We start from the raw sequence: 55,310 nt of genomic DNA on the forward strand, positions 1-55,310 counted from the left end.
TGTGCGCGCTGTGGCGGGTGGCCTCGCTCGACGCGTTCGGGGCGTTTTCGCGGGTGGAGATCGCGGCGCTGGGGGCGCTCGTCGATTACCTCGACCTGACGCAGAAGGGGCGGATGCCGCTTCTCCGCCCGCCGGTGCGGGAGGAAGCGCGCCGCGCCATGCAGATCGACGCGGCGACGCGGCGGAACCTCGAACTGACGGAGGCGCTGTCCGGCGGGCGGGAGGGCTCCCTGCTCGCCGCCATCGACCGCACCATCACGGCGGGCGGCGCGCGGCTGCTGGAGCGGCGGCTTTCCAGCCCCTCCTGCGATCTGGGGGAAATCGCCTCCCGGCAGGAAGCGGTGCGGCTGCTGGTGGAGGATCGCGCGCTGGCGGACAGGCTGGCCGACAGGCTCCGCAAGGTGCCCGACATGGACCGCGCTCTGTCGCGGCTGGCGCTCGACCGGGGCGGGCCGCGGGATCTGGCGGCGATCCGCAACGGTCTCGCGGAAGCGGAGGCTCTGGCTGCGCTGCTCGCCGACAGCACGTCCAGCCGGCTCGCACGGGCGGCCGGGGCGCTCCGCGGGCATGGGGCGCTGATCGGGCTGCTGGAGGCGGCGCTGATCGCCGAGCCGCCGCTTCTTGCCCGCGACGGCGGTTTCGTGGCGGCCGGGCAGGACGCGGAACTCGACGAGGCGCGCAAGCTCCGGGACGAAGGGCGGAGCGTCATCGCCGGGATGCAGGCCGATTACGCCGCGGAAACCGGCATCGCCTCGCTGAAGATCAAGCACAACAACGTGCTGGGCTATTTCATCGAGACGACCGCCACCCATGCGGAAAGGATGCTGGCCCCGCCGCTGAACGCCCGCTTCATCCATCGCCAGACGACGGCCAGTCAGGTGCGGTTCACCACGGTGGAGCTCGGCGGGCTGGAGACGAAAATCCTCAATGCCGGAAACCGGGCGCTGGAGATCGAGAAGCGGATCTTCGAGAGGCTGCGTCAGGCGGTCCTCGCCGCTGCGGGACCGATCGGGGAGGCGGCACGGGCGCTGGCGGAGATCGACCTCTCCGGGGCGCTCGCCCTTCTGGCGATCGAGGCGGACTGGGCCTTGCCGGTGGTGGACGCCTCGCGTGCCTTCCGGGTGGAGGGCGGGCGGCATCCGGTGGTGGAGCGGGCGCTCCGCAGGCAGGGCACGCCCTTCATCGCCAATGACTGCGCCCTCTCCGACGGGGCGGAGGGGGCGGCGATCTGGCTTGTCACCGGGCCGAACATGGCCGGGAAATCCACCTTCCTCCGGCAGAACGCGCTGATCGCCATTCTGGCTCAGGCGGGCGGTTATGTCCCGGCCCGCGCGGCGCATGTCGGGCTGGTCAGCCAGGTCTTCTCCCGCGTGGGCGCGGCGGATGATCTGGCGCGCGGGCGCTCCACCTTCATGGTGGAGATGGTGGAGACGGCGGCAATTCTCAATCAGGCGGATGACCGCGCCCTGGTCATCTTGGACGAGATCGGCCGCGGCACCGCGACATGGGATGGCCTCTCCATCGCCTGGGCAACCCTCGAGCATCTGCACGGGGTGAACCGCTGCCGCGCGCTTTTCGCCACGCATTACCACGAGATGACAGGACTTGCCGCGAAGCTGCCCGGGCTCAGAAACGCCACCGTCGCCGTGCGGGAGTGGCAGGGGGAGGTGATCTTCCTGCACGAGGTGCGGGAGGGCGCGGCGGACCGGTCCTATGGCGTGCAGGTCGCGCGCCTCGCGGGGTTGCCGCCTGTCGTGGTGGACCGTGCGCGGGTGCTGCTCGAGGCGCTGGAGAAGGGGGACCGCGAGGGCGGCGGCCATCGGCGCGCCATGGTGGAGGACCTGCCGCTCTTTGCCGCGCGGCCCGCACCGCCGGTCGCGGTCGAGACGCCCGACGGGGTGAGGCGCGCGCTTGAGGAGATCGAGCCCGACGCCCTCACCCCGCGCGAGGCGTTGGAGGCCCTCTATCGGTTGAAGGCATTGCTGACCGCCGGCTGACGCCACCCTTCCCCGGGGCTTTGATAAAAGGTTGCCGCCGGGTCCGGCCTGTTCAGGGGAGGCTCCGTCCGGCAATCCCGTAGGCTGACCCGCAGCGTTCCGACCGGTGGCAGGGTGGGAGGCAGCGCTTCACCGGCAAGACCTGCGCTCCGGCAACGCCGCGGGCAGGACAGTCCGGCATCGCTTGGCAACAGGGCGGACCGGACACCCGTTCTCCCGGTCCCTCTCCGCCCGACGCCGCAGGCGAAGGGCAGGCGGGTTCACGACAGGAAAGAGGCGGTATGCCCCGCCGCTACCCCGTCCGTCCGGCAAGCAGGCGGCAAGGCGCGGGGGACGCCCCCCGCGACCCCCGGCGGAACGGGTGCGCTAGCAGGCTGCTGAAAAAATCCTGAAACGTGATGCTTACGCCCCAGGAATCGGAAAATCGGCCCGGAAACGCCCGGACGTATATCCATTTCCGGCGGTATTTCGTCGGATGAAGAAGGATTTCCGCTCCAACACAGGCCAAAAAGCCTTTTTCAGCCGCCTGCTAGGTCTTGTCCGTCTCGCGGCGGTGAACGCGCAGCGGCGCCCAGGACTGGCTGACAGGCATCATCTCGATGCTGTTGAAGTTCAGATGCGGCGGTTGGGTGGCGAGCCAGTGGATCGTTTCGGCGATATCCTCCGGCTGGATCGGATCGGCCCCTTCATAAAGCGCGTCGTAGGCCGCCTGATTGCCGCGGGTGCGGATCATCGTGAACTCGCTCTCGCACAGCCCCGGCTCCAGCGAGGTGACCCGGACCCCGGTGCCGTGCAGATCGGCCCGCAGACCCAGCGAGAACTGCCGCACGAAAGCCTTGGTGGCGGCATAGACATTCCCCCCCGGATAGGGCCAGTGCGCGGCGATGGAGGAGAGGTTCACGATCATGCCCTTCCGCGCGATCAGCCCCGGCAGCAGCCTGTGCGTGACGGCGAGGAGGCCCGACACGTTCGTCTCCACCATCGCCTGCCAGTCCGCGAGCGGCGGTTCCGGCGCAGGCGCGGTGCCGAGCGCCATGCCCGCATTGTTCACCAGCAGGTCGATGGCGGCAAACGCGTCGGGCAGGCTGTCCAGCGCCGCAGCGACGGCGGCAGGATCGGTGATGTCGAAGGCGAGGCCGTGGAAAGCCGGGCCGATCTCCTCGGCCAGCGTGCAGAGGCGCTCCTCCCTCCGGCCGGTGCCCACGACGGACCACCCGGCACGCGCAAAGCGGCGGGCGGTGGCCTGACCGAAACCGGCGGTCGCCCCGGTGATGAGGATGGTGGGCATGGCTGTCTCCTTGCACGGATTGCGACCCGAGCTATTCCGCGAGACGGCGGGCAACACAAGCAAAAGCGGCCCCCCCCCGACTGGTCCCCGCGGATGGTCTCCCCGAATGGTCCCGGCGGATAGCCCCGTGGCTCAGGCCAGAATCGCTGCGAGGCGGGCAAAGCTTGCCGCCGTTCCATCCTCCGCCCGCTCCGCCAGAAAGGCATCGAGCGCGGGCCAGACGGCGATGGCGCGATCGACCAGCGGATCGGAGCCGGGCACATACAGCCCCGCCTGGATCATCATCTCCGCCCGGTCATAGGCGCCAAGGAGCCGCCGCGCCTCCCCGATCAGCAGGTTCTCCTCAGCGCTCGCGGCGGCGGGCAGGCTGCGGGAGACGGAGCGGAGCAGGTCGATGGCCGGGAAGCGTCCGCGCTCGGCGATGCTGCGGTCCATCACCACATGGCCGTCCAGCACGCCCCGCAGGATATCGGCCACCGGCTCCTCCATGTCGGACCCGGCAACGAGCACGCTGAAGATCGCGGTGATGTCGCCCGCGCCTTTCGGCCCCGGCCCCGCCCGCTCGGCCAATGCCGTGATCATCTGGCTGGTGGAGGGCGGGAAGCCCCGCAGGCTCGGCGGTTCGCCGGAGGCAAGCGCGATCTCCCGGTGCGCCTCGGCATAGCGGGTGACCGAATCCATCAGGAGGAGCACCTGTTTGCCCGCGTCGCGGAAATGCTCCGCCACGGCCATCGCGGTCCAGGCCGCGCGGCGCCGGAGGAGGGGCGACTGATCGGATGTCGCAGCGACGACCACCGCCCGCGCCATCCCGTCAGGCCCCAATACGTGATCGACGAATTCGCGGACCTCGCGCCCCCGCTCACCCACCAGCCCGACCACCACCACATCGGCGGCAACATGGCGTGCCAGCGCCGCCAGCAGCGTGGACTTGCCCACGCCCGACCCCGCAAAGAGCCCGATCCGCTGCCCGCGCACGAGGGGCAGCAGCGTGTTGAATACGGACAGACCCGTCTCCATGCGGGTGCCCAGCGGCCGGCGCAGGGCCGCATCGGGCGGCGCGGCGGCATAGTCCCGCGCCCGCACCCCCGATCCCAGAGGCCGCCCGTCCAAGGGCTTGCCGGAGGCATCGACCAGCCTGCCGATCCAGCTTTCATCCGGGGCGATGCCGCTCCCCTGCTCCCAGAGCGCGAGATCGCCGACGGCCAACCCCTCCGGCCGTTTCTCCGGCAGCACGCCCGCGCCCTCCTGCGTGAGCGAGACGATCTCACCCGCCAGCCCCGCGCGCGGAAATTCCACCCGGTCGCCGAGCGCGGCCCTTCGCGGCAGCCCGCCCACACCGATCAGCGCGCCGCTGACGGAAACGACCCTCCCCACGGGACGGGTGACGGGAATGGCTGCGATCTTGGAAAGAAGGATTTCGGGGGGCGACATCGGATTCTCCTGCGGCTCTTACCATTCTTAAAGGAATCACTCTTAAAGCTTGGTTTCGCCGAGAGAGGGAGAAACGCCGATGTTCGAAAGACTTGCACTGTCGCGACTCGCTGGCGCGCTCGCCAATCACGCCGCCGCCCGGCAGGCCATGGTGGCGGAGAACGTCGCCAATGCCGATACGCCGGGATACCGCGCCCGCGACCTGCGCCCCTTCGCCGAACTGGTCGAGCGGGGCGACATGCCGATGGCCGTCACACGGGCGGGCCATCAGCCGGAGGGGCTCTCCAGCCTCCGCGGCCCCGTGGACAAGGGAGGGGAGCCTGCGCCCAATGGCAATACCGTCTCGCTGGAGGGTGAGATGGTGACGGCGGCGGAGATCCGTCACAGCCATGACCTCGCGCTCGCCGTCTATCGCAGCGCGGGTGGCATCATCCGCGCCAGCCTCGGGAAGGCGGGCTGATGGCGGACCTGAAGCAGATCCTCGCCGTATCCTCCTCCGGGATGGAGGCGCAGGCCGGCAGGTTGCGCAACATCTCCCAGAACATCGCCAATGCCGATACACCCGGCTACCGCCGCAAGACCGCCGCGTTCGAAGCGGAAATGCGCGGCGCGGAGGCCGGGCAGGTGCATCTCTCCCGCACGCGGCTTGATCGCTCGGAGCTTCAGCGCATCCATGACCCCGCGCATCCGATGGCCGATGGCTCGGGCTACTACGATGGCTCCAACGTCGATCTGATGGTGGAGATCGCCGACGCACGTGAGGCCCAGCGCAGCTACGAGGCCAACCTGCGCATGTTCGATCAGGCCCGGCAGATGGCCTCCGCAGCACTCGACCTTCTCCGCCGATAGGATACCAGATGGATCTGACCCCCTCCCTCGCCATCCGTGGCTATGACACCGCCCGCCCCGCGACCCGCCCCGAACCGGGCGGCGCGGGCGGCCTGCTCGGCGCCGCGCAGGACTTTGCTCGCGTGCTTTCCGAAGGCGAGCAGACGGCCACCGCCGCCCTGAGCGGCAAGGCGGACGCCCACGCCCTGGTGCAGGCGCTCTCCGCCTCGCAGACGGCGGTGGAGACAGTCGTGGCCGTGCGCGACAAGGTGGTGGAGGCGTATCAGGAAATCCTCAGGATGCCGGTCTGATGGCGGATACCGTCCTTTACGACACGCTCCGGCAGGCGCTCTGGATCGCGGCGCTGACAGCCGCGCCGCTTCTGGGCGTGGCGCTGGTCACCGGCGTGGTGATCGGGCTCTTTCAGGCCCTCACCTCCGTGCAGGAGGCAACGCTGACCTTCGTGCCGAAGCTGGCGGCGATGCTCGTCGTCTTCTGGGTGTCGATGAGCTTCATGACCGAAACGCTGGTGAGCTTTTTCACCGACCGCATCGTGCCCCTGATCGCAGGAGGATAGGATGGACACCCCCGTTTATGTCGCCCTCACCCGCCAGCGCGGATTGACGCGCGAAATGGATGTGATCGCCAACAATATCGCCAATGCCTCCACCACCGGGTTCCGGCGCGAAGGGCTGGTGTTCTCCGAACACGTGAAGCGCTCGGGTCAGCCCGGAGAGGTCCTGTCCATGGCGACGGCCCATGGCCGCACCATCGACCCGCGCGCAGGCGCGATCACGGCGACAGGGGGCACCTACGACTTCGCCATCGAGGGGGAGGGATATTTCCTCGTGGAAACGCCGGACGGTCAGGCGCTCACCCGCGCGGGTCACTTCACACCGAATGCCGAGGGGGAGCTTGTGACGCCGGAGGGGGACCGGTTGCTCGACGAAGGCGGCGGCCCGGTCTTTGTCCCGGCGGAAGCCCGTGCCGTGACGCTCTCGCCGGATGGCACGCTCGCCGCGGATGGCACGCCGCTCACCCGCATCGGCCTGTGGCAGCCCGTCGATCCCGGCCGGAGCCAGCTGGCGGGTGCAAGGCTCCAGTTCCCAGAAGGCGGCGCAGAACCCGTCGCGGAAGACGGAGCGCGGCTTCTGCAGGGCCATCTGGAAGGCTCCAACGTCAACCCGATCTCGGAGATCGCGCGGATGATCGCCGTCCAGCGCGCCTACGAGATGGGACAAAGCTTCCTCGAGATGGAGGACGGGCGCATCCGCGTCGTCGTCCAGACGCTCGGCCGATAGGAGAGAGAGATGCGTGCACTTCAGATCGCCGCGACCGGCATGGCCGCCCAGCAGATGCGGGTGGAGGTCACGTCGAACAACCTCGCCAACATGAACACGACCGGCTACGCCGCCCGGCGGGCAGAATTCGCCGACCTCCACTATCAGCAGATGACGCGACCCGGAACGATCACCGCCGCCGACGGAACAATCGTGCCCGCGGGTGTGCAGCTCGGCCTCGGGGTTCGTCCTGCCGCCGTATCGGTGCAGATCGCCCAGGGCACCCTCTCGCAGACGGGGGGGGATCTCGACATTGCCATCGAGGGGCGCGGCTACATCGAAGTCACACTGCCCTCCGGGCTGGCGGCCTACACGCGCGACGGGGGGCTCAAGCGCTCCGCCGAAGGGTTGATCGTCACGGCGGAGGGGCATGAAGTTGCCCCGGGCATCACCATTCCCACCGATGCGCGGACGATCTCCATCAATGCGGCGGGAGAGGTCTATGCCTATTTCAGCGACCGGGTGGAGCCCGAGATGCTGGGCCAGATCACGCTTGCAGGGTTTTCCAACGAAAAGGGGCTGGAGGCGATGGGCTCCAACCTGTTCACGGAAACGGAAGCCTCCGGCCCCGCGCTTCCCGGCAATCCCGGCGAGGATGGGCTGGGCACATTGCGGCAAGGATATCTGGAAAGCTCCACCGTCGATGCCGTGCGCGAAGTGACCCAGCTGATCGAGGCACAGCGCGGCTATGAACTGAACGCCAAGGTGATGACAGCGGCGGATCAGATGATGGCAGCGACGGCTCAGGTGCGCTGATGCGGCTGGCGGTGTTCCTTCTTCTGGCAGCTTCCCCCGCGGGAGCGGAGGCGCTGGTCGCGGCACATACGATCCGCGCGACAAGCGTCATCGCGCCGACCGATCTCGCGCTTTCGGCAGAGGTCGTGCCCGGCGCGCTTACCGACCCGGGCGATGCCATCGGTTTCGAGGCCCGTGTGGCGATCTATGCAGGACGCCCGATTCGTCCCGGCGACATCGCACCGGCCGCCGTGGTGGAGCGCAATCAGATCGTGCCCCTTGCCTGGCGGAAAGGCGGGCTGCTCATTCGCGCCGAAGGCCGCGCGCTCGGCCGTGCCGCCCCGGGCGAGGATGTCCGCGTTCTCAATCTCGCCTCGCGCACCACGGTGACCGGCATCGCCGGCCCGGACGGGACTGTGCATGTCGGCGGTACTCCCAAGGATTACACGCAATGAAAAACCGAGTTCTCGCCACCCTGGTTTTGCTTCCGCTGACCGCCGCCTGCGGGCGCATGGCGGAGGTCGGGCGCGCACCCGCTTTCAAGCCGGTGGAGGACACCTACCAGATGCAGGCGATGTATGCGCTCCCCTCCCATACCGACGCGCGGGAGGGACAGGCCCCCGCCGCCTCGCTCTGGAACGGGGGGCGCGAGTCGCTGCTGGGCGGCAGGCGCGCGGGCATGCGGGGGGATATCCTGACGGTGGTGATCGAAATCGATGACCGGGCGGAGATCTCCAACACCACGGGGCGCTCCCGGCAGGGGTCCGACACGATGGGGATACCGCAGCTGTTCGGCCTTCCCCAGCGTCTGAACGAAAAACTTCCCGAAGGCGCGGGCATGGCGGAGGCGATCTCCACCGGCTCGGCCAGCAACTACAAGGGCAACGGCTCCGTCAAACGGCAGGAGAAACTCACGCTCCGCGTGGCGGCCACGGTGGTCGAGCGCCTGCCCAACGGTGTGCTGCGGATCGAGGGCAGTCAAGAGGTTCGGGTAAACTTCGAGCTGCGGGAGCTTCTGGTGACCGGCTATGTCCGCCCCAATGACATCACCCGCCAGAACGAGATCGCCTATGACAAGATCGCAGGCGCCCGGATCGCCTATGGCGGGCGCGGTCAGATCACCGACGTTCAGCAGCCGCGCTACGGCCAGCAGATCAGCGACATTGTCCTGCCGTTCTGAGGAGAAACCATGAAGCGCCTTCTTCTCCCGATCCTGCTTTGCGTCACCGGTCTTGCCGGAGGGGTCGCTGCCGGCATCGCGCTCCGGCCGGCACCGACGGAGGAGGAACCGACCCCGCCTCCCCCGCCAGCGCTGCGTGACTATGCCCGGCTCAACAACCAGTTCGTGGTCCCGGTGATCCGGCAAGGTGAAACGCGGGCGCTCATCGTGCTCTCCCTCAGCGTGGAAGTGCCGCAGGGGCGGAGCGATGTCGTGCACCGGTATGAGCCGAAGCTTCGCGATGCGCTTTTGCAGGTTCTGTTCGATCACGCGAATACCGGCGGTTTCGATGGGGCGTTTACCGAAGGCGGCCCGATGATCGCGCTTCGCGCGGCATTGGGCGAGGCGGCCAGGGGCGTCGTGGGGCCGGATGCTCTGGACGTGCTCGTCACCGACATCGTCCGGCAGGACAGCAGATAGCCGCAGCCCTGCCCGGGGGCTCCCGCCCTGCTGCCCGGCAGTTCCCTGGTTACAAGATGCCCCGCCCCCCGATCTCGCGGCGATCACTTGTCCTTCGCCGCGAGAAGGCAAAGCGCATCCTTCTGACCAAAGGCCCGCGTCGCGCTCTCCCGGGCCTCCTCGATGCGCACGAGCCGGTTTGCCAGGTCCATATTCAGCGTCTCCATCCGTTGTCTGATCCATAAAGCGTGACGTTCGCCCAGCCGCTGATCATCCCGACGCGCCAGCAGCGCGCTATCGGCCAGATGCCGCATCTCGGATCGAAGCGTCTCCGCAGCCTCCGTCTCCCGACGGAGCGCGTTCAGTTTCAGATCGAGCCGGAGGCCCGCAAGATGCTCCAGTCGAAGCACGTCCCTTTTCATGCGCCCGTCCTCCGTGCGGCCCGCACGCGTTCGGCAAACCGGATCGCGATGGCAACCGCCCGGTAATGCTCCGGCCGGATACGCGTACCGACCTCCACCGTTGCATGAAGGGCCCGGGCCGTGGGCGGATCGCTATGGATCGGGACACCATGCTCCGCCGCCATGGCGCGGATACGGGCAGCCACCTCATCGACACCCTTGGCAAGACAGAGCGGCGGTCCAGGTTCGCTCCGCGACCATTTCAGCGCCACGGCATAATGCGTGGGATTGACGATCACCACATCGGCCTTCGGCATATCGGCCATCATGCGGTTCGTGGCGATCGCCTCCGCCTTGGCGCGACGCTGCTGCCGGATATGAGGGTCGCCCTCCTGCTCCTTCATCTCGTCCGTTACTTCCTTCCGCGTCATGCGATTGCGGCGAAGGAAATCGAAACGCTGCCACAGATAGTCCAGCACCGCGAAAACCACCGCGATCGTGAGGATCGGGACAAGAAACGCCAGAAGAAGCTCCCCCAGCAGGCCGGCTCCTTGAGCGGGCGCCAGATGGGGCGCGGTCAGGAGCAACGACATGCGGTTGGAGAGAAATACGCCGAGCAGTCCCGCGATGAGAAGGAGCTTGATGAAGCTTTTCAGGAATTCGACCAGCCCGGTGGGGCCAAATTTCTGCTTCGCATTGGCAAGGGGCGAGATGCGTGAAAGTTTTGGCTCGATCTTGGATGGTGCAAAGATCATTGCCCGTTGTGCAAGGGTTGCGAGCAGCACCAGCGCCGCCGGGAGAAGAAAAAAGGGGGCGACCGATCGGACGGCGGACAACATGACGCCAGACATGCCCCCTTCCGGCGTGGCGACAAGCCCTTCCGCCACCATGTCCGCCTGCCCCAGCAGCAGGCTGCCGAGCGTCCCTATTCCATCGACCGCCGCGTGTCCTGAAAACAGCCCTGCCAGCAGCAGGCCGCCATAGGCCGCCGCCGTGCCGATATCCGCAGACCGGACGACCTCCCCCTTCCTGCGCGCGTCGTCGAGCCGTTTCTGTGTCGGCTCATGTTCCTTTTCGGCATCGTCGCTCATGGCATGCCGAACGGTGCGGAGAGGAATTCGGCGAACCGCCCGATCCAGACGCCCAGCATGACGGGCGCGAGCAGCGCCAGAAGCGCGATCCCGCCAAGCACCTGTGCCGGCGCGCCGACCAGAGACACCATGAGCGACGGCATCACGCGGTTGATCGCCCCGATTGCAAGGTTGTAGAGCGTGCCCCCGATCACGAAGGGCAGGGCAAGGGAAAAGGCCAGCCCGAAGCTTTCCGCGATCAACGCCACTCCCCAACGGGTCATCTCCGCAGCAACCGGACGCCCCCCCGCGGGTAGCAGGTCGTAGGACAGGATAAGATATTCCGCGAAGCGCACGTGAAGTCCGATCGTCACGGCGAGAGCCAGACCCGCAACGGTCAGAAGATGGGAGACGACAGGCTGCGGCTCACCCACCGTGCCGAACATCTGGGCCAGCGAGATCGTCTGCGCGACGATCGCGCCTGCTGTTTGCAGTGCGAAAACAAAGAGCCGCAGCGCCGCGCCGAGCGCAAGACCGATCAGCGTCTCCGTCAGCAGCGGCAGGCCGAGAAGGGCCTCCTCCGTCGCGATGGCTGCCACCCTGTCGGCGACAGGCGGCAGAATGATCGCCGTAAAGGCCAAGGCCAGCACCAGACGGATGCGGACCGGCACCGACTGTTCACCGAAGGCGGGCAGGAGCGCCATGGCGGCACCAACGCGGAGGAAAACGGCAAAACCGGCAAGGAACATCTCCCGCAGGGAAAGGACCAGGTCCAAGAGCCCCGCGTCCAGCGTCATGCCGGAACCTGCCCGACGAGGGAGGGACGCGCGTCGAAGCCGATCTCGTCGAACGACAGGACGGGCGCGGAGAGGCCACGTGCGCTCATCACCGTGCGCAGGAACCGCCGCCGCAGCGGCGAGGTGATGACGGCGGCATGCACCCCCGTCTCCCCCGCCCGCGCCAGCTTTTCCGCGATTCCGTTGGCGAGCCGGTTGAACAGATCGGGCGGCAGGGCCACCTGCCCCCCCGTACCGCCCAGCTCATAGGTCGCAAAGCTCTGCTCCCACTCCGGCGCAAGCTGCACGAGGGGTATGGTGCCGTCAGGGCGGCGCAACTCGGCCACGAGCTGAAACCCGAGGCGCTGACGGACGTATTCGCAGACCGCTTCCGCATTCGGCAGCGCAGTTTTCGCCTCGGCTATTGTCTCGAGAATCACCGGCATGTTGCGGATCGAGACACGCTCCTCCAGCAGAAGCCTGAGCACGGAGAGCAGCAGGTCCATCGGCACACGATCCGGGATAAGCTCGTCTATCAGCCGGCGGTTTGCCTCCGCCCGCGTGCTGTCGGAAAGGTTGGTCATCTCGTCCAGCACCCGGCGAAGCTGGCGAAGCGTCAGCAGGCGACCGAAGTTCCGCTTGATGACCTCCAGCATGTGGGTTGCAAGCACTTCCGGCGGAGAGACGACCGTGGCGCCGGCAATCGCGGCTTCCTCCTGCCGGGAGGGGAGAAGCCAGCGGGCGGGCGCGCCATAGACCGGCTCCCGCACATCGTCCCCGGCCGGCATCAGCGCCTCCTCCGAGCCGCCGGGCATCAGCGCCAGAACCCTGTCCGCCTCCAGCCGGTCGGCGGCCTGCTCCACGCCCTGAATGCGGATCCGATAGCCGCCCGGGGGCAACGTTGCATCATCCGTCAGCCGGATCTCCGGCAGGATCAGGCCGAATGTCGCGGCGACATGACGGCGCATGTTGCCGATGCGTGCATCCAGACCCGAAGAGGGATCGAGCACCATGGAAATCAGCGTGGGCGAGAACTCCACATGGATGTCATCCAGCTCCAGAATATCGCCCAGGGACTTCTCAGCCGGCTTCTCGACGATTGACAGTCCCTGAGCCGGTTCCGCGGCGCGCTTTTCCCGCCGGAGGCCGATCCAAGCGCAAAGGCCAAGCAGCGCCGCCCCCGTCATGAAGGGCAGAAACGGCATGCCGGGGACAAGGGCGAAGAACGCCATCAACCCGCCCACCGTGGCGAGTGCGGCGGGGTAGCGCCCGAGCTGACCGAAGAAATCGAGGTTGACCGCGCCCTTGGAGCCACCGCGGGAGAGCAGCAGTGCGGCGGCGACGGAAACGATCACCGCGGGGATCTGCGACACGAGGCCATCGCCCACCGTCAGGATCGCATAGGTTCGGAACGCGCCGCCGATGTCCATGCCGTGCAGGCCGATGCCGACGGCCAGCCCCACACAGATGTTCAGAAGCGTGATGATGAGGCCCGCGACCGCATCGCCCTTCACGAATTTGGAGGCCCCGTCGAGCGAGCCGAAGAACGTGGTCTCCGCCAGTTCCCGCTCCCGCCGCGCCTTGGCCTCCGCATGGTCGATGGCACCCGCCGCCATGTCGCTGTCGATGGCGAGCTGCTTGCCCGGCATCCCGTCGAGCGCGAAACGCGCGCCGACCTCCGCCATGCGGCCCGCGCCCTTGGTGATGACCATGAAGTTGACGATCATGAGCACGCAGAAGATCACCACGCCCAGAAAGACGTTTCCGCCCATCACGAACATGGCGAACCCCTCGATCACATGGCCCGCTGCCGCCGTGCCGGTATGACCCTGCCCGATGATGAGCTTGGTCGAGGAGACGTTGAGCGAGAGCCGCAGCAGAAGCGTGGCGAGCAGGATCGTCGGGAAAGCGGAAAAGTCGAGCGGCCGTTCGATGAACAGCGTGATGGTGAAGATCAGGATCGCCAGCGCGAAGGAGGCCGCCAGCCCGATGTCCAGCACGAAGGCCGGCACGGGCAGCACCATCATCACGATCACCGCCATCAGGGCGACGGCGAGCAGGACCGTGGGATGAAAGACGAGCTTGAGGTCGAATTTCGCGGGCATGGCTCACTCCTGCGAGGGTGGGCCGATCAGCGGCCGGGAGGAGGGCGCGGAACCGGGAAACAGCGAGCCGCGCCGCCCGCGTTCGCCGCCCTGCAGCAGCGGGAACAGGTTCTGCCGGGCAACAGGCTCCCCGCCGTTCAGGGCGAGCACGATATCCGGTATGTCGGGGATGCCGTCCTCCTCCGCCAGACCGGCGCGGATCGTGTCGAACCGTTCGCGATAGCGCGCGGCATATTCGGGCGTTCGGGAGTGGAACGCGCCCGCCGCCGCGCTCCATGACCCGAATTCCCCGTGCAACTCCGACAGGAAGCGCGCGGCATAGAGCGCGTTGCCGAGAGGGTCGAACATCTCCTCCACCGTCTCGAACGCATCGCCATGCCAGCGGTAGTTGATCTGGAAACACCCGACATCGAAGGACCGCGCGCCGCGGGCGAACTCCTGCCGGACATAGGCGAGCGCCGCCTCCGGCGTGTCGAACCAGCGCCCCTCGCCCTCCATGTTCACGGTCCAGGGCCATGACTGGAAGCGCCCGCCCTGCCGCCTGCCAGTCTCCGTGAGGGAGATGGCGCGGAGGACGGAGGCGGGCACGCCGCTCTGCCGCGCCGCGATCAGTGCCGCGCGTTCACAGACCGTCCCCGGATCGGCAACGGGAAGCGCGGCAACAGGGGTTGCCAGCAGGAGCAGGAGGAAAAGAAGAAAGCGCGCCATGGATCCCGCCCGGTTGGGGTTCTGGGATCAGGCTAGGGGAAGTTCCTTGAGATTCGGTAACCACCCCGGAAGAAAAACGCGGCCCCTTTCGAGGAGCCGCGCGGGAAGAGCCTCAGCCCTTCTTCAGAACCCGGTTGCCCAGCGTTTCCGCGATCTGAACGGCGTTCAGCGCGGCGCCCTTGCGCAGGTTGTCGGAGACGCACCAGAGGTTGATGCCGTTCTCGATGGTAGAATCCTGCCGGATGCGGCTGATGTAGGTGGCGTATTCGCCGACCGATTCGATCGGCGTGATGTAGCCACCCGGCTCCCGCTTGTCGACGACGAGAATCCCCGGCGCTTCGCGGAGGATGTCGCGCGCCTCGTCCTCGTCGAGGAACTCCTCGAACTCGATGTTGATGGACTCGGAATGGCCGACAAAGACCGGAACCCGGACGCAGGTCGCCGTCACCCGCACCTTCGGATCGAGGATCTTCTTGGTCTCCGCCACCATCTTCCACTCTTCCTTGGTGGTGCCGTCTTCCATGAAGACGTCGATATGCGGGATCACGTTGAAGGCGATCTGCTTGGTGAATTTCGACGGCGCCACTTCCTGACCGGGGACATAGAGGCCCTTGGTCTGGTCCCAGAGCTCGTCGATGCCCGCCTTGCCCGCGCCGGAGACCGACTGGTAGGTGGACACCACGACCCGCTTGATCCGCGCGCGGTCATGCAGCGGCTTCAGCGCCACCACCATCTGCGCGGTGGAGCAGTTGGGGTTCGCGATGATCATCTTGTTGCGGTAGTCCTCCACCGCCTCCGGGTTCACTTCCGGCACGACCAGCGGAACCTCCGGGTCGTAGCGGTAGAGCGAGGAGTTGTCGATGACGACGCAACCCGCCGCGGCAGCCCGGGGCGCGTAGATCTTGGTCGCATCCGAGCCGATGGCGAAGAGCGCGATGTCCCAGCCTTCGAAATCGAACGTGTCGAGATCCTTCGTCTTGAGCGTCTTGTCCCCGAAGCTGACCTCCGTTCCCAGCGACTTGCGCGAGGCAAGCGCGGTAATCTCGTCGATGGGGAATTCCCGCTCGGCGAGGATGTTCAGCATTTCGCGGCCCACGTTACCGGTGGCGCCCGCGACGACGACCCTGTAGCCCATCCGGACCTCCTGTCTGTCAAGGGACCCGGTCCCTTAGCCTAAAGGGGGGAAGGTGGAAAGGGCTTTGGTGGTTCGGGGGGCAATTCCGGCTGGCGTGTATCGGCGACGGGGGGTGCGTCCTCCGCCGACATGTTGAGCGCGGCGGCCATGAGCGCGCGGGTGTAGTCGGTCTTCGGCGCGGCGAAGATCTCCGCCGCCGGACCCTCCTCCACCACATCGCCCGCGCGCATCACCATGACCTTGTGCGACAGCGCCCGCACCACCCGCAGGTCATGGCTGATGAACAGATAGGCGAGGCGGTGCTTCTGCTGCAGCCCGCGCAGCAGGTCCACGATCTGCACCTGCACCGTCATGTCGAGCGCGGAGGTCGGCTCGTCCAGCACGACGAGGCGGGGCCGCAGGATCATCGCGCGGGCTATGGCGATCCGCTGCCGCTGGCCGCCGGAGAATTCGTGCGGATAGCGGTACATGGACTCGGGGGGCAGACCCACCTCCTCCATGATCTCCGCCACGCGGCCGTGCCGCTCCGCCGCGGACAGGGTGCCATGCACGCCCAGCCCTTCGGCGATGATCTGCTCCACCGTCATGCGCGGAGAGAGGCTGCCGTAGGGATCCTGGAACACGATCTGCATGTCGCGGCGCACCGCCCGCATCTGCCGCGAGCGCCAGCCCTGGATGTCGCGCCCCAGAAACACGATCGGCCCTTCGGAGGAGATGAGCCGCAGGATGGCGAGGGCGAGCGTCGTCTTGCCGGAGCCGGATTCGCCCACCACCCCCAGCGTCTCCCCCTCGCGCACGGAGAGGCTGGCGCTGTTGACCGCCTTCACATGGCCGGTGACCTTGCGGAGAAAGCCCCGATGGATCGGAAACCAGACGCGGAGCGCGTCCGTCCTCAGCAGTTCCTCCGCGCCCTCCGGCACCGGGGCGGGGCGCCCCTTCGGCTCGGCGGCGAGGAGCTTCTGCGTATAGGGATGCTGCGGATCGGCAAAGACCGCCGCCGTGGGGCCGGTCTCCACGATCTCGCCATCCTTCATCACACAGACCCGGTCGGCGATCCGCCGCACGATGCCGAGGTCATGGGTGATGAACAGCATGCTCAACCCCTCCTCACGCTTCAGTTCCGCCAGAAGGTCGAGGATCTGCGCCTGAATCGTCACGTCGAGGGCGGTCGTGGGCTCGTCCGCGATGAGCAGCTCCGGCCCGTTGGCGAGCGCCATGGCGATCATCACCCGCTGCCGCTGCCCCCCCGAGAGCTGGTGGGGATAGGCATCCAGCCGGCTCTCCGGGTCGCGGATCCCGACCTTGCGCAGAAGCTCGAGCACACGCGCCCGCGCGGCGGAGCCGGAGAGGTTCTGGTGGAGCGACAGGCTTTCCGTGATCTGCTTTTCGATGGTGTGCAGCGGGTTCAGCGATGTCATCGGCTCCTGAAAGATGAAGCTGATGTCATTGCCCCGCACCTCCCGCAGCTTCGCCTCCGGCGCGCCGCGAAGCTCCTCGCCCTTATAGCGGATGCTGCCCGTCACCTCCGCGCTGTCGGGCAGGAGCGAGACGGTGGAAAGCGCGGTGACCGACTTGCCCGAACCGGATTCGCCCACCAGCGCCACCGTCTCCCCCCGCCCCACGGTGTAGGAGACGCTGCGCACGGCCTCATGCACCCGTCCGTCCTGCACGAAACGGACGTGAAGATCGCGGACATCAAGGACGGGATCGCTCACCGGAAGGTCTTTCTGGGGTCGAAGGCATCCCGCACCCCTTCAAAGATGAAGATGAGCAGGGACAGCATGATCGCGAAGGTGAAGAAGGCGGTGAAGGCGAGCCACGGCGCCTGGAGGTTGTCCTTGGCCTGCTGGGTCAACTCTCCCAGCGAGGGATAGGAGGAGGGCAGCCCGAAGCCCAGAAAGTCCAGCGCGGCCAGCGACCCGATGGTGCCCGTGATGATGAACGGCAGCATGGTGACGGTCGCGACCATGGCGTTCGGCAGCACGTGGCGGAACATGATCTTGCCGTCGGAGACGCCGAGCGCGCGGGCCGCGCGGACATATTCGAAGTTCCGCGCCCGCAGGAACTCCGCCCGGACGACCCCCACCAGCGCCGTCCAGCCGAAGGCGGTCATCAGGATCACGAGCAGCCAAAAATTCATCTGCCAGATCGCGCCCACGATGATGATGATGTAAAGGCTGGGCGTCGCCCCCCAGATCTCGATGATCCGCTGAAAGCTCAGGTCGATCCAGCCGCCGAAATAGCCCTGCACGGCACCGGAGGCGATACCGATCACCGTGGTGGCGATGGTCACCACCAGCGCAAAGACCACCGACAGGCGGAAGCCGTAGATCACCCGGGCCAGCACGTCCCGCGCGGTATCATCGGTGCCGAGCCAGTGCTGGGCATCCGGGGCGGACGGCGCGGTGCCCTGAATGTCGTTCACGGTGTTGTAGCTGTAGGGAATGAACGGCCAGATCATCCAGCCCGTCTGCACGGGCGCGCCGCCCACGGTTCCGGTGGCCTGCGCCTCCGCCATCGCGGCGGCGGGGTCATCCCAGCAGGCCTCCGCCCCGCCGGTCGCGATCAGGCACTGCACCTCCGGGTCGCGATAGACGGCCTCCGTGGCGAAGTCGCCGCCGAAGGTCGTCTCCGGGTAGAAGCGCATCACCGGCACGAAAAGCTCCCCCCGGTAGCTCACCAGCAGGGGCTTGTCATTGGCCACGAATTCCGCGCAGAGCGCGATGAGGAACAGGACCGAAAAGATGACCAGCGCCCAGGAGGCACGCCGGTTGGCCCGGAAGGTCCGCCAGCGGCGGCGGGTCAGCTCTGAGACTGCCATCACTCAGGTCTCACGTGATTCGAAGTCGATGCGGGGGTCGATCCAGACATAGGTCAGATCCGACAGCAGCCCGAGGATCAGGCCGATCAGCCCGAACACATAGAGCGTGGCGAACATGACCGGATAATCCCGCGACACCGCCGCCTCGAACCCCAGCCGTCCCAGTCCGTCGAGCGAGAAGATCGTCTCGATGATCAGGCTGCCGCCGAAGAACACCGATACGAACAGCGTCGGGAAGCCCGCGATCACGATCAGCATCGCATTGCGGAACACGTGGCCGTAAAGCACCCGCCGCTCCGGCAGGCCCTTGGCACGGGCCGTCATGACATACTGCTTCTTGATCTCGTCCAGAAAGGAGTTCTTCGTCAGCAGGGTCAGCGTGGCGAAGCTGGAGATGGTGGAGGCGATGACCGGCAGCGTGATGTGCCAGATATAGTCCAGCACCTTGCCAATGGGCGAAAGCTGATCCCAGTTGTCCGAGGTCAGCCCGCGGAGCGGAAACCACTGCCAGTAGGAGCCGCCCGCGAACAGCACGAGCAGGAGCACCGCGAACAGGAAGCCCGGGATCGCATAACCCACGATGATGAGGCCGGATGTCCATGTGTCGAAAGGGGTGCCGTCCTTTACCGCCTTGCGGATGCCGAGCGGGATGGAGATGAGATAGGCGATCAGCGTGGACCACAGGCCGAGCGAGATCGACACCGGCATCTTCTCCAGCACCAGATCGACCACGGAGATGGAGCGGAAGTAGCTCTCGCCGAAATCGAAGCGCAGGTAGGACCACATCATGTCTAGGAACCGCTGGAGCGGCGGCTTGTCGAAGCCGAACTGCTTCTCCAGATCGGCGATGAAGTCGGGCGGCAGGCCGCGGGCGCCGAGATAGCGGTCGTCCCCCCCGGCGTTGCCCGCCGAAAGCTGTCCGGCCCCGGCATCGCCGCCGCCGCCCGAGATGGAGGAGAACACATCCCCCCCGCCCCGGACCTGCGCGATGATCTGCTCGATAGGGCCGCCCGGCACGAACTGCACCAGCGTGAAGTTGATGACCATGATCCCGATGAGGGTCGGGATCATCAGCAGGAGGCGGCGAAGGATATAGGCAGCCATCTTAGCGGAGCGCGCCCTGTGCCTTCAGCCGGCCGAGCTTTGCCTCGTCCATCCACCACATGCCGTCCCCGCGGGAATAGGGCGGCTTTTCAGGCGGCTTGCCGAACACGTCCCAGTAGGCGACGAGGTATTTGCCGGAGTACCAGTTCGGCACCCAGATCTGCTTGGAGCGGAGCACCCGGTCCAGCGCCTTGGCACGGGCGTCCAGTTCCTCGCGCGTTTTGGACTGGATGACCTTTTCGATCAGCGCATCCACCACCGGGTCGGCCACGCCCGAGAGGTTGGCCGAATCCGGTGTCGTCGCCGCTTCGGCGGAGAAAAGCTGCCGGAGTTCGATGGAGGGGCTGAGCGACATGACGAACCGCCCGCTCATTATATCGTAGTCGAAGTCCTTCTGCCGCTGCTGCATCTGCGCGCTGTCGATCCGCGTCAGGCGGGCATCCACGCCGATGCGGCGCAGGTTCTGGATATAGGGGTTCAGCACCCGGTCCATGGAGGTGCCGTCCTCGATGAATTCTAGTGTCAGCCGCTCGCCCTTCGCGTTCTGGCGCATCCCGTCACCGCCGACGGACCAGCCCGCCTCGTCCAGAAGCTGCGAGGCGCGGCGCATGTTGCCACGGTCGAGCTGCTGCTTGCCCGAGACCGGCGGCTCGAAGGCGGGTGCGGTGAAGATTTCCGGGGGGAGCTTGTCGCGGAACTCCTCCAGCACGGCCAGTTCCTCCCCTTCCGGCAGCCCCTCGGCCTGCATGGGAGAATTCTCGAAGAAACTGTCGGTGCGTTTGTAGAGGCCGTAGAACAGCGTCTCGTTCGTCCATTCGAAGTTGAACATCAGCCCGATGGCCTCGCGCACGCGCGGATCCTGAAACTTCTCGCGCCGGAGGTTGAACCAGAAGCCCTGCGTGCCCGAGGGCGTCGCATCCTCCAGCTCCTCCCGCTTCACCCAGCCGCGCTCCACGGCGGGGAAGTTGTAACCCGTGGCCCAGAGCAGCGAGAAGAATTCCTGCTGGTAGAGGAACTGGCCGACCTTGAATGCCTCGAAAGCGGCATTGTTGTCGGCGAAATACTGGTAGGTGTAGCAGTCGAAATTCGCCATGCCGACATTCACCGGCAAATCCTTCGCCCAGTAATCGGGGTTCCGGCAATAGGTGATGGATCGGCCGGGCTGTGCGTCCTTGACCACGAACTGCCCCGATCCCACGGGCGGGGTCATCGTGGACTGGGCAAAATCGACGGTGTCGTAATAATGCTTCGGCAGGATCGACAGCCCGCCCGCCAGCATCGGCAGATCGCGGGTGGCCGCACCCTCCTTGAAGGTGAATTTCACCCGGTGCGGGTCCAGCGCCTCGACATTCTCGATGTCGCGGAGAGAGATGCGATAGGCGGGGGATCCCTTCTCCAGCAGCACCTTCCAGGTAAAGACCACATCCTCCGCCGTGATCGGCTGACCGTCGGAGAATGTCGCCTCCGGCCGCATGGTGAAGGTCACCCAGGAACGGTCCTCCGGATACTCGACGCTCGAAGCCACCAGCCCATAGGCGGCATCGGGATCGTCCGGCGCGCCGGAAAGCAGGCTGTCATAGAGCAGCCCCAGCCCCTGCGCCGGGTTGCCCTTCAGCACGAAGGCGTTCAGGCTGTCGAAGGTCTGGCTCGCTCCGGTGCCGCGGAAGGTCATCGTGCCGCCCTTGGGCGCCTCCGGGTTCACGAAGTCGAAATGCTTGAAATCGGCGGGGTATTTCAAATCGCCGAAGGTGGAGATCCCGTAGGAGGTGATGACCTTCTGCTCCTGCGCCGCAGCCATCGAAGGGCCGAGCGCCAGGATCGGCAGTGTCAGGAGCAGGACGCGGGAGGAAATCGCAGACGGCTTCCGTCCGGCGATAATAGTAGTCCTCGGGTCAACCGGCATCCTGTCCCTCCGATCAGCGTCGTTCCGCGCCAGCTAAGGGCGCAAGCGGCAAAGTTTCAAGTTGCGATTGCGTGAGAGACTGCGCCATCGGGCAGGATAGACGGAAAACCCACCACATACACCCCAAAGCGGCAGCCCGCTGAGCCGACGGTATCTGGGTGACGTTGCCCGGCGCCGGTTTCGTACCTCCGCTCTCCGCTCTCCGCTCTCCCGGGTGCTGGCTCAGCACCCTTTCCGCAAGTGCGCATGGCGGACGAGCTGTGCTCGGCCACGGTGAGCATCGCCTGAAGCTTGCGGCTCGAGTAAATCCTTCGACACGGAGCTTGCAGACCATGCCGGGCATTGGTCCAATGACTGCCGTCGCCATCGATGTGCTTGCACCCCCCGCCGAGAACTTCCGAAGCGGCCGAGACTTTGCCGCGTGGGTCGGTCTCGTGCCAGGGCAACATTCCACCGGCGGAAAGACGCGGCTTGGGCGCGTCTCGAAGATGGGGCAGCAGGATATCTGTAGGCTGCTCATTATCGGCGCCATGGCTGTCGTGCGATGGGCGATACGCAAGGCGCCAAAGCCCGGCAGTTGGCTGGCAAACATGCTGGCGCGAAAACCAAAGATGCTGGTCGCCATCGCGCTTGCCAACAAGATGGCGCGCGGTATCTGGGCCATGATGCGGCGGGGCGAGAATTACAGAATTCCCGCGGTGGCCTGAACGCCAGTTCGTGGGAAGACGCCGGGAGTGAAGGGAGTGCCGAAGCGTTAGGGAAGTCGATCGACAGATCAGGATTGGCAGAAGCCGAAACGACCCAAGGGCGAAAAGCCCGGTTCACTGATGTGCAGCCAATCCGCGTATCACCATAACGGCAAGCGGTCATGTATCAGAGCCGCACAAAAGGCCTGACCCATGACCGCACCGATCTTCAGAACCACCGCTAAACACGCCTTGACCTCAGACGGGCATCCACACATGGGTCAATACTGCGGCGGCGCAGCTCGTGAAGGAACTGTCCGGCCTGCGGGTGCAGGCGGGGACACATCTGCCCGATCGGAAGGCGGGGGCAGCCCGGCTCCCCAGGACGCCCTCACAAACGGAAAAGGCCGGCGCAAGCCGGCCTGTCTCATGCCTTCGCACAGAGGCGGGGTCAGTGCGGCAGCGATTCCAGATAGGCGATGAGGTCCACACGCTCCTTGATGCGCGGCAGCCCGACGAAGGACATCTTGGTACCCGGCACGTCGGCCTTGGGGTTGGCAAGGAATTCGCTCAGCTTGTCAGGCGTCCACTCGCCGCCATGTGTCTTCATCGCGTCCGAATAGCCGAAGCCGTCCACGGAACCCACCGGGCGGCCGACCACGCCGTCCAGATGCGGGCCGGTGGCATTAGCGCCGTCGATCTTGTGGCAGGCGCGGCATTTCGCGAACACCTTCTCGCCCGCGGCGGCATCGGCGGTGGCGAAGACCTCCTCGAACGGCGGTTCATCGGAGGCGGCGGCAGCGCCCGCACCTTCCTGCGCGCCGGTGTCGATCACATAGGCGGCGTGTTCATCACCATGACCGCCCCCCATCGAGAACAGGGCACTGGCGGCCCAGTTCGACAGCAACAGGATGAGCAGGGCCCCGCAGAGCGCGGCAACGGTCTTGGTCACGGTCATCTGGTCGAACATCTGGCCCCCCCGGCTGGTGTCTCGTCCGGTCTTAGCCGCTTCCGTTCGACGTTTTCAAGGTGTAGTTACCACGCGCCGGGGCGGTGTGTCCCGCAAGCCCTCAGAAGACCTCACAGAGCAAGCCTCAGAATTCCGGGAGAAACCATGCGGGGAAAGATCGCCTTCCAGGGTGAGCCGGGAGCCTACTCCCACCAGGCCTGTCGCCAAGCGCGGCCGGAGATGGAGCCGATGCCCTGTCGGACCTTCGAGGATGCGATGGAAGCGGTCCGTCAGGGGCAGGCGGAACTGGCCATGCTGCCGGTGGAAAACTCCACCTACGGACGCGTGGCGGACATGCACAGCCTGTTGCCGCAGAGCGGCCTCCATATCGTGGACGAGGCCTTCGTGCGCGTTCACATCAGCCTGCTTGGCGTGCCCGGCACGAAGATCGGGGATATCCGTCAGGCGATGAGCCATACCGTGTTGCTGGGCCAGTGCAGGGATTTCCTGCGCGCTCACAGCATCCAGTCGCTGACCGGGGCCGATACGGCGGGCTCTGCGATGAAGGTCGCGGAAATGGGCAATCCCGCCATCGGCGCGCTGGCATCGGAACTCGCAGGCGAGTTCTACGGGCTCGACGTGCTGGCGAAGGAGATCGAGGACCAGCAGAACAACACCACGCGATTCCTCGTCATGTCCCGCGATCTGGACCTGACGCGCCGGGGGGAAGCCGGGATGATCACGACCTTCATGTTCCGCGTCCGCAACATCCCCGCCGCGCTCTACAAGGCGATGGGGGGCTTTGCGACGAACGGCGTCAACATGACGAAGCTGGAAAGCTACATGGTCAACGGCTCCTTCACCGCGACGCAGTTCTATGCCGATGTGGAGGGACACCCCGAGGACCGGAACGTGCAGCTCGCCTTCGACGAGCTTCGCTATTTCACCACGGAAATGTCCCTTGTCGGCGTGTATCCGGCGGATTCGCGCCGGCGTTAGACACCGGGATCCGACCGGGATCGCGGGGTGAGCTGACTGGTCTTTTGACTCTCGCAGCGTTTTCCGTTCGCGTATTGCTCCAGATCGGCTGGCGCCACCGCAACCATTAAGCGCGGGAAGATGCAGAAATCATCCTCCAGTCAAGGTTCGTTGGCACGGCCTGCTAGCCGGGGCGGACAACCTGCTTCCGCCCGGAGAACGGCGATTTAACAGGCTGCTGAAAACGCATTCCGCGGTTGTGCTGGGTTCGAAATCTTCCCCAGATTTTCAGAAGCGCCCCGGAAGCCGAGTTTTGGCGCGTGACCGGACAGACTTTCTCGCCCTCCACGCAAGCCCGGGTAAGTTCCCGACTTTTTCAGCAGCCATGTTTCGCGGCCTCCGGTGGTCACCAGGCAGGCTATCGGGGGAAACAACCTCGGGCGCGCCCCAAGGCCGACCATTTCCTCCGGCATCGCCTGTCGGAATCCTTCCGGGAAGCCCTTAATGCGCTCGGCGCGGAGCCGTGTGCTGCCTTTCCTGCACAAAGTCTCCCCTCGCAGGCCGAAGAGGCTTTCAGGTCGGCGTTGGAGCGGAAATCCGGCCAAATCCGGCAGGAAATCTACCTATTTCGGATCATTCAAAGGCTCGGTTTTCCAATTTCCAAAGCATAGACATGAGGCTTCAAAACTTTTTTCAGCAGCCCGCAAGGCGGTGAAAAAATCGCGAAACTCTGCCACCCGCCGGTGAGACCGGGAAACCTGCGGGAAGCGTTGCAGCACCCCCTGTATCCGCGAGCCTCTCGACGGGAGCACATTCCGGCGCGACCGCCAACCAAGAGCTGTCTTTCACCTTCCCGCTCTCATGCCCGCGGCGGCGCCAGCCGATCTGGAGCAACCCTCGAACGAAGCATACCGTGCTGGAACCCGATCAGCTCCCCCAGTGATGTGCGCTAGTCCAGCCGGTCCTCCATCCAGCGCTGGATGAGGAAATGCGCGATCGCTCCCTCCCGCGCGGGGCGGATCGCTGGATTGGCGCCGGAGAGTACGTCCACCATCTCCTCCCGCGAAACCCAGCGCGCATCCTCAATTTCCGCCAGGTCGATTTCTATGGCATCCGACAGGGCCTCCCCCCGGCAGCCGATCATCAGCGACGCGGGGAAGGGCCAGGGTTGGCTCGCGAGATATTGCACCGCACCGACACGGACGCCCGCCTCCTCCAGCACCTCGCGGCGGACGGCGGCCTCCACCGTCTCGCCGGGTTCGATGAAGCCCGCGAGCAGCGAATACATTCCCTGCGGCCAGGCGGCGCTCCGCCCCAGCAGCACCCGGTCTCCCCGGGTGATGAGCATGATGACCACCGGATCGGTGCGCGGATACTGCTCCGCCCGGCAGTTCGGGCAACGCCGGATCCAGCCCCCCAGCGCGGGTTCGGAGGCATGGCCGCAGCGCGGGCAGAAACCATGCGTCGCGTGCCAGCCAAAAAGCGCGCGGGCGGTGGCGGCGATCTCCGCCTCCCGGCGGGTGAGACGGGTCATCACCGCGCGCAGTTCGACAAAACGGCTCTCGGCAGGAAGCGCGGGATGGCGCTGCTCCCGCGGGTCAAGGAAAGCGGCATTGGCGGCGGCATCGGCGATGTCGGGTGACCAGGCGGAAATATCGGCCCCGAACCATGGCACGCCGTCGTCAAGGCCGAGCAGCGTCGGTGCTCCGCTTGCTTCCGCCAGTGCAGGATGGCCCGGCGACACGGTGACGAGGCCGGTTTCCCCGATGGGCCCCCTCTTCCCGATGGGCCCCCTCTTCCCGATGGGCCCCGTCTCCCCGATGGGTCCCATCTCCCCGACTGGCCGCCCCTCCACAACCGGCACAAGGCCCTGCCACAGCGGCAGAACCCGTGCATCCGGCCTTTTCAGCAGCGCCGCCAGCGCTTCCGGCTTCGCCCTGAGACCGGAGGCCCTGTCGAGCCCCGCGCTTCCAAAAGTTACCGCTTCCGCATCCCGCATTTCTGCCTCCCGCAACCGTCAGACATCCGGCCGACTGCCATCTGCTGTGAGTTTCGGTCATTGGATCGCATGCCGCCGTGGCCACCGCAAGCTGCACAAAAACACGGCACTCATGGAAATTAAACAATTACAAGTTGTAATTCCTGGGTTATAGCTGCGATGGCAATCCTCCGCCGGTGGCGGGGACGCGGTATGCGGCCTGCCCCCGATGATGCTAGGATCACCCTGTCTGGAAAAGCGGAGGTGGGCATGCGGCGGGGGACAGATTTCACGATGACCCGGCGGAGGTTTCTGGCGGGAACGGCAGGAACCGGTTTGATCGCTCTGCATCCTTTCTCCCTCCAGGCCGCCACCAATCAGGCGCATCTGCGGATCCTCGAGACGACGGATCTTCACGTCCATATCTATCCCTACGACTATTATGCGGACCGGGCGTCCGACACGGTCGGGCTGGCGCGGACCGCCGCGCTGATCGAGGCCGTCCGGGCGGAGGCCACGAACACGATCCTGCTGGACAACGGCGACTTCCTGCAGGGCAACCCGATGGGCGACTACATCGCCTATGAGCGGGGCATGCGGCAGGGCGATGTGCACCCCGTGATCGCGGCGATGAATGCGGTCGGCTACGACGCGGGCACGCTTGGAAACCATGAGTTCAACTATGGGCTGGAGTTTCTGGAGCGGACGCTTGCGGGCGCGGACTTCCCGGTGATCTCCGCCAATGTCGCAAGACAGCGGGGCGCCGGACCGCGGGGAGACCAGACACTGATCCCCCCATATGTCATTCTCGACCGCATGGTGAGGGACGGCTCCGGGCGGGACATCCCCATCCGCATCGGGCTGATCGGTTTCGTGCCGCCCCAGATCCTGAAGTGGGACCGCAAGCACCTGGAGGGCCGGGTCGAGACGCGCGACATCGTCGAGGCGGCGGAAGCATGGCTGCCGGAGATGAAGGAGGCGGGGGCGGATATCATCGTCGCGCTGTCCCATTCGGGCATCGGCGCGGCGGAGCGGTCCGACGGAATGGAGAATGCCTCCACCCCCCTCGCCGCCTTGCCGGGGGTGGATGCGGTGCTGACGGGGCACAGCCATCTCGTCTTCCCCTCCCCCGCCTTTGAAGCCTCCGCCGCCGTCGATCCGGTCACGGGAACGATCCACGGCAAGCCTGCGGTGATGGCGGGTTTCTGGGGCTCGCACATGGGGCTGATCGACCTTCTGCTGGAACGCGAGGGCGGCCAATGGCGCGTCGTCACCGCGACGAGCGAGGCCCGCCCCATCGCCCGCCGGAACGAGGACAGGAGCATAACCGCGCTGGTGGACAGCCGTCCCGAAGTGCTCGCCTCCGTCATGCGGGAGCATGAGGAGACGCTGGCCTATGTCCGCCGGCCCGTGGGCCGGACGAGCGCGCCGCTGCACAGCTATTTCGCCCTCGTGGCCGACGACCCGTCCGTCCAGATCGTCTCCAACGCGCAGAAGTGGTATATCGCCGAGATGATGACCGGCTCTCCGCATGAGGGGTTGCCGATCCTCTCCGCCGCCGCGCCGTTCAAGGCGGGCGGCCGGGGCGGGCCGGAGTACTATACCGATGTGCCTGCGGGCGACATTGCCATCCGCAACGTGGCCGACCTCTATCTTTACCCCAATACGATCCGGGCGGTCCGGGTGACGGGGGCGGAACTGCAGGGCTGGCTCGAACGATCCGCGGGCATGTTCAACCGGATCACGCCGGGCGAGGCCGACCAGCCCCTCCTGAACCCGGAGTTTCCGAGCTACAATTTCGACGTGATCGACGGCGTGACCTATGAGATCGACCTTTCCCAACCCTCCCGCTACTCCGCCAAGGGGCAGCTGGAGGCGCCGGAGGCCACCCGTATCGTCAACCTTGCCTTCGACGGGCGCCCTGTGGAGCCCGAACAGGAATTCATCATCGCGACCAACAACTACCGGGCGGAAGGCGGCGGTGACTTCCCCGGCGCGGACGGCACGACGATCGTCTTTGAAGGGCCGGATACCAACCGCGACGTCATCGTGCGCTACATCGTCGAACAGGGCACGATCAACCCGTCCGCGGACAACAATTGGCGTCTTGCGCCCCTGGCCGACACAAGCGTGATCTTTGAAACCGGGCCGAAGGCGGCAGATCATCTGGGCGATCTGAACGGACTGCGCATCGAAGCGGCAGGGCCGGGAGAGGAGGGCTTCGCCCGCTTTCGCATCCTTCTTTAGTTTGCACGATGCCTATCAATGGGGCATCATTTGGTGACACGCCTGACAAACAGGCATTTACCTGCGACGAATTTGCACAGTTCGCAGGCAGTTGCCCGAAGATGCTCCCCTCCCCGGCGGAGGTCGGGCAGGGTCGGTGCCGCAGTTTTCAAGGAGGCCCTTCGTGTTCCACCGCGCCCTGACAGCCATCACCGCCACCGTCCTCATCGCCACGGGCGCGTCGGCGGAAACGACGGTCCCCTTCGCCCTCGACTGGAAGTTCGAAGGCCCGTCCGCCCCCTATTTCGCCGCGATCGACAATGGCCACTTCAAGGCCGAGGGCCTGAACGTGGAGATCTCCGCAGGCCAGGGCTCGCTCGACGCCATTCCGAAAGTGGCGACAGGCGCGTTCCCGTTCGGCTTCTCCGACATGAACTCCATCGCGAAGTTCCTCGACCAGAACCCGGGCGCGCCGGTCACGGCAGTGATGATGGTCTATGACAAGCCCGCCGCCGCGATGGTCGGCCGCAAGTCGCAGGGCATCAACGAGATCAAGGATATCGAAGGCAGGAAGCTCGGCGCTCCGCCCCCGGACGGCGCATGGGCGCAGTTCCCGGCCTTTGCCAAGGCCAACGGCATCGACATTTCCAAGATCACCGTGGAACCCGTCGGCTTCCCCACCCGGGAACCCATGCTGGCAGAGGGCAAGGTGGATGCGGTGATGGGCTTCTCCTTCTCCGTCTTCCTCAACCTGACGCGGCTCGGCGTCCCGGCGGATGACATCTCCGTCTTTCTGATGGCCGACAACGGGGTGAAATACTACGGCAACGCCATCATCGTGAACACCACCTACGCCAAGGAACACCCGGAGCAGGTGACGGGCTTCCTCCGCGCGGTGGCGAAGGGCTGGCACGATGCCATCGCCAACCCGGAAGCGGCGGTGGAATCCATGATCAAACGCTCCCCCGCCTCCGATCTGGCGCTGGAAACGGAGCGGCTGAAGATGTCCATCGGGACGAACGTGCTGACCGACTGGGTCAAGGAGCACGGTATGGGCAATGTGGATCCCGAGCGGTTCGCGGCGTCCATCGAGCAGCTCAAGGAAATCTACACCTTCCAGAACGATCCCACGCCGGATCTGTATTTCACCGCCGATTACCTGCCCGCCGACGGCAGCCTGAAGCTCGCAGACTGACCGCATTCAAATAGGGCCGGGCGGGGTTGCACCCGCCCGAAACGGAACCGGCATGGCAAACCTCGTCGATATCAAGGGCGTCACGCACGCCTACAAGACCAAGGCCGGCCCGCTGCCGGTTCTGGACGACCTCAACATCTCCATCCCGGAAGGCAACTTCTGCGCGGTGGTCGGCCCCTCGGGCTGCGGCAAGTCCACGCTCACCCGGCTGATCGCCGGGCTGATGATCCCCGACAGGGGCGAGGTCTGGCTACACGGGGAACGGGTGAAAGGCCCGCGCAAGACGGTGGGGATGGCGTTCCAGAACCCCGTCATGCTGGAATGGCGCACGATCCTGGACAATGTGATCCTGCCGCTGGAGATCGTTTCCCCCGGCATGGCCCGCAAGGCCCGCGAAGCCCGTGCGATGGAGCTGCTGGAGTTGGTGGGCCTCGGCAAGTTCGCCGACAAGCGTCCCTCCGAACTCTCGGGCGGAATGCGGCAGCGCGCCTCCCTCTGCCGGGCGATCGTCCACAAGCCCGACGTGCTCATCATGGACGAACCCTTCGGCGCGCTCGACGCCTTCACGCGGGAGGATCTGTGGCAGACGATGCACGCGCTCCGCGCGGAGGAGCCGTTCACCTCCCTGCTCATCACCCATGACCTGCGGGAGAGCGTGTTCCTCGCCGACGAGATCGTCGTGCTCTCGGGCCGCCCTGCCACTACCCAATATGTCATGACCGTCGGCCACGACGGCCCGCGGACGCTCGACATGCTGTATGAACCCGCCTCGGTGGAGCGCCTCTCCATCCTCCGCGACCAGATCGAGATCGCGCAGGGCCGCAAACCGGCGGGGGCGCATTGATGGAAACGCTGCGCAAGATCGCCATTCCGCTGATCGCCACGGTGCTCCTGCTCGCGGGGTGGGAATTTCTGGTCTGGGTGAAGGGCTGGCCGAACTACGTGATGGCCTCCCCCTCAGACCTGCCGCCCGCCTTCTGGAAATACCGGGAGCTGTTCTTCACCCAAGGCTGGCAGACGCTGTGGCGCACGGTCGTGGGTCTGGTGCTGGCGGTGATCTTCGGCACGCTGCTGGGCATGGTCATGGGCTTTTCCCGCACCATGCGGGATGCGCTCTATCCGCTGCTGGTGGGCTTCAACGCCATACCGAAGGCGACGGTGGTGCCGGTAGTGGCGCTGATCTTCGTGGGCCAGCACGATTTCAACACCATACTGATGGCCTTCATGATCTCCTTCTTTCCGATCTCCGTGTCGGTGGCGATCGGCCTGTCCACGCTGGAGCCGGAGTATCGCGACATCCTGCGCTCGCTCGGCGCGTCCAAGTTCACCATATTCCGCAAGATCGCCCTGCCGAAGACCCTGCCGGAGTTCTTCGGCGCGCTGAAGGTTGCCGTCACGCTGGCCTTCATCGGCACCAACCTGATGGAGATCGTGGAGCCGCACGGCCGGGGCCTTGGCGCTCTGTTCGATTCGGGCAAGATCAATGCGGATTACCCGCTGATGTTCGCCGTCCTGCTCGCGCTCGCCTTCCTGGGGATCGTGCTCTACTACATCGTCGTGGCGCTGGAGAAGGTTTTCGCCGGCTGGGCGGAACGCAATCCGGGCTGAGAATTCGGGGATCGGCGGGGAACCATTTCACCGGCGGCGGTTGATCCTGATCCAGTCAGGAGAAGCCGATGTCCTACGCCCGCTTCCTCACCATGATCGCCGTTTCCACCGTGCTGATGTACGTCCTGATGTATCTCAATACCTGGAGCTGGGATCACGTCTATTTCAGCGAAACCCGCGCCTTCGCCGCGCTCTACATGGGTGCGGGGATGGCGGTGGTCATGCTGCTTTTCATGTGGGGCATGTATCGCAACCGCGCCGCGAATTACGCCATTCTCGCGGGGAGCGCCGTGGTGTTCGTGGTGGCGCTCGCCCTGCTCCGGTCGCAGGCGACCGTGGGGGATGTGGCATGGATGCGCGCGATGATCCCGCATCATTCCATCGCCATCCTGACGTCATCGCGGGCGCATATCACCGACCCGAGGGTGCGGTCGCTGGCCGATGGGATCATCACGACGCAGGAGCGGGAGATCGGCGAGATGAAGTCCCTCATCGCCGATCTCGACAGGTAGATCAGGCGGGAACCGGCTCCTTGGCGACCGCGTCGATGAGATTGGCGAAAGCGTCGATCCAGCTCGACAGGAACGCCTTGGCCGTCGGCTCGACCAGCGTGCCGGTGGCATCGAACAGTTCGGGCTTCCAGACGAAATACACTTCCGGCTGACCGAGCTGCACGGTGCCCAGAATCGTCGCGAGCATCTTCATTGACTGTTGTCCGGCGGCGGAGCCCGTCGTGCCGGGCGTGGTCCCGACGACGGCGGCGGGTTTGCCCATCCAGGAGCTTTTCCCATAGGGGCGGGAGCCCCAGTCGGCGGCGTTCTTCAACGCGGGGGAGAGCATGCGGTTGTATTCGGGCGTAACGAAGAGGACGGCATCGGCGGCCTCGACCTCGGCCTTCATCCGCAGGACGGAAGCCGGCACCTTGTCCCACAGGTCTTCATTGTAGAGCGGCAGATCACCGATCTCGACGAATTTGAAATCCAGTTTGCCGGCGGCGAGCTTTGCCAGCGCTTCGGCGAATTTGCGGTTGATCGAATCCTTGCGGAGCGATCCGACCAGAACGGCCACGGTCTTCATGGGAGGAGCCTCTTGTTTCTTTGAGTGACTGGGGGCAAATTAGTAACCGTCTCGCAAAACGCAAGAAGGCACCTTGCAGTCAGAAGGTTACACCCATGGAACCCACTCATCAGCGCTGCAACCGCGTGAATGACATCATTTCCCTTGTCGGTGACAAGTGGAGCGTGCTGATCGTCATGCATCTCAGCCCTGAACCGCGCCGATTCTCCGAGATAAAACGGTCGATTACCGGTATTTCGCAGAAGATGCTGACGGTCACCCTGCGCGGGCTGGAGCGGGACGGCTACGTTCACCGGCGGGTGTATCCGACCGTGCCGCCGCGTGTGGAATATCGGCTCACCCCGCTGGGAGAGGAGCTGCAGGTGCCGCTCCGCGCGCTCGGCAACTGGGCGGAGGCGAATTACGAACGGGTCTGCGCGGCGCGGGAAGCCTATGACGAGGGTGCGAATCAGCGGCTGGTCGCTGCAGAGTAGGCTTGCCATTTCCGCCCGCGCCCCTTAGATCCCCCCGCGAGAGGTTGGCGCGGGCGAGCGCCTCGCCAACTCGGTCAGGTCCGGAAGGAAGCAGCCGTAACGAGTCCCGCTTGGGTCGTTGTCCAGCCTCTCACCCTTTCTTCTCCCGAAAATCGTTGAGCGTGATCGGGTCTTGGCGCAGTCTGTTCGGATACCCACGGACAGGAGGAGCCGATGACCGCCCACCCCCGCAGGACCGTTCTGAAGATCGCACTGGCCGCAGGGTTCGCCCCGATGTTCGGGGGCCTCGCCTCCCGCGCCTGGGCCGATCCTGTCAGCTTCGCCCCGGCACCCACGCCCTGGCGGGCTTACGAGACACGCACGGCGATTGCCCTTCCCGCCGGCAAGGCGGAGATATGGCTGCCGGTGCCCTCGCTCTCCACCGATTACCAGCGCAGCCTCGACGATGGCTGGACAGGCAATGCGGCGCAAGCCGAGCTGGTGACTGACCCCGCCACTGGCGCGCGCTTCCTGCATGCGGAGTTCGATGGCAAGACGCCTGCAAACCTTGAACTGGTCAGCCGGTTCGAGACGCGGAACCGCACCATCGACTGGTCGAAACCTTCTGAAGCCGGGGAAGACCCTGCCGTTCTGGCAGCGGCGCTGCGGCCCTCTGCGATGAAGCCGCTCGACGGCGTGGTGGCGGAGACGGCGGCACGGATCACCGCGGGCGCCACCACGGATGTGGAGAAGGTGCGCGCGATCTATGCCTATATCGTTGCCAACTGCTACCGCAATCTCGACACGCCGGGCTGCGGTCCGGGGGATGCGGTGGCGACGCTGACCAGCGCCGGGCTGGGCGGGAAATGCGCCGATCTGAACGGGTTGTTCGTGGCCCTCGCCCGCGCCTCGGGCGTTCCCGCGCGCGACATGTACGGGGTTCGGGTTGCGCCCTCCGCCTTCGGCTACAAGCAGCTCGGCGCGAACAGTGAGACGATCACCGGCGCGCAACACTGCCGGGCGGAGGTCTGGCTCGACGGTTACGGCTGGGTCGCGATGGACCCCGCCGATGTGCTCAAGGTGATGCGCGCCGAATCGGACCGCTGGATCCGTGACCCGTCCGACCCGCTGGTGACGAAGGTGAACGCGGCGCTGCTCGGCAACTGGGAGGGCAACTGGGTAGCCTACAACCGGGCGGAGGATCTGCACCTGCCGGGCCGGACGGGCACCCTGCCCTTCCTCATGTATCCGCAGGGAACGGTGGAGGGCGCCGCGCTGAACGAGCTTGACGCCAAGGCCTTCGCCTACACGATCACCGCACGCGCGGTATGATGCGGGGGGCGGCCCTCAATGGGCCGCCGCTTCCGTTCCGTCGAGGCCGATCTCCCCCTCCACCCGTGCACTGTTCGCCATCAGGTAGAAGCCCAGACCCGTCGTCAGCGCGGCGATGAACACCAGATACCACGCATGGGCCATCGGGCTGACGGCGAGGAACGTGGTGACGAGCACCGGCGTCAACCCGCCGAAGATCGCATAGGCCACGTTGTAGGAGAAGGAGAGCCCGGAAAACCGCACCTGCGCCGGAAAGGCCCGCACCATGACATAGGGCACCGCCCCCACCATGCCGACGGCCAGCCCCATCACCGCGTAAAGCCCGAACAGAACCGGCAGGGAGACGCCCGCGAAGGTGTAGAAGGTGAAGGTCACCACCCCGAACACCACCCCTGCCACTGCGAAAAACGGGCCGCTGCCCACCCTGTCCACGATCGCCCCGGCGCTGACCGTCCCGAAGATCAGGAACAGCGTGCCGAAGCTGGTGGCGGAGAGGGCCTCCAGCGCGGAATAGCCATAGAGCTTTTGCAGAAAGGTCGCCGTCATCAGCGTGGTGACGACGATTCCGGCGGACAAAACCCAGGTGAGCAGGCCGGAGATGATGACGCCGTGCATGTGGTCGCGCAGGACGGTGCGGATCGGCAGCGTCTCCTGCAGGCGGCTGTCCTGCTTCATGGCGAGGAAGATCGGCGTCTCCGACAGCCAGCGGCGCAGATAGACCGCAAGCAGGCCGAAGATCCCGCCGAGGAAGAACGGAAGACGCCATGCCCAGGCGGAAACCTGTTCCGCCGTGAAGCTCCAGTTGATCGCCGTGGCGACCAGCGAGCCGAGCAGGATGCCCATCGTCAGGCCGGAACACAGGAACCCGCAGGCCATGCCCACGCGCCGGGCCGGTACGTGTTCGGCCACGAATGTCCATGCGCCCGGAACCTCGCCGCCGATGGCCGCGCCCTGCAACATGCGGAGCACGATCAGCAGGATCGGAGCCAGCACGCCGATGGTCGCATAGGTCGGCAGCATCGCCATGCCCAGCGTCGAGATCGACATGAGGAACACCGAAAGGGCAAATACGCGCTTGCGCCCCACCTTGTCGCCATAATGCGCCATGACGATCCCGCCCAGCGGACGCACGAGGTAACCGGCAGCAAAGATGCCGAAGGTCTGGATCATGACGAGCCAGTCCGGCATGTCCGGCGGAAAGAACAGATGGCCGATGACCGCCGCGAAAAAGACAAAGATGATGAAGTCGTAGAATTCCAACGCCCCGCCCAGAGCCGACAGGCCCAGAACCTTGAAATCCTCACGGTTGAGCGGGCGGTTTTCCTCACCCGCGCCTTGCAGCGTCTCAGTCATCATGCGTCCTTTTCGATTTCCCGCTCCATCCTTCGGGACGCAGCCTTATCGCGGCAATCGCGCAGCGCGGCAAGCGAGACGTGGGAGCACAACATGGGACTGCGGCCAGGACGCTACGGTGGACACCCTCCCCTGGGCAGGGGCGCCAGTACAGGAGAAGCCCAGTTTTTTCGGACGACCGCGCCAGGCAGACTGCTGAAGTTTGCTTCGGAGCGGAAATCGTCCCTTGTCCGGCGAGGTCCAGCCGGAACGCTACGGATGTCAGGTCATTGCGGGACCGATTTCCCGGGTCCGAGAACAGGACCATGCTAACAGCTGAAAAAATCGTGGTGCTCCCCGACCTTGGGTTGAAACCAGGAAATCGGGTCGGTCACGAGCCAAAACCTGCGGCTTCCGGGGAGTTCTTCAACCATGGAAGATCTCCGCCCCGGAGCAACCTCGGGATACTTTTTTCAGCACGCTGCCAAAGATGCGTCTGCAAGTGCCGCCTCGCCCAGCTCTGGCCGCAAATCGCAGGCGGGCAAGAGAGGCAGCCCATGCACCGGCCATTTCCATGGGGATCACTCGACATCCCGAGGTAAGCCGATGCGTGACACATCCCGTTCCGGCAAGATTTCTTCCAACTCGCTGGCTGACGGCATCCCCCGCCGAATGTGTTCCGCCACACGCGGCCGAGGCGGGCACGATCGCATGGGGTGACGGCCTATCCGGATCGCGGCGGCGGTGTTCCTTGCCATTGAGACGGACGTGTTCTTCTCCGAAAGGTCGCTCTACGGCGACCGGTGGATCGATAGTGCGCTGGCGCGGCTGCAATCCGAGGGGCTGGTCCACAAGGGTGCGCTGGAGCCGCCGAAGGGCAAGAGGCCCGACGGCTGGAAACCGCGGGAGCGACCCCGTTCGGCACGACCGAGCCATGAAGCGGCACGGAGATGGATGCCCTAAACGTGCCGGTTTTTGTTGATGAAGTGGTGCCGCAGAAGGGACTCGAACCCCCGACCCCATCATTACGAATGACGTGCTCTACCAGCTGAGCTACTGCGGCGTTCCCTTGCGGGAGGCCCGCCCGGCCGGGGCCGGAGGGGCGTTGTGGCGGGCTGATAGCACCATCCTGCGGGGGTGTGTAGCCCTAAAACGCAAGAATTCTCGTGCTCAGCCCCCGGCTTTCCGCATCGCGTCGAGGTCAACCGCGCGCGGGGTGTGGAACGGGCTCGAGCTTGCCGGCTGCGGCTCCTGCGGCTCGACCGGGAGGGGGGGCGTTTCCACCACCGGCTCCGGTGTTTCGTCCGGCGCGATGGTTACCGACTCAGGCACGGGTTCCGGCTCCGGTTCCGCGACCGGGGCGACGGGAGCGGACTTCGGCTCCGGCGCACGGACGATCAGGGGCAGCATTTCCGCCTGCGTGGGAGAGGGTCCCGCCCCTTCCGGCGGCTCTTTCCATGTGAGCGTGTCGAAGGCGCCGCAGTTGTCGCAGATCGGCCCCCATTGCGCATGGATCGCACCGCAATTGTCACAAACCCATTGCGGCCCGCGCGGAGAAACGAGCGCCCGGGCCAGCCAGCCGCGCACCACTGCATCGTCCGCGCCCTCTCCCCGTTCGATCGCCGCCATGATGGCAAGGCTCCGCGCGGTGGGATGCGTCTCCGCCAGATCGCCCATGGCCCGCCGGGCGGCTGGGAAATCCTCCGCCGCAATGTTCAGTTCGGCGCGCAGCAGGCGGGTCTGCTCGTCATCCGGGCGCAGCCGGAGGAGCGTATCGAACCGCTTCAGGCGCTGCGCAGGGGTTTCGTTCGGCTCGATTTCGGCAAAGGCGGCGGCGAGGTCGGGATGCGGGGACACCTCCCAGGCCTTGCGCAGGACCCGCGAGGCGCTTTTCCTGTCACCGGTCGTGAGATAGCCGCGTGCGGCCATGACGGCGGCGGGGATGAGGTCGGGGGACTGACGGTTGGCGGCGATGGCCGCCTCCCGTGCCTCGATGGAATTGCCCTCGGCAAAGACCTCCTTTGCCTCCTGCAGCGCGAGGACGGCGTCGCGGCGCTTGTAAACATCGCGGGGCATGTTGCCGCTGCGCTGCTTTGCCTCCAGCGTACGCCGCGCGCCCTTCCAGTCGCCCCGGTCGGCCTGAAGCTTCAGAAGGACATCCTGAGTCTCGCCATGACGCGGGCGAATGGCCAGCGCGTGCTCTGCGAGTTTCAGCGCGGTGTCGGTATCGCCTTCGGCCAGCTTCATCCGCATCAGCCCGCGCAGGGCCACGAAGCGCGTCCGGTCATCGTCCAGACGCCGCTTCCACGCCTCTGTGGCGCGTTTCGAATCACCGACCATCTCCGCCGCCTGCGCGATGACGAGGTCCGTGAGTTCGGGACGGTTGAGGAATTTCTCCGCCCGGACGGATTTGTTGATGGCGAGCCGCCCCTCCCCCGCGGTGAGGGCGAGGATGCCGTCGGCCAGCGCCTCGTACCCCCGCTTTTCGCGGCTGCGGTCGAGATAGCGGCTCATCGCCGTCTCATCCCCGTTCAGGAAGCGGAACAGAGCGACCGCGAGTCCCACGATCTTGAACAGCACCCATGCGCCGACAAGGCCGAGCAGCGAGAGGATCACCGCCTGCAGCAGTCCGATGGAAAACTCCGTATCCCCGAAGATGATGCGGATGCCTTCGCCCGCGCTGAGCAGATGGCTCGCGCCGAAGGTCAGCGCCGCGATGATGGCGACGAAGAGGAGAACCTTGAGAAGGGACCAGAGCATGTGCGCCTCAGTTCCGGGTAAGGCTGGCGACGATCTCGTCGGCAGCCTGCTGTGCAGAAACGCGGGTCTTGGCGGCGGAGATCCACCCGGCCATCGCGGCCTGCCCCGCGGCGGGAAGCGTGGCGATTTCCGTCAGGGCCTGATCGATCTGGCCCGCCTGCACCGCGGCATTGGCGCGGGACAGGACCGCATCGGGGGAATTGCCCTCCTGCGGGGTAAGGGAGCGGATGCCCAGTTGATTCCGCAGGAACATTTCCGCCCGGTCGCCAAAGCTCTCCTCTCCCGTCGCGCGGTAGGAGGCATCGAGCGCGGCGCGCGCGGCATCGGGGAAATCACGGCGCAGGTCGGACAGCGGAGCCACGCCGCCGCTGGCCTCCTTCAGGGCCGCGGGAACGTTCACATCCAGCTGCTCCAGACGCTCGACAGCCGGCGCGAAACCGCTCCCGAGTTCGATCGCCATGCGGATGCTGGCGACGATCGCCTCCCCTTCCGCCACACGCGCACCGGCCGCGGATGAGGAGCGGAGACTTTCCACCTCGCCCGACAGGGCGGCGTTGCGCTCCGCTTGGGCGGACAGGTCGCTCCGCAGGCTTTCCAGCGCCGCGCTCACGTCTGCGAAGGGTGCCCCCGCCTCTCCTGACGGCGCGGAGGCAACGGGCCGATTTTCCAGCGCCGTGATCCGGGAGGTCAGGGCGTCAAGCGTGCTTTCCCCCTCGGTTGCGGCATTGGAGAGACGCGAAAGCTCTGCCTCCATCCCGGAAAGATCGGCCGGCGCGGGCAGCGCCGAGATCTCGGAACGCATCGCGGAGATCTGCTGCGCCTGCTCCGCGATCCTGCTCTCCAATGCGGGATCGGTCGTATGAAGAGGCAGAAGGAAATAGGCCGCACCGAACCCCAATGCCGCCGCGATCGCTCCACCGGCGAGCGTCGGCCAGAAGCTGCCGCCCTGCGCTGCGGGTTCCGTCGGAACGGGACGGGCGGGCGGAACCACACGCTCCTCCTCCGCCGCCTTTGCCAGCGGCTCCTCAAGTGTCAGATCCCGGTCGGGCGTCAGATCCCGGGGTTGATCGGCGTCAGGCAGAGCGGCGGGATCGGTGCCCTGCCCGGCAGCGAAATCATGGTGCTCCGCCGTCGCCGGGTTCTCCGCTGCAACGGTCTCCGGGAGGGCATCGACGCTGGCTTCCGGGCTGTCCGTCGCCCCGAACACCTCTGCCGCCTCGCGCGCGGAGAGGTTTCCTTCGGATGGCGAGGTCTGCGCTTCTTCGGCCTTCGCCTTGCTCCGCGACCTCGGTTTCTTTTCGTCTTCCACGCAGCTCTCCCGTTGGCCGTTCCGTGAACGGAGATTAGCGACCGGATCCCCGGGCCTCAACCCGCAGCCTGATGTGCCGGCGCGAAGCCCTGTCGGCAACTCATGCCTTCTCAGGACGCAAGGTTCCCGAAAACAACCGATTTCAGCCCTTCAGCGCCCCGATTGTCTCCAACATAGCCTCTGCTGAAGGGGTTGGGGCAATTTTCAGGCGGCGCGGCGCTTTACCGGACCATGCGGCTGCGACATTCGCACTCATCGCGGCGATGAGAAGCGGCGCGCGGATCGGCCAGCCCGCCACAAGCCGCGCGGATCGCGGCGAGAACAGCGGCAGGAGCACCGGCTGCTCCGCCTCCAGAAGCCGCACTGCCTCTGCGGAAGGGGGGATGGCCACCTGCTCATAGGCCACGGCCCCCGTGATCTCCACCTCGTCCCTCAGGGCCGCGACCATATCGGCGGCAAGGTGTTGCCCATGCGGGTGAAACAGCGGGCCGGACGGACGCTCCCGCCGAATAAGGGAGAGCAGGGATGCCGCATCGCCGCCCGCAGCCCGGGCCGAGAGACCATGCGCCGCCGCCGCCGCCGCCGTGCGCTCTCCCACGCAATAGGCGGGCAGACCCAAACACGGCGGAAGCGCCGCTACGGCGTTCTCCGATGTGAGAACGATGCCCCGCACCCCTTGGGGCATGACGACGGGCAGGGACCGGATCGCCTGCGCGGGCGCGAGGAGCACCGCCAGATCCGGCCAGAGTCCTGCCACTTCGGCGGCGAAACGGCGGGACTGCGCCTCCGGCCGGGTGAGCAGGAGCGTCGGTACACCGGCAGAAAGGAGCGGTCGGGTTGTCTCGCGCATGTTGCGGTGTTACCTGCGCGGGGGTGGTCAGGCAACGCGGAAGACCCCTCGGATCGGATCATGGACAAGGCTCTCACCCTTCTCGGCATCGAGTCGAGCTGCGACGACACCGCCGCGGCGGTTGTCCGGCTGACGCCGGAGGGCCGGGCGGAGGTGCTCGCGAATGTCGTCGCTGGGCAGACCGCGCTCCACGAGGCCTATGGCGGCGTGGTGCCTGAGATCGCCGCACGGGCACATGTCGAAAAGCTCGACATCTCGGTGGCGGAGGCGCTGCGGACAGCGGGGCTGGCGCTTTCCGATCTGGACGGGGTGGCGGTCACCTCCGGTCCCGGGCTGATCGGCGGGGTGCTGGCGGGCGTCATGCTCGCACGCGGGCTGGCGGCGGGGGCGGATCTGCCGCTTCACGGGATCAACCATCTGGCGGGCCATGCCCTCACCCCGCGGCTGACCGGGGACATCGCCTTTCCCTATCTGCTGCTGCTCGTCTCCGGCGGTCATTGCCAGTTCCTGATCGTCCACGGCCCGGATCGCTTCGACCGGCTGGGCGGTACGATCGACGACGCCCCCGGCGAGGCGTTCGACAAGGTGGCGAAGCTGCTCGCCCTGCCCCAGCCCGGCGGCCCCGCCGTCGAGGCAGAGGCGCGGCACGGCGATGCTGCCCGTTTCCCCTTGCCCCGCCCCCTGCTGGACCGGCCGGGCTGCGACATGTCCTTTTCCGGGTTGAAGACGGCGGTGCTGCGCACGCGGGACCAACTGGTGGCCACCCACGGCGGGCTGCGCCGTCAGGACAGGGCAGATCTCTGTGCAGGTTTCCAGCGCGCGGTGGCCGATGTGCTGGCGCAGAAAGCGCGCCGGGCCATTGCGGCCTATCTGGAGCTTGCCCCCGAAACCCCGGCCATCGCCGTGGCGGGCGGCGTGGCCGCCAACGCAGAGATCCGGGCGGCGCTCGAGGGGGTCGCCACCGCCGAGGGTCTCGCCTTCGTCGCGCCACCGTTGAAACTCTGCACTGACAATGCCGCGATGATCGCCTGGGCGGCCATCGAACGGCTCCGGGCGGGCATTCCCGACGATCCGGCCGACCTGACCGCCCGCCCGCGCTGGCCGCTCGACCGGAGCAGACCGGCGCTCATCGGCTCCGGCAAGAAGGGCGCCAAGGCATGAGCGGCATCGCCATACTGGGCGCGGGCGCCTTTGGCACGGCGCTGGCGATCAGCCTCGCCCGGGCGGGGACCGAAGTCGCGCTCTGGACCCGCGACGCGGATCAGGCGCGCGAGATGCGCGACCAGCGAACCAACAGCCGCCGCCTTCCCGGCGAGGCGCTGCCCATGGCGATCAGGGTGACGGAGACCTTGCCGGAGACGGCGGATCTCCTCCTCCTCGCCATCCCCATGCAGCAGACCGCCGCCTTTCTGGAAGCCCATCACGCACTTTTCGCCGGTCGGGGCGTGATCGGCTGCGCCAAGGGGATCGACCTGACCAGCGGCCTCGGCTCCACCGGCCTCATCGCGCGGGCCTGCCCGGACGCCACTCCCGCCGTGCTGACGGGGCCGAGCTTCGCCACTGATATCGCCCGCGGCCTGCCGACCGCGCTGACGCTCGCCTGCGCGGATGCGGCGGCGGGAGCGGCTATGCAGGAGCGGCTCTCCACCTCTGCGCTGCGGCTCTACCGCACGACGGACGTGGCGGGTGCCGAGCTGGGCGGTGCGCTGAAGAACGTCATCGCCATCGGGGCGGGCGCGGTAATGGGCGCGGGGCTGGGCGACAGCGCGCGCGCCGCGCTGATGACCCGCGGCTATGGCGAGATGACCCGCCTGGCGCTGCGCGCGGGCGCGCGGGCAGAGACGCTGGCGGGCCTTTCGGGCTTCGGCGACCTCGTCCTGACCTGCACCTCGCTGCAATCGCGCAACTTCCGCTACGGTCACGCGCTGGGGTCTGGCGCGGACTGGGACGCCTCCACGACGGTGGAGGGGATTGCCACCGCCCGCGCCATGGCCGCCCGCGCCGCGCGGGAAGGGGTGGACATGCCCGTCGTCTCCATGATCGTTGCGTTGATAGATGGCCGCGTCACCGTGACCGAGGCCGCCGAACGCCTGTTGAACCGACCGCTGAAGGAGGAATGATGTACGCTGCCGTGATCTGCCGGGACAAACCCGGCGCGCTCGATCTCCGCATGGAGAACCGCCCCGCCCATCTCGCTTATCTGGGGGAGAGCAGGGTGGCCTTCGCCGGGCCGTTCATCGAGGACGGCGCCCCTGTCGGCTCGCTCGTGGTGATCGAGGCCGATGACCTCGCCGCCGCCGAAGCCTGGGCCGCGAACGATCCCTATGCGAAGGCCGGGCTGTTCGAGACGGTCGAAATCCACGAATGGCGCAAGGTGATCGGCTGATGGCCTTCTGGCTGTTCAGGTCGGAGCCCGACACTTGGTCGTGGGACCAGCAGGTCGCCAAGGGCGAGGCCGGTGAGGAATGGGGCGGCGTGCGCAACTATCAGGCGCGCAACCACATGCGGGCGATGAAGGTGGGGGAGAAGGGCTTCTTCTACCACTCCAACATCGGCAAGGAGATCGTCGGCATCGTCGAGGTTTCCGCCGAATCGGCCCCCGATTCCACTGCGGACGATCCGAAATGGGACTGCGTTCACATCCGCGCGGTGCGCCCCCTGCCGCGCCCCGTCACGCTGGAGGACTGCAAGAACGACCCTCGGCTGAAGGATATGGTGCTGGTCAACAATTCCCGCCTTTCGGTGCAGCCGGTGTCAGAGGCGGAATGGCAGACTATCTGCGAAATGGGTGGCTTGTAGCGGAAGGCTGGCGGACATGGCGGGCAGGATCAGGGTGGGAATCGGCGGCTGGACTTATGCGCCGTGGCGGGGCAGCTTCTACCCCGACGGGCTGCCCCAGAAGCGCGAACTGGACTATGCCAGCCGCCACCTGACCACCATCGAGGTCAACGGCACCTACTATCGCAGCCAGACACCCAGGACGTTTGCCGGCTGGCATGACGAGACGCCCGAGGATTTCGTCTTTGCCCTCAAGGCACCGCGCTTCGCCACCAACCGCAAGGTGCTGGCGGAGGCGGGCGAGTCGATCCAGCGGTTCATCGACAGCGGCATCGCGGAGCTGAAGGACAAGCTCGGCCCGATCAACTGGCAGTTCATGGCGACGAAGAAATTCGACCCGGAGGATTTCGCGGGTTTTCTCGCCCTCTTGCCGAAAGAGGTGGAGGGCCGCGCGCTGCGCCACGCGGTCGAGCTCAGGCACGAAAGTTTCCTTGTCCCCGAATGCGCGGAGCTGCTCCACCGGCATGGGGTCGCGGCGGTCATAGCTGGGGATTCCGAATTTCCGCAGTTCCCGGATGTGACGGCGGATTTCGTCTATGCGCGCATCATGGGAACCACCGAGACCCCGAAGGCCGGCTATTCATCCGGCGATCTGACCCGGTGGAGCGAAGCGGCGGTGAGCTGGGCAAAAGGCGGTGATGGCGGCCTGCCCCCCATTGGAAAGGCCGCCCCGAAAAACCCGCGCGATGTGTTTCTGTATGTGATCAGCGGCCACAAGGCCGCCAATCCTGCCGCCGCGATGGCGCTGATCGAGCAGTTGCCCGATCAGGCGTAAACAGACTCCTTGCCGAAATTCTTCACCAGCAGGTAATAGAAAACCGCCCGGTATTTGTTGCGTTCGGATTTGCCATAGGTGTCTACCGCCTTCTGGATACCTTCCATCAGCGAAGGGCTGTCAGGCAGACCGAGTTTCTTCATCAGAAAGCTCGTCTTCACCCGTTCCAGCTCAGCGGAATCGGAGGCTGCCACCGTTTCGCTGTCCGCGCTGTAGATCGTCGGCCCGCAGCCGATGGTGACCTTGGTCAGCAGATCCATGTCCGGTTCCATCCCGCACTTGGTGCGCAGATCCCCCGCATATTTCTCGATCAGTTCGTCGCGTTTGCCCATCCGGCCTCTCCGCATTTGGGATGCGGAGAGGTTAGCAGGACATTCACATAACGCAATCTGGCTCAGTAACGGTAGTGCTCGGGCTTGTAGGGCCCATCGACCTTCACCCCGATATAGGCGGCCTGATCGGGCCGCAGCTCCGTGAGCTTCACGCCGATCCGGCCAAGGTGCAGCCGGGCGACCTTCTCATCCAGATGCTTGGGCAGGATATACACGCCGGGCTTGTAGGCCTCGCCATTCTGCCAAAGCTCCATCTGCGCCAGAACCTGGTTGGTGAAGGAGGCCGACATCACGAAGCTCGGATGCCCGGTCGCATTGCCGAGGTTCAGCAGACGCCCTTCCGACAGCAGGATGATCCGCGCGCCCGAAGGCATCTCGATCATGTCCACCTGCTCCTTGATGTTCGTCCACTTGTGATTGCGGAGCGCGGCCACCTGGATTTCATTGTCGAAGTGACCGATATTGCCGACGATGGCCATGTCCTTCATCGCGCGCATATGCTCGATGCGGATGATGTCCTTGTTGCCGGTCGTGGTGATGAAGATATCGGCGGTCGCGACCTCATCCTCCAGCAGCGTCACCTCATAGCCGTCCATCGCCGCCTGAAGCGCGCAGATCGGATCGACCTCCGTCACCTTCACGCGGGCGCCTGCGCCGCGGAGCGAGGCGGCAGACCCCTTGCCCACGTCGCCATAGCCGCAGACCACGGCCACCTTGCCGGCCATCATCGTATCGGTCGCGCGGCGGATGCCATCGACCAGCGATTCCTTGCAGCCATACTTATTGTCGAATTTCGACTTGGTAACGCTGTCGTTGACGTTGATCGCCGGGAAGGGCAGCAGGCCCTGCTTGTGCAGGTCGTAAAGGCGGTGAACGCCGGTCGTCGTCTCCTCCGACACGCCCTGGAGCAGGTCGCGTTGACGGGTGAACCAGCCGGGGCTCTCCTCTGCCCGTTTGCGGATCTGGGCGAAGAGCGCCTCCTCCTCCTCCGAGGACGGATTGGCGATCAGCGCGGTCTCCCCCGCCTCGACCCGTGCACCGAGCAGGATGTAGAGCGTGGCATCCCCGCCGTCATCGAGGATCAGGTTCGCGCCTTCCGGGAACTGGAAGATCCGGTCGGTATAGGTCCAGTAGTCTTTCAGCGTCTCGCCCTTGATCGCAAAGACCGGCACACCCGATTCGGCAATCGCCGCCGCCGCATGATCCTGCGTGGAGAAGATGTTGCACGATGCCCAGCGCACCTCCGCGCCCAGCGCGGTCAGGGTTTCGATCAGGACGGCGGTCTGAATGGTCATGTGCAGGGAGCCGGCGATCCGCGCGCCCTTGAGCGGTTGGGAGGCACCGTATTCCTCGCGGAGCGCCATCAGACCCGGCATCTCCGTTTCCGCGATATCCATTTCCTTGCGGCCGAAATCCGCGAGCGTGATATCCTTGACGATATAATCCTTCATGACAGCTCCTGCGTCGCGTTTGCCCGTCGATAGCACCCATGGGCAGGAACGGCAATGAAACCCCTCCCCGGTGGTCTGGCCCTTGCACTCTGGTCTTTGCGCTCTGGTCTTTGCGCTCTGGCCCTTGCCAACCGGTCGGGCCGGGCCTACCGCTACCCGCGATCAAGGAGCGCAGAATGAAGAAGCCGCCCCGCGCATGGCAGAGGATGTTGTCCGGCCGCCGCCTCGACGTGCTGGATCCGACGCCGATGGACATAGAGATCGCCGATATCGCCCACGGGCTGGCCTTCGTCGCCCGCTGGAACGGCCAGACGCGGGGGGAGTTCCCCTATTCGGTCGCCGAACACTCGCTTCTGGTGGAGGCGATCTTTGCCGAAAGCGAACTTGGCCAATCCTCGCGCTGGCGGCTGGCCGCTCTGCTGCATGACGCACCCGAATACGTGATCGGCGACATGATCTCTCCGGTGAAGGCGGCGATCGGGTCTGATTATGGCAAGCTGGATGAAAGGCTGGCCGCGGCCATTCACCTGCGCTTCGGACTGCCCGCCGTTCTCCCGGCGGCTGTCAAGAAAGCGATAAAGCTGGCGGACAGTGCTTCTGCATGGCTGGAAGCGACACAGATCGCGGGCTTCACCGTGGCGGAAGCAAACAAGTATTTCGGCCGAACGCAGTCGCAATTCGCCGGCCATGAAATAATCCCGCGCGCGCCCGTCATGGCCCGGGAGGCATTTCTTGCCCGACATTCCGCCCTGCTGGCGGAAATGGACCAAGGCTAAGGCGCGCGTGCCACCCAAAGCAGGTAGCACGCGCGAAAAGACGTTCAGATAGCGAGATCTTCGAGCTTTCGGCCCGCCTCCAAAGCCGCTTTCACCCAATTGGGCTGACGTCCACGACCGGTCCAAGTCTGGTCGGGATCGTGCGGATTGGCATATTTCGGCGCCGCTGGTCCACGTTTCCGCGCGCTGAGCGTTTCGGTAAGATCGGCGATGTCGAAACCGTGGCGTTTCGCAACCTCTTCCAGTTCCTGGAGAGCGTCGCGCTTCTTGCGTTCTTCGAAAGTGGCAATCGCCCTATCGATTTTATGACGCATATCCTTGAGTTCTTTCAGGGATAGCGTCTCGAGATCCATTTCCATTATCCGGCTCCGGGGAAAAACAATGTCGCTTAGGATAATCCGCCGTTGAAGAATATCCAACGGCGGCGGAAATAAATTTTGCGGCCGGTTTTGCGACCGGCAAAAAAGGGCGTCCCGTCTTTGAAATGCGGGGAGTGTTATTTGGGGCTGCGCTTGGCCAGAATGCGCTGCAATGTGCGGCGATGCATGTTGAGCCTGCGGGCCGTGTCACTGACGTTGCGATCGCACAGCTCATAGACCCGCTGGATATGCTCCCAGCGCACCCGGTCGGCGGACATGGGGTTTTCCGGCGGCGCGGGCAGATCGCCCCCGCGGGCCAGCAGCGCGGAGGTGATGTCGTTGGCATCTGCGGGTTTGGAAAGATAATCCGTGGCGCCCGCCTTGACCGCAGCGACCGCGGTGGCGATTGCGCCATAGCCCGTCAGCACGACGATGCGGCTGTCCGCCCGCTGTTCGCGCAGGGTCTCCACCACTTCCAGACCGTTGCCATCCTCCAGCCGCAGGTCGATCACCGCATAGGCGGGTGCCTGTTCAAGCGCGATGGTGCGACCTTCCGCGACGGTCCCGGCCAGAACCGGCTCAAATCCCCGCTTCTCCATGGCGCGGGCAAGCCGCTTCAGAAACGGCTCATCATCATCGACCAGCAGGAGCGAACGGTCAGGGCCGAGGTCGTCTGTATCTTCGGTCATCTCTCATCCCACGAAATTCGCGGCACTCTAGGCGCGCCGCCGGACCGGGTCAAATCCCGCTCTCGGCAGCCCTCCATATGGTGATCACATGTGATCTATGAAACAGGCTGCCGTTTCCGCGACCTGTTCCGGCGTCTGGTCACGGCGGATGAGATCGACGAACCCGTAGCCCGGCAGCATCAGATAAGTGAAGGTGGAGTGATCGACGAGATAGCTCTCATCCCCCGCGGCATGTTCGGGGACATGGGAATAGACCTTGTAGGCCTGCGTGGCTGCGTGGATCTGCTCCTGCGTGCCGGTCAGGCCGATGGCGCGGGGATGCATGGCGCTCGACCATTCGCCCACCACCTCCGGCGTGTCGCGCTCGGGATCGACGGTGATGAAGACGGGCGTGACGTCCTTGCCCTTCTCCTCCAGCAGATCGACGGCCTCGGCATTGCGCACCATGTCGAAGGGGCAGACATCGGGGCAGAAGGTATAGCCGAAATAAACGAGCGACGGTTTCGTCAGCACCGTCTTTTCGGTCACCGTCTCCCCCTGGCCATCGACGAGGCTGAACGGCCCGCCGATCTGCCCGGCGCCCCCCGCAATATTGGTGGAGCGGCAGGAGGCAAAGGGATCCTCCTCCCCCCGGCCACTGACGACAAGGAAGGCCAGCCCTCCGAGAAGAGCGATGATGAAGCCTGCGGCTAGCGCGGCATAGGTGCGTATCATCCCGATGGACCCCGTTCCGGTGCGCGGCTGCATTGATCGCCGATCGCGGGCCGATTAACAATCACCCCCCGCCCCCATGCGACATCAGGCCCCGGCATGACCCTTACCGACCTTTTTCCCGATCCGCCGGAAAGCGCGGCGGAACGCCCGCTCCGCCTGCGCACGCTGGTGCTGCTCAGGTGGATGGCGGTGACGGGACAGTTCATCGCGCTGATGGTGGCGGAGCGGTATTTCGGCCTCCTCCTTCCCACGGGCTGGGCGATTGCCGCGATCCTGGCCATGGTGGCTGTCAACGTCGTCACCATGCTGGGCTTCCCGAAGAACCGCCGCCTGACGGACCGGGAGGCGATGCTCACCCTGCTGGTCGATACGTCGCAATACGGGCTGCTGCTTTACCTGACGGGGGGGATCCACAACCCGTTCGCGCTGCTGATCCTTGCGCCGGTGACGATCTCCGCCACCTCTCTCCGCCTGTCCTCGACCATCGTGCTCGCGGTTGTGGCGATCGCGCTGGTGACGCTGGTGGAGTTCCGCAGCATTCCCATGCGTTTTGCCGATGGCAGCCCGGTGGTGCTGCCGCCGATCTATCGCTTCGGCAACTGGCTCGCCATTCTGATCGGCATCCTGTTCATCGGGCTTTACACCCACCGCGTGGCCTCCGAGGCGCGGGCGATGTCGCGGGCGTTGCTGGCCACGCAGATGGCGCTGGCGCGGGAACAGAAGCTCACCGATCTGGGCGGTGTGGTGGCGGCGGCGGCGCATGAGCTCGGCACGCCGCTCGCCACGATCAAGCTCGTCTCTTCCGAACTGCTGGAGGAGGTGGGCGACGATCCCGATCTGATGGCCGATGTCACGCTGATCCGCGATCAGGCGGACCGCTGCCGTGATATCCTGCGGTCCATGGGGCGCGCGGGCAAGGACGACATGCACCTGCGGAACGCCCCCGTGGAGGCTGTCCTGCGCGAAGCGGCGGAACCCCATGCGGGCCGGGGCAAAGCCGTGCGCTTCGTGATGGAGAGCGGCGACGGCTCCCCCCAGCCGATGATCCGTCGCCGGCCGGAACTGATCCACGGGTTGCGCAACCTCGTGCAGAACGCGGTGGATTTTTCCCGCACCGGCGTCGTGATTACCGCCATCTGGTCGCGGGACAGTCTGCGCATCACCATCGTTGACGACGGTCCCGGCTATCCTCCCCACCTGCTGGGCCGCATCGGCGAGCCCTTCCTGCGCCGCCGCCGCGACGAGCCGGACCCGGAACGGCCCGGCTATGAGGGAATGGGTCTCGGCCTGTTCATCGCCAAGACGCTGCTGGAGCGGACAGGCGGCACCCTGCGCTTCACCAACGCGCCCGAAGGCGGCGCGGTGATCGCCGCCCGCTGGCCGCTGGCGGCGCTCGCGGCGGAATCGGGCCCGCTGGGCGACAATCCGATGTTCGAGGCCTGAAAGCCACGCCCGCCCGGCTCATTGCGGGTTCATCCGTTTATTAACTCCATCTTAACCCTTTTGCAGCCTGATGACCCAAAACCCTGCGTCCGGGCAGGGAACGGAAGGACAGGGGCATGGACATCGCCTTCTTCCTAACCGTGGCGACTGTCACGGTGATGGCAACCGGCGCGGCCACCGCCGTGGCGGTATTCCTTGGCGGTCACACCCGGGGGGCAAAGGTGCCTGCGCCCGGGCCACTTGCGGACGGGCCAAATGCGGAGGGGATCACCTTTCTCTTCGACGACGAGCGGCTCATCGACAGCTCACCCGAAGGCTTGCTCCTGCTTGCGCCCCTCCGCGGGCGAACGGACTGGGCACGGCTCGGCAGCTATCTGGAACCGCGGCTGCCCGGCGTGATGGCGCGGCTCGGCGCGCTGCCTCCGGGGGGGGAGGTGCGGGATTCGGGGGGCAGCGTTACGCTGGAAGCCCGGCGGGAGAACGCCCACCTGCGGCTCACCCTCCGGGGCGCAACAGCCGCTGCCCTGTCCCGAACGGCCGCGGAGGAGGAACTGGACCTGCTCCGCCGAACGGTGGAGACAGCGCCCTGGCCCGTCTGGCGGACGGATCCGGCGGGGGAGATCACCTGGGCCAACGCCGCCTATCTTGCACTCACGGGCAGCAACCCGGACGATATCATGTGGCCGCTGCCGCGCCTCTTCCTTCCCGGTCCGCGCGAGACCGCACCCGGAAGCCTGCCGGGAAGCCAGCGGATTCAGGGCGTCGACGGCGAGGCGTGGTTCGATTGCGTGTTCACTGCCGAGGAGGGCGGCGACACTGTGGGCTATGCGATTCCCGCCGATGGCATGATGCGGATGGAACAGCGGCTCCGCGGCTCGCAACAGGCAATGTCTGATGCGTTCATGGGGCTGGCGATCGGGCTGGCGGTATTCGACCGGGGCCGCAAGCTCCAGATGTTCAATCCCGCGCTCGCGGACCTTACCCGGCTGGGGCCGGATTTCCTTGCCGCGCGACCGTCGCTCTTCGCTTTCCTCGAACGCCTGCGGGAACAGCGGATGCTGCCGGAGCGGCGGGATTATGCAAGCTGGCGCCAGCAGATGACCGAGGTGGAGAAGGCTGCCGAAGCGGGTGGTTATGAGGAGACGTGGAGCCTACCGGGTGGTCAGACCTATCGTGTGACCGGCCAGCCGCATCCCGAGGGCGCGATAACCTTCCTGCTGGAGGACATCACCGGAGAGATCACCCTGTCCCGCCGCTTCCGCGCCGAGATCGAGCTGTCGCAGGAGGTCATCGATGCCATTCCAGACGGCATCGCGGTGTTTTCCGCGGCGGGAATGCTGCTCGTTTCCAATCGGGCCTATGCAAGCCTCTGGGGGATAGAGGAGGGTGAGGATCTCACGCCGGTGGATATAGACCAGGCGATCGCCCTGTGGGAGGCCACCCTGCCCGGAGCGACGCTCTGGCGGAAGCTGCGCCAGCAGGTCGGCACTCTCGATCGGCGGGAGGAGTGGACGGCGGCCGTCCGGCGCGACGATGCAACCTTTCTCCACTGCCGCGCGACGCCCTTGTCCGATGGTGCAACTCTCGTCGCCTTTCGGATCCGTCCGGCGGGGGAAAGGCTGCTCGCGGCCGAGTGACTTGCAATGGGCCCAGGCTGCGTGAGGACGCGGTTATGGCATAAGCACTTCGGGACAATGTCCTCATACCGCCGCTGGTGCGGAAAGATTTTGCTCGCAGCTGCATGAGGCAATGCCCGAGGGAAATAGTTCTCGGCGGATTTGCGGATGCTGGTTCCAGCGATATGCAGGGGAATTCTGCCCTCCCTGGGGATCAGTGACCTCATCTCCACCCTCTGATGGCCTGAAATTTCCTTCAGGACGGAATTCCCATTCCGCCGTACAGGCTGCTGAAAAAGTTCAGAAGTGTCGTCTCTATGCTCTGGAAATCGGGAAATCAGCCCGGAAGAAACCCGAAACGCGTAGATTTCCGACTGAATTTCACCCGATTGCGAATGAACTCCGCTCCAACGCGGCGCTGAAAGTCTTTTTCAGCGACCTGCTAATTGTTGTAATGATTTGCCTTGATACTGCCTTGTCCGCCTGAGGCCCGGCGGATCGGGAAGGACGCGTCCAGCACGACTGCGTTCGACGCTCCCCTTCAAGACCGCTTGCAGAACGGGACGGGAACGTTACAAGTCGGGCATGTCTGGAGCACCCCTTTCCCGCACAGTTGACCTTGCCGGCCCGGAGGCGACGGACGCCCTTGCGCGGTTGATGGAGCCGCTGTTGCGACCGGGAGACGTCCTGCTGCTCGATGGATCGGTCGGGGCGGGAAAATCCCATTTCGCGCGCGCGCTCATCCGGGCGCGGCACGGGGCGGAGACGGAGGTTCCCTCACCGACCTTCACCCTCGTCCAGACCTATGGCGCGGAGGGTGACGAGATCTGGCACAGCGACCTCTATCGCCTGTCCCAGCCCGATGAGATCGTCGAGCTGGGTCTGGAGGATGCGTTCACCACCGCGATAACGCTTGTGGAATGGCCCGACAGGCTCGGCTCCCTCGCGCCGGAGGGGGCGCTGACACTGGCCTTCCGCCCCACGCGGGAAGGGGAAAGCCGATCCGTCACCCTCACCGGAAATGCAGGCTGGGCCGCGCGGCTGCAGCCCCTGCTCGAGACCTTGCCATGACCACGCCGCCCGGAATGCCCCGGCAGGCCCCCTCGGCTGGGCCGCCTCCGCGTGAAAGCGGTCCGGGCGACGCCCGCCTGCCCGAGGACTGCCTTACCGAGGCCCATCTGCCCGATGTCCAGCCACCCGATGTCCGCCTGCCTGAAGACCGCCTGCCTGAAGCCCATCTGCCTGAAGTCCGCCTGTCCGAAGTCCGGTCACCGGAAGTCAGGCCGCCCGAAGTCAGGCCACCCGAAGGCCTCCCACCCACAACGTTCCCGCCCACAACCCCAGCACACGAAGTACCGATGACCGAAACACCCCGGACCCACCTTGCAGATGCCTTTCTCACCCGGGCGGGGCTGACGGGCGCGGTGCGTGCACCGCTGGCGGGCGATGCCTCCAACCGCCGTTATGAGCGGGTGCGCGCTGCGGGCGAGACACTGGTGCTCATGGATGCCCCGGCGGAGCGGGGGGAGGATGTGCGCCCCTTCGTCGCCATCGCGCGGCATCTGTCGTCGCTCGGCCTGTCTGCGCCCCGGATCCTGGCCGAGGATGCGGCACAGGGCTTCCTGCTGCTGGAGGATCTGGGCGACGACCTTTACGCCAGCCTGCTCCGGGAGGATGCGGGGGAGGAGCGCCTGCTCTATGCCGCCGCTGTCGATGCTCTGGTAGAGCTGCACCGCCACCCCGCGCCCGACGGCGTGGGGCGGTATGCCCCGCCGCTCCTCGGCGATCTCGCAGCGCTGGCGGTGGACTGGTATCTTCCGGGCACCGGTGCGGAGCCTGTGGATCGCGCCCCGCTGGCCGAGGCGGTGAACGAGGCCGCATTGCGCCATGCCGGCGGACCGGAAGTGCTGGTGCTGCGGGATTACCATGCCGAGAACCTGCTCTGGTTGCCGGAGCGGGAGGGCGCCGCTCGTGTCGGCCTGCTCGATTTTCAGGACGCGCGGCGCGGCCATGCCGCCTATGATCTGGTCTCGCTGCTGGAGGACGCGCGGCGTGACACGACCGAAACGCTCCGGCAGGAGGTGATCGCCCGCTACATCGCGGAAACCGGTGCTGAAGATGCGGCCTTCCGCGCCGCTTATGCCACTTTGGGCGCGCAGCGGAACCTGCGGATTCTGGGGGTTTTCGCACGGCTCTGTCTCCGGGACGGCAAGCCGCGCTACCTCGCCTTCGTGCCGCGCGTCTGGGATCACCTGATGCGCGACCTCTCCCACCCGGCGCTGGCCGATCTCTCCCGCCTCGTGCGGGAGACGCTGCCAGAACCCACGCCGGAGCGCCTTGAAAGGATCAAAGCCCGATGCGGAACGCGCGCCTGCCCCTGATGTTGTTCGCCGCGGGCCGCGGCACGCGCATGGGCGCGCTGACGCAGGACCGTCCGAAACCGCTGGTGGAGGTGGCGGGCCTGCCACTGATCGACCATGCGCTCGGGCTGGCGGAAGCCGCCGGAGCCGCGCCGATCGTGGTCAACACCCATTACCTCGCCCCGATGATCGAGGCCCATCTGGGTGAGCGGGTGTGCTATTCGCCGGAGCCGACGCTTCTGGAGACGGGCGGAGGTCTCCGCGCCGCCCTGCCGCTGCTGGGCAAGGGGCCGCTCTACACGCTGAACAGCGACGCTGTCTGGACCGGGCCGAACCCGCTCGCCACGCTTGCCGCGGCCTGGGAGCCGGAGCGGATGGACGGGCTTCTCCTCCTCGTGCCCCGGAGCCGCGCGGTGGGGCATGGGCCGAAAGGCGATTTCGACCTTGCGGACGGCCTAGTCGCGCGGGGACAGGAGTACATCTACACCGGCGCCCAGATCATCCGCCCCGACGGTCTGGCCGGGATCGCGGCGGAGGTGTTCTCCCTGAACCTGCTCTGGGATGAGATGATCGCCGCGGGCCGCCTTTACGGCGTGGTCCATCCCGGCCGCTGGTGCGACGTGGGCCGGCCCGAAGGCATCGCGCTGGGGGAGGCGATGCTCACCGATGGCTGACCTTTTCCCGCCGAGCGGCGATCCCCGCGTCTATGCCCTGCCCGCGGGCGTCGATTTCCCGCGGCAACTGGTGGAAGGTCTGCGGGCCCGGCTGGCCCCCCTGCCGCCGGAGGCCGTGGCGCGGGTAGAGCTTTTCGTCAACACCCGGCGGATGCAGCGGCGGGTGAAGGCCCTGTTCGCAACGGGCGGGGCGACACTCCTGCCCCGCATCCGGCTCGTCACCGATCTGGAGCGGGATCTGGCGATGGCGGACTTGCCGCCGCCGGTACCGCCGCTCCGGCGCAGGCTGGAACTGGCCCAGCTTGTGCAGCGTCTGCTGGACGTGCAGCCGCATCTCGCGCCCCGCGCCTCGGTCTATGATCTGGCCGACAGCCTTGCCGCGCTGCTTTCCGAGATGCAGGGGGAGGATGTGCCGCTGGAACGGCTGGAGGCGCTGGACCTTGTCGATCACGCCCAGCACTGGGAGCGGAGCCTCGCCTTCATCCGCATCGCCGCGCGGTTCCTGTCCCCCGGCCCCGGCGAGGCCCCGGATGCGGAGGCCCGGCGGCGCATGGTGGTGGAGCGGCTGGAAGGCCAGTGGCTGGAAACGCCCCCGGCCCATCCGATCATCGTTGCAGGCTCCACCGGCTCACGCGGCACGACGGCCCGGCTGATGCGCGCGGTGGCACGTCTGCCGCAGGGCGCGGTGGTGCTGCCGGGCTATGACTTCGACCTGCCGGAGCCGGTCTGGGAATCGCTCGACGACGGGCTGACGGCGCAGGACCATCCGCAGGCGCGGTTCCGCAGCTTCCTGCGGAGCCTCGATCTGCCGATGTCGGCGGTGCAGCACTGGGACGGCACGCCCCCCCCCTGCCCGGAGCGGAACCGGCTCGTCTCGCTCGCGCTGCGCCCCGCGCCGGTGACGGATCAGTGGATGGAGGAAGGTCCGGCCCTTGCCGGCCTTGACCGCGCGGTGGAGGGGATGACGCTGATCGAGGCTCCCTCGCCACGGGCGGAGGCGCTTTCCATCGCGCTCCTCCTGCGGGACGCGGCGGAGCGGAACGAGACCGCCGCCCTCATCACGCCGGACCGTGGTCTCACCCGGCAGGTGACGGCAGCGCTGGACCGCTGGGGCATCCTGCCGGACGACAGCGCGGGGCGTCCGCTTGCCCTCTCGCCGCCCGGCCGCTTCCTGCGGCATGTCGCGGCGCTGTTTTCGCAAAAGCTCACCGCTGATGCGCTGCTGACGCTGCTGAAACATCCGCTGACCCATACGGGCGCGGGGCGCGGGCCGCATCTGCGCTGGACGCGG

Annotated in this window: 55 protein-coding genes, 1 tRNA gene, 1 other RNA gene and 1 pseudogene (1 of these 58 running past the window's edge); 33 read left to right on the plus strand and 25 right to left on the minus strand. The window is 66.3% G+C overall.

Annotated elements, in window-relative coordinates; all coding sequences use genetic code 11:
- Positions 1-1,997, plus strand: a 1,997-nt coding sequence (gene mutS / locus RT513_RS14990; RefSeq protein WP_313534134.1) for a DNA mismatch repair protein MutS, incomplete at its 5' end; no start/stop codon positions are given.
- Between the two features lie 529 nt (positions 1,998-2,526).
- On the opposite strand, the gene RT513_RS14995 is transcribed toward mutS, so the two are convergent.
- The gene (locus RT513_RS14995) at positions 2,527-3,285 is read right to left on the minus strand and encodes an SDR family oxidoreductase (protein ID WP_290687561.1); all 759 of its coding nucleotides are present in this window, start codon (positions 3,283-3,285) and stop codon (positions 2,527-2,529) included.
- Between the two features lie 132 nt (positions 3,286-3,417).
- On the minus strand, positions 3,418-4,716 hold the full coding sequence (locus RT513_RS15000) for a FliI/YscN family ATPase (protein ID WP_290687559.1): 1,299 nt from the start codon (positions 4,714-4,716) through the stop codon (positions 3,418-3,420).
- A 79-nt stretch (positions 4,717-4,795) separates the two neighbouring features.
- Between RT513_RS15000 and RT513_RS15005 the strand changes: the two genes are divergently transcribed.
- From RT513_RS15005 to RT513_RS15045, 9 genes are read left to right on the plus strand one after another with little or no spacing between them, the layout of a single operon-like run.
- Positions 4,796-5,176 carry a FlgB family protein gene (locus tag RT513_RS15005; RefSeq protein ID WP_290687557.1) on the plus strand — a complete coding sequence of 127 codons (381 nt, stop codon included), beginning with the start codon at positions 4,796-4,798 and terminating at the stop codon, positions 5,174-5,176.
- Positions 5,176-5,565: a flagellar basal body rod protein FlgC gene (flgC, locus tag RT513_RS15010; protein ID WP_035741849.1), complete on the plus strand. Its 390-nt coding sequence runs from the start codon at positions 5,176-5,178 to the stop codon at positions 5,563-5,565. Before RT513_RS15005 ends, flgC begins: the two co-directional genes overlap by 1 nt.
- 8 nt (positions 5,566-5,573) lie before the next feature.
- Positions 5,574-5,855 (plus strand): flagellar hook-basal body complex protein FliE, encoded by a 282-nt coding sequence (gene fliE, locus RT513_RS15015; RefSeq protein ID WP_035709173.1) that lies wholly within the window; start codon positions 5,574-5,576, stop codon positions 5,853-5,855.
- Positions 5,855-6,121 (plus strand): flagellar biosynthetic protein FliQ, encoded by a 267-nt coding sequence (locus tag RT513_RS15020; protein ID WP_035741853.1) that lies wholly within the window; start codon positions 5,855-5,857, stop codon positions 6,119-6,121. Before fliE ends, RT513_RS15020 begins: the two co-directional genes overlap by 1 nt.
- 1 nt (position 6,122) lies before the next feature.
- Positions 6,123-6,845 (plus strand): flagellar hook-basal body complex protein, encoded by a 723-nt coding sequence (locus RT513_RS15025; RefSeq protein WP_290687550.1) that lies wholly within the window; start codon positions 6,123-6,125, stop codon positions 6,843-6,845.
- Positions 6,846-6,854: 9 nt separating this feature from the next.
- Positions 6,855-7,640: a flagellar basal-body rod protein FlgG gene (gene flgG / locus RT513_RS15030; protein ID WP_290687548.1), complete on the plus strand. Its 786-nt coding sequence runs from the start codon at positions 6,855-6,857 to the stop codon at positions 7,638-7,640.
- Complete coding sequence (gene flgA, locus RT513_RS15035) at positions 7,640-8,074, plus strand: flagellar basal body P-ring formation chaperone FlgA (protein ID WP_088213600.1); 435 nt, start codon at positions 7,640-7,642, stop codon at positions 8,072-8,074. The genes flgG and flgA overlap by 1 nt, the downstream gene beginning before the upstream one ends.
- On the plus strand, positions 8,071-8,799 hold the full coding sequence (flgH, locus tag RT513_RS15040; RefSeq protein WP_290687545.1) for a flagellar basal body L-ring protein FlgH: 729 nt from the start codon (positions 8,071-8,073) through the stop codon (positions 8,797-8,799). The genes flgA and flgH overlap by 4 nt, the downstream gene beginning before the upstream one ends.
- 9 nt (positions 8,800-8,808) lie before the next feature.
- Positions 8,809-9,258, plus strand: a complete 450-nt coding sequence (locus tag RT513_RS15045) for a flagellar basal body-associated protein FliL (protein ID WP_290687543.1) — start codon at positions 8,809-8,811, stop codon at positions 9,256-9,258.
- Positions 9,259-9,341: 83 nt separating this feature from the next.
- Here RT513_RS15045 and RT513_RS15050 read toward each other — a convergent pair whose 3' ends face one another.
- The 10 genes from RT513_RS15050 to RT513_RS15095 all read right to left on the minus strand — a co-directional run bounded on the left by RT513_RS15050 (position 9,342) and on the right by RT513_RS15095 (position 21,260).
- Positions 9,342-9,659, minus strand: coding sequence for a hypothetical protein (locus tag RT513_RS15050; protein WP_290687540.1), 318 nt, complete (start codon positions 9,657-9,659; stop codon positions 9,342-9,344).
- The gene (gene flhB / locus RT513_RS15055; protein ID WP_088213596.1) at positions 9,656-10,729 is read right to left on the minus strand and encodes a flagellar type III secretion system protein FlhB; all 1,074 of its coding nucleotides are present in this window, start codon (positions 10,727-10,729) and stop codon (positions 9,656-9,658) included. The genes RT513_RS15050 and flhB overlap by 4 nt, the downstream gene beginning before the upstream one ends.
- Positions 10,726-11,505 carry a flagellar biosynthetic protein FliR gene (locus RT513_RS15060; protein ID WP_290687537.1) on the minus strand — a complete coding sequence of 260 codons (780 nt, stop codon included), beginning with the start codon at positions 11,503-11,505 and terminating at the stop codon, positions 10,726-10,728. The genes flhB and RT513_RS15060 overlap by 4 nt, the downstream gene beginning before the upstream one ends.
- Complete coding sequence (gene flhA, locus RT513_RS15065) at positions 11,502-13,589, minus strand: flagellar biosynthesis protein FlhA (RefSeq protein WP_290687534.1); 2,088 nt, start codon at positions 13,587-13,589, stop codon at positions 11,502-11,504. Before flhA ends, RT513_RS15060 begins: the two co-directional genes overlap by 4 nt.
- Before the next feature lie 3 nt (positions 13,590-13,592).
- Positions 13,593-14,297 carry a lytic transglycosylase domain-containing protein gene (locus tag RT513_RS15070; protein WP_290687532.1) on the minus strand — a complete coding sequence of 235 codons (705 nt, stop codon included), beginning with the start codon at positions 14,295-14,297 and terminating at the stop codon, positions 13,593-13,595.
- A gap of 112 nt (positions 14,298-14,409) precedes the next feature.
- The gene (locus RT513_RS15075) at positions 14,410-15,432 is read right to left on the minus strand and encodes an aspartate-semialdehyde dehydrogenase (RefSeq protein WP_035709198.1); all 1,023 of its coding nucleotides are present in this window, start codon (positions 15,430-15,432) and stop codon (positions 14,410-14,412) included.
- Positions 15,433-15,470: 38 nt separating this feature from the next.
- Entirely contained in the window at positions 15,471-17,147 is a 1,677-nt protein-coding gene (locus RT513_RS15080; RefSeq protein WP_290687528.1) for an ABC transporter ATP-binding protein, read from the minus strand.
- Complete coding sequence (locus tag RT513_RS15085) at positions 17,144-18,253, minus strand: ABC transporter permease (RefSeq protein WP_290687526.1); 1,110 nt, start codon at positions 18,251-18,253, stop codon at positions 17,144-17,146. Before RT513_RS15085 ends, RT513_RS15080 begins: the two co-directional genes overlap by 4 nt.
- A 3-nt stretch (positions 18,254-18,256) precedes the next feature.
- On the minus strand, positions 18,257-19,357 hold the full coding sequence (locus RT513_RS15090) for a microcin C ABC transporter permease YejB (protein ID WP_088213591.1): 1,101 nt from the start codon (positions 19,355-19,357) through the stop codon (positions 18,257-18,259).
- A 1-nt stretch (position 19,358) separates the two neighbouring features.
- Positions 19,359-21,260 carry an extracellular solute-binding protein gene (locus tag RT513_RS15095; protein ID WP_290687523.1) on the minus strand — a complete coding sequence of 634 codons (1,902 nt, stop codon included), beginning with the start codon at positions 21,258-21,260 and terminating at the stop codon, positions 19,359-19,361.
- Positions 21,261-21,580: 320 nt separating this feature from the next.
- On the opposite strand from RT513_RS15095, the pseudogene RT513_RS15100 reads away from it, so the two are divergent.
- Positions 21,581-21,967, plus strand: a pseudogene (locus RT513_RS15100) (transposase); the annotation flags it as partial.
- 430 nt (positions 21,968-22,397) lie between these two features.
- Here RT513_RS15100 and RT513_RS15105 read toward each other — a convergent pair.
- Positions 22,398-22,916, minus strand: coding sequence for a c-type cytochrome (locus tag RT513_RS15105; protein ID WP_290687521.1), 519 nt, complete (start codon positions 22,914-22,916; stop codon positions 22,398-22,400).
- A gap of 144 nt (positions 22,917-23,060) precedes the next feature.
- Between RT513_RS15105 and RT513_RS15110 the strand changes: the two genes are divergently transcribed.
- Positions 23,061-23,894, plus strand: coding sequence for a prephenate dehydratase (locus tag RT513_RS15110; protein ID WP_290687519.1), 834 nt, complete (start codon positions 23,061-23,063; stop codon positions 23,892-23,894).
- A 928-nt stretch (positions 23,895-24,822) separates the two neighbouring features.
- Here the strand turns inward: RT513_RS15110 and nudC are convergent.
- Positions 24,823-25,872 carry an NAD(+) diphosphatase gene (nudC, locus tag RT513_RS15115; RefSeq protein WP_290687517.1) on the minus strand — a complete coding sequence of 350 codons (1,050 nt, stop codon included), beginning with the start codon at positions 25,870-25,872 and terminating at the stop codon, positions 24,823-24,825.
- Positions 25,873-26,121: 249 nt separating this feature from the next.
- Here nudC and RT513_RS15120 point away from each other — a divergent pair, with 249 nt between their 5' ends.
- The 5 genes from RT513_RS15120 to RT513_RS15140 all read left to right on the plus strand — a co-directional run bounded on the left by RT513_RS15120 (position 26,122) and on the right by RT513_RS15140 (position 31,392).
- Positions 26,122-28,098 carry a bifunctional 2',3'-cyclic-nucleotide 2'-phosphodiesterase/3'-nucleotidase gene (locus tag RT513_RS15120; protein WP_290687515.1) on the plus strand — a complete coding sequence of 659 codons (1,977 nt, stop codon included), beginning with the start codon at positions 26,122-26,124 and terminating at the stop codon, positions 28,096-28,098.
- 163 nt (positions 28,099-28,261) lie between these two features.
- Positions 28,262-29,272: an ABC transporter substrate-binding protein gene (locus tag RT513_RS15125; protein WP_290687513.1), complete on the plus strand. Its 1,011-nt coding sequence runs from the start codon at positions 28,262-28,264 to the stop codon at positions 29,270-29,272.
- Between the two features lie 52 nt (positions 29,273-29,324).
- Positions 29,325-30,116, plus strand: coding sequence for an ABC transporter ATP-binding protein (locus tag RT513_RS15130; protein WP_290687509.1), 792 nt, complete (start codon positions 29,325-29,327; stop codon positions 30,114-30,116).
- On the plus strand, positions 30,116-30,880 hold the full coding sequence (locus tag RT513_RS15135; protein ID WP_088213583.1) for an ABC transporter permease: 765 nt from the start codon (positions 30,116-30,118) through the stop codon (positions 30,878-30,880). The genes RT513_RS15130 and RT513_RS15135 overlap by 1 nt, the downstream gene beginning before the upstream one ends.
- Before the next feature lie 68 nt (positions 30,881-30,948).
- Complete coding sequence (locus RT513_RS15140; RefSeq protein WP_290687508.1) at positions 30,949-31,392, plus strand: DUF305 domain-containing protein; 444 nt, start codon at positions 30,949-30,951, stop codon at positions 31,390-31,392.
- A 1-nt stretch (position 31,393) separates the two neighbouring features.
- Here the strand turns inward: RT513_RS15140 and RT513_RS15145 are convergent, their stop codons facing one another.
- Positions 31,394-31,957: an NADPH-dependent FMN reductase gene (locus RT513_RS15145; RefSeq protein ID WP_088213581.1), complete on the minus strand. Its 564-nt coding sequence runs from the start codon at positions 31,955-31,957 to the stop codon at positions 31,394-31,396.
- A 95-nt stretch (positions 31,958-32,052) separates the two neighbouring features.
- On the opposite strand from RT513_RS15145, the gene RT513_RS15150 reads away from it, so the two are divergent.
- The 3 genes from RT513_RS15150 (at position 32,053) to RT513_RS15160 (ending at position 33,741) form a co-directional block, all read left to right on the plus strand.
- Positions 32,053-32,430, plus strand: coding sequence for a winged helix-turn-helix transcriptional regulator (locus tag RT513_RS15150; RefSeq protein ID WP_088213580.1), 378 nt, complete (start codon positions 32,053-32,055; stop codon positions 32,428-32,430).
- 37 nt (positions 32,431-32,467) lie between these two features.
- Positions 32,468-32,566, plus strand: an RNA gene (gene ffs, locus RT513_RS15155) — signal recognition particle sRNA small type.
- Between the two features lie 77 nt (positions 32,567-32,643).
- Complete coding sequence (locus tag RT513_RS15160; protein ID WP_290687507.1) at positions 32,644-33,741, plus strand: transglutaminase-like domain-containing protein; 1,098 nt, start codon at positions 32,644-32,646, stop codon at positions 33,739-33,741.
- Between the two features lie 15 nt (positions 33,742-33,756).
- On the opposite strand, the gene RT513_RS15165 is transcribed toward RT513_RS15160, so the two are convergent.
- Entirely contained in the window at positions 33,757-35,094 is a 1,338-nt protein-coding gene (locus RT513_RS15165; protein ID WP_290687506.1) for an MFS transporter, read from the minus strand.
- Between the two features lie 723 nt (positions 35,095-35,817).
- On the opposite strand from RT513_RS15165, the gene RT513_RS15170 reads away from it, so the two are divergent.
- Positions 35,818-36,036 carry a hypothetical protein gene (locus RT513_RS15170; protein ID WP_290687505.1) on the plus strand — a complete coding sequence of 73 codons (219 nt, stop codon included), beginning with the start codon at positions 35,818-35,820 and terminating at the stop codon, positions 36,034-36,036.
- A gap of 24 nt (positions 36,037-36,060) precedes the next feature.
- Here the strand turns inward: RT513_RS15170 and RT513_RS15175 are convergent.
- From RT513_RS15175 to RT513_RS15190, 4 genes are all read right to left on the minus strand, one after another.
- A tRNA-Thr gene (locus RT513_RS15175) sits at positions 36,061-36,136 on the minus strand.
- Positions 36,137-36,243: 107 nt separating this feature from the next.
- Positions 36,244-37,833: a heme biosynthesis protein HemY gene (locus RT513_RS15180; RefSeq protein ID WP_088213577.1), complete on the minus strand. Its 1,590-nt coding sequence runs from the start codon at positions 37,831-37,833 to the stop codon at positions 36,244-36,246.
- 7 nt (positions 37,834-37,840) lie between these two features.
- Complete coding sequence (locus RT513_RS15185; protein WP_290687504.1) at positions 37,841-39,142, minus strand: COG4223 family protein; 1,302 nt, start codon at positions 39,140-39,142, stop codon at positions 37,841-37,843.
- Positions 39,143-39,284: 142 nt separating this feature from the next.
- Complete coding sequence (locus tag RT513_RS15190) at positions 39,285-39,992, minus strand: uroporphyrinogen-III synthase (RefSeq protein WP_290687503.1); 708 nt, start codon at positions 39,990-39,992, stop codon at positions 39,285-39,287.
- A gap of 60 nt (positions 39,993-40,052) precedes the next feature.
- Here RT513_RS15190 and tsaD point away from each other — a divergent pair, with 60 nt between their 5' ends.
- The 5 genes from tsaD to RT513_RS15215 are packed head-to-tail and all read left to right on the plus strand — an operon-like array spanning position 40,053 to position 43,605.
- The gene (gene tsaD, locus RT513_RS15195) at positions 40,053-41,153 is read left to right on the plus strand and encodes a tRNA (adenosine(37)-N6)-threonylcarbamoyltransferase complex transferase subunit TsaD (protein ID WP_290687502.1); all 1,101 of its coding nucleotides are present in this window, start codon (positions 40,053-40,055) and stop codon (positions 41,151-41,153) included.
- On the plus strand, positions 41,150-42,112 hold the full coding sequence (locus RT513_RS15200) for an NAD(P)H-dependent glycerol-3-phosphate dehydrogenase (protein WP_290687501.1): 963 nt from the start codon (positions 41,150-41,152) through the stop codon (positions 42,110-42,112). Before tsaD ends, RT513_RS15200 begins: the two co-directional genes overlap by 4 nt.
- Positions 42,112-42,378 (plus strand): YciI family protein, encoded by a 267-nt coding sequence (locus tag RT513_RS15205; protein ID WP_290687499.1) that lies wholly within the window; start codon positions 42,112-42,114, stop codon positions 42,376-42,378. The genes RT513_RS15200 and RT513_RS15205 overlap by 1 nt, the downstream gene beginning before the upstream one ends.
- On the plus strand, positions 42,378-42,791 hold the full coding sequence (locus RT513_RS15210) for an EVE domain-containing protein (RefSeq protein ID WP_290687565.1): 414 nt from the start codon (positions 42,378-42,380) through the stop codon (positions 42,789-42,791). Before RT513_RS15205 ends, RT513_RS15210 begins: the two co-directional genes overlap by 1 nt.
- A gap of 16 nt (positions 42,792-42,807) precedes the next feature.
- A complete protein-coding gene (locus tag RT513_RS15215) occupies positions 42,808-43,605 on the plus strand; it encodes a DUF72 domain-containing protein (protein ID WP_290687497.1) in 798 nt (265 codons plus the stop codon).
- On the opposite strand, the gene RT513_RS15220 is transcribed toward RT513_RS15215, so the two are convergent.
- Positions 43,596-43,937 (minus strand): DUF2853 family protein, encoded by a 342-nt coding sequence (locus RT513_RS15220; RefSeq protein ID WP_088213569.1) that lies wholly within the window; start codon positions 43,935-43,937, stop codon positions 43,596-43,598. The two genes, RT513_RS15215 and RT513_RS15220, sit on opposite strands and share 10 nt — an antisense overlap.
- A gap of 62 nt (positions 43,938-43,999) precedes the next feature.
- Positions 44,000-45,388: an adenosylhomocysteinase gene (gene ahcY, locus RT513_RS15225; RefSeq protein WP_290687495.1), complete on the minus strand. Its 1,389-nt coding sequence runs from the start codon at positions 45,386-45,388 to the stop codon at positions 44,000-44,002.
- A 176-nt stretch (positions 45,389-45,564) separates the two neighbouring features.
- Here ahcY and RT513_RS15230 point away from each other — a divergent pair, with 176 nt between their 5' ends.
- On the plus strand, positions 45,565-46,164 hold the full coding sequence (locus tag RT513_RS15230) for an HD family hydrolase (RefSeq protein WP_290687493.1): 600 nt from the start codon (positions 45,565-45,567) through the stop codon (positions 46,162-46,164).
- Positions 46,165-46,208: 44 nt separating this feature from the next.
- Here RT513_RS15230 and RT513_RS15235 read toward each other — a convergent pair whose 3' ends face one another.
- The 3 genes from RT513_RS15235 to RT513_RS15245 all read right to left on the minus strand — a co-directional run bounded on the left by RT513_RS15235 (position 46,209) and on the right by RT513_RS15245 (position 47,926).
- Positions 46,209-46,523 carry an H-NS family nucleoid-associated regulatory protein gene (locus tag RT513_RS15235; RefSeq protein WP_088213566.1) on the minus strand — a complete coding sequence of 105 codons (315 nt, stop codon included), beginning with the start codon at positions 46,521-46,523 and terminating at the stop codon, positions 46,209-46,211.
- Between the two features lie 137 nt (positions 46,524-46,660).
- Entirely contained in the window at positions 46,661-47,212 is a 552-nt protein-coding gene (locus RT513_RS15240; RefSeq protein ID WP_035741931.1) for an ActR/PrrA/RegA family redox response regulator transcription factor, read from the minus strand.
- A gap of 84 nt (positions 47,213-47,296) precedes the next feature.
- The gene (locus tag RT513_RS15245; protein WP_290687489.1) at positions 47,297-47,926 is read right to left on the minus strand and encodes an SCO family protein; all 630 of its coding nucleotides are present in this window, start codon (positions 47,924-47,926) and stop codon (positions 47,297-47,299) included.
- A gap of 96 nt (positions 47,927-48,022) precedes the next feature.
- Here RT513_RS15245 and regB point away from each other — a divergent pair, with 96 nt between their 5' ends.
- The 6 genes from regB to addB all read left to right on the plus strand — a co-directional run.
- The gene (regB, locus tag RT513_RS15250; protein ID WP_290687487.1) at positions 48,023-49,369 is read left to right on the plus strand and encodes a sensor histidine kinase RegB; all 1,347 of its coding nucleotides are present in this window, start codon (positions 48,023-48,025) and stop codon (positions 49,367-49,369) included.
- A 116-nt stretch (positions 49,370-49,485) separates the two neighbouring features.
- Positions 49,486-51,006: a PAS-domain containing protein gene (locus RT513_RS15255; protein WP_290687485.1), complete on the plus strand. Its 1,521-nt coding sequence runs from the start codon at positions 49,486-49,488 to the stop codon at positions 51,004-51,006.
- 564 nt (positions 51,007-51,570) lie between these two features.
- Entirely contained in the window at positions 51,571-52,056 is a 486-nt protein-coding gene (gene tsaE, locus RT513_RS15260; protein ID WP_290687482.1) for a tRNA (adenosine(37)-N6)-threonylcarbamoyltransferase complex ATPase subunit type 1 TsaE, read from the plus strand.
- A gap of 287 nt (positions 52,057-52,343) precedes the next feature.
- A complete protein-coding gene (locus RT513_RS15265; protein ID WP_290687480.1) occupies positions 52,344-53,366 on the plus strand; it encodes an aminoglycoside phosphotransferase family protein in 1,023 nt (340 codons plus the stop codon).
- A complete protein-coding gene (locus RT513_RS15270) occupies positions 53,342-54,019 on the plus strand; it encodes a nucleotidyltransferase family protein (RefSeq protein WP_290687478.1) in 678 nt (225 codons plus the stop codon). Before RT513_RS15265 ends, RT513_RS15270 begins: the two co-directional genes overlap by 25 nt.
- Positions 54,012-55,310 carry part of the coding region annotated (gene addB / locus RT513_RS15275) for a double-strand break repair protein AddB (RefSeq protein WP_290687476.1) on the plus strand (this coding region is incomplete at its 3' end). 810 nt of the annotated region lie beyond the right edge of the window, so 1,299 of the 2,109 annotated nt are shown. The genes RT513_RS15270 and addB, both read left to right, overlap by 8 nt.

Source organism: Haematobacter sp. (assembly GCF_032102465.1).
In the GTDB taxonomy this organism is placed as follows: Bacteria; Pseudomonadota; Alphaproteobacteria; order Rhodobacterales; family Rhodobacteraceae; genus Haematobacter.

Excerpts from the sequence above, each read along its gene's own strand:
- RT513_RS14995 (WP_290687561.1), bottom strand. The coding sequence starts at position 3,285 with ATGCCCACCATCCTCATCACCGGGGCGACCGCCGGTTTCGGTCAGGCC.
- RT513_RS15000 (WP_290687559.1), bottom strand. The coding sequence starts at position 4,716 with ATGTCGCCCCCCGAAATCCTTCTTTCCAAGATCGCAGCCATTCCCGTC.
- RT513_RS15005 (WP_290687557.1), top strand. The coding sequence starts at position 4,796 with ATGTTCGAAAGACTTGCACTGTCGCGACTCGCTGGCGCGCTCGCCAAT.
- flgC (WP_035741849.1), top strand. The coding sequence starts at position 5,176 with ATGGCGGACCTGAAGCAGATCCTCGCCGTATCCTCCTCCGGGATGGAG.
- fliE (WP_035709173.1), top strand. The coding sequence starts at position 5,574 with ATGGATCTGACCCCCTCCCTCGCCATCCGTGGCTATGACACCGCCCGC.
- RT513_RS15020 (WP_035741853.1), top strand. The coding sequence starts at position 5,855 with ATGGCGGATACCGTCCTTTACGACACGCTCCGGCAGGCGCTCTGGATC.
- RT513_RS15025 (WP_290687550.1), top strand. The coding sequence starts at position 6,123 with ATGGACACCCCCGTTTATGTCGCCCTCACCCGCCAGCGCGGATTGACG.
- flgG (WP_290687548.1), top strand. The coding sequence starts at position 6,855 with ATGCGTGCACTTCAGATCGCCGCGACCGGCATGGCCGCCCAGCAGATG.
- flgA (WP_088213600.1), top strand. The coding sequence starts at position 7,640 with ATGCGGCTGGCGGTGTTCCTTCTTCTGGCAGCTTCCCCCGCGGGAGCG.
- flgH (WP_290687545.1), top strand. The coding sequence starts at position 8,071 with ATGAAAAACCGAGTTCTCGCCACCCTGGTTTTGCTTCCGCTGACCGCC.
- RT513_RS15045 (WP_290687543.1), top strand. The coding sequence starts at position 8,809 with ATGAAGCGCCTTCTTCTCCCGATCCTGCTTTGCGTCACCGGTCTTGCC.
- RT513_RS15050 (WP_290687540.1), bottom strand. The coding sequence starts at position 9,659 with ATGAAAAGGGACGTGCTTCGACTGGAGCATCTTGCGGGCCTCCGGCTC.
- flhB (WP_088213596.1), bottom strand. The coding sequence starts at position 10,729 with ATGAGCGACGATGCCGAAAAGGAACATGAGCCGACACAGAAACGGCTC.
- RT513_RS15060 (WP_290687537.1), bottom strand. The coding sequence starts at position 11,505 with ATGACGCTGGACGCGGGGCTCTTGGACCTGGTCCTTTCCCTGCGGGAG.
- flhA (WP_290687534.1), bottom strand. The coding sequence starts at position 13,589 with ATGCCCGCGAAATTCGACCTCAAGCTCGTCTTTCATCCCACGGTCCTG.
- RT513_RS15070 (WP_290687532.1), bottom strand. The coding sequence starts at position 14,297 with ATGGCGCGCTTTCTTCTTTTCCTCCTGCTCCTGCTGGCAACCCCTGTT.
- RT513_RS15075 (WP_035709198.1), bottom strand. The coding sequence starts at position 15,432 with ATGGGCTACAGGGTCGTCGTCGCGGGCGCCACCGGTAACGTGGGCCGC.
- RT513_RS15085 (WP_290687526.1), bottom strand. The coding sequence starts at position 18,253 with ATGGCAGTCTCAGAGCTGACCCGCCGCCGCTGGCGGACCTTCCGGGCC.
- RT513_RS15090 (WP_088213591.1), bottom strand. The coding sequence starts at position 19,357 with ATGGCTGCCTATATCCTTCGCCGCCTCCTGCTGATGATCCCGACCCTC.
- RT513_RS15095 (WP_290687523.1), bottom strand. The coding sequence starts at position 21,260 with ATGCCGGTTGACCCGAGGACTACTATTATCGCCGGACGGAAGCCGTCT.
- RT513_RS15105 (WP_290687521.1), bottom strand. The coding sequence starts at position 22,916 with ATGTTCGACCAGATGACCGTGACCAAGACCGTTGCCGCGCTCTGCGGG.
- RT513_RS15110 (WP_290687519.1), top strand. The coding sequence starts at position 23,061 with ATGCGGGGAAAGATCGCCTTCCAGGGTGAGCCGGGAGCCTACTCCCAC.
- nudC (WP_290687517.1), bottom strand. The coding sequence starts at position 25,872 with ATGCGGGATGCGGAAGCGGTAACTTTTGGAAGCGCGGGGCTCGACAGG.
- RT513_RS15120 (WP_290687515.1), top strand. The coding sequence starts at position 26,122 with ATGCGGCGGGGGACAGATTTCACGATGACCCGGCGGAGGTTTCTGGCG.
- RT513_RS15130 (WP_290687509.1), top strand. The coding sequence starts at position 29,325 with ATGGCAAACCTCGTCGATATCAAGGGCGTCACGCACGCCTACAAGACC.
- RT513_RS15135 (WP_088213583.1), top strand. The coding sequence starts at position 30,116 with ATGGAAACGCTGCGCAAGATCGCCATTCCGCTGATCGCCACGGTGCTC.
- RT513_RS15140 (WP_290687508.1), top strand. The coding sequence starts at position 30,949 with ATGTCCTACGCCCGCTTCCTCACCATGATCGCCGTTTCCACCGTGCTG.
- RT513_RS15145 (WP_088213581.1), bottom strand. The coding sequence starts at position 31,957 with ATGAAGACCGTGGCCGTTCTGGTCGGATCGCTCCGCAAGGATTCGATC.
- RT513_RS15150 (WP_088213580.1), top strand. The coding sequence starts at position 32,053 with ATGGAACCCACTCATCAGCGCTGCAACCGCGTGAATGACATCATTTCC.
- RT513_RS15160 (WP_290687507.1), top strand. The coding sequence starts at position 32,644 with ATGACCGCCCACCCCCGCAGGACCGTTCTGAAGATCGCACTGGCCGCA.
- RT513_RS15165 (WP_290687506.1), bottom strand. The coding sequence starts at position 35,094 with ATGACTGAGACGCTGCAAGGCGCGGGTGAGGAAAACCGCCCGCTCAAC.
- RT513_RS15180 (WP_088213577.1), bottom strand. The coding sequence starts at position 37,833 with ATGCTCTGGTCCCTTCTCAAGGTTCTCCTCTTCGTCGCCATCATCGCG.
- RT513_RS15190 (WP_290687503.1), bottom strand. The coding sequence starts at position 39,992 with ATGCGCGAGACAACCCGACCGCTCCTTTCTGCCGGTGTACCGACGCTC.
- tsaD (WP_290687502.1), top strand. The coding sequence starts at position 40,053 with ATGGACAAGGCTCTCACCCTTCTCGGCATCGAGTCGAGCTGCGACGAC.
- RT513_RS15200 (WP_290687501.1), top strand. The coding sequence starts at position 41,150 with ATGAGCGGCATCGCCATACTGGGCGCGGGCGCCTTTGGCACGGCGCTG.
- RT513_RS15205 (WP_290687499.1), top strand. The coding sequence starts at position 42,112 with ATGTACGCTGCCGTGATCTGCCGGGACAAACCCGGCGCGCTCGATCTC.
- RT513_RS15210 (WP_290687565.1), top strand. The coding sequence starts at position 42,378 with ATGGCCTTCTGGCTGTTCAGGTCGGAGCCCGACACTTGGTCGTGGGAC.
- RT513_RS15215 (WP_290687497.1), top strand. The coding sequence starts at position 42,808 with ATGGCGGGCAGGATCAGGGTGGGAATCGGCGGCTGGACTTATGCGCCG.
- RT513_RS15220 (WP_088213569.1), bottom strand. The coding sequence starts at position 43,937 with ATGGGCAAACGCGACGAACTGATCGAGAAATATGCGGGGGATCTGCGC.
- ahcY (WP_290687495.1), bottom strand. The coding sequence starts at position 45,388 with ATGAAGGATTATATCGTCAAGGATATCACGCTCGCGGATTTCGGCCGC.
- RT513_RS15230 (WP_290687493.1), top strand. The coding sequence starts at position 45,565 with ATGAAGAAGCCGCCCCGCGCATGGCAGAGGATGTTGTCCGGCCGCCGC.
- RT513_RS15235 (WP_088213566.1), bottom strand. The coding sequence starts at position 46,523 with ATGGAAATGGATCTCGAGACGCTATCCCTGAAAGAACTCAAGGATATG.
- RT513_RS15240 (WP_035741931.1), bottom strand. The coding sequence starts at position 47,212 with ATGACCGAAGATACAGACGACCTCGGCCCTGACCGTTCGCTCCTGCTG.
- RT513_RS15245 (WP_290687489.1), bottom strand. The coding sequence starts at position 47,926 with ATGATACGCACCTATGCCGCGCTAGCCGCAGGCTTCATCATCGCTCTT.
- regB (WP_290687487.1), top strand. The coding sequence starts at position 48,023 with ATGACCCTTACCGACCTTTTTCCCGATCCGCCGGAAAGCGCGGCGGAA.
- RT513_RS15255 (WP_290687485.1), top strand. The coding sequence starts at position 49,486 with ATGGACATCGCCTTCTTCCTAACCGTGGCGACTGTCACGGTGATGGCA.
- tsaE (WP_290687482.1), top strand. The coding sequence starts at position 51,571 with ATGTCTGGAGCACCCCTTTCCCGCACAGTTGACCTTGCCGGCCCGGAG.
- RT513_RS15265 (WP_290687480.1), top strand. The coding sequence starts at position 52,344 with ATGACCGAAACACCCCGGACCCACCTTGCAGATGCCTTTCTCACCCGG.
- RT513_RS15270 (WP_290687478.1), top strand. The coding sequence starts at position 53,342 with ATGCGGAACGCGCGCCTGCCCCTGATGTTGTTCGCCGCGGGCCGCGGC.